Here is a 57,671-nt window from a genome sequence, read left to right as displayed (position 1 = left end):
TATATTATTGGTGCTATTATTTATACTTTAATTATTGTATTTACAATGAAATATCTATCAACAAAGATAAGATTTGTTGCAAATCTTACAGGATGTTCAAGTTGTAATACTAAGTGTTCTTAGGTTTATGTTTTATTCGAGATATAAATAAAAATTTCACCCTCTTTGATTCTTGATATATTTAACACAGGATTATATGATCTACTATTATAAAGCTTATGTTATATTTGATAGTAGGGATACTTATATGGTCTTTGATACACTTTATGCCTACGTATTTTTTTAATTTTAGGAAAAAATTATTAATGTTACTGATGAAAACCCATATAAAGGAATCTTCTCATTACTAATAGTAGTATCTATAGTCTTAATGGTAATTGGCTGGAGAACATCATCTGCTGAAACAATATACTCTCTGCCACAAACTATAGCTCATCCAATCACTTTTATATGTGTAACAATAAGCTTTTTGCTTTTTTTCTCCGGACGTATTAAATCAAGGATTATAAAACATATACACAACCCTCAGCTGGCAGCTGTTATAGCATGGGGAGTAGGACATATAGTTAGTAATATAAACTTAAAAGCGATAGTTTTATTTGGGGGACTAAGTATATGGGCTTTTATCTCAATAATACAAGCAAACCATAGAGATAAAGAAGTTCAAAAAAATACTCCTAACGATTTTTCACTAAAAGCAGATATCTTAAATATTTTGGTTGGATTAGTTGCTCTTTGTATATTTATATTTTTGCACCCATTTATAGCTGGAGTTAAGTTAGTTTAAATATTTTTCTCATAAAAAAACCTTCCATATATTCATAAAAATATGATACGATGAAAAATAAGTGCACTTGAGGGTGTATTTATAGTCAATTTAATTTATAAAAAAAACTTGAGAGGAGTTTTTATGTCAAAGTTTGTCTATGCCTTTAGCGAAGGCAATAAGTCTATGCGTGATTTACTAGGTGGAAAAGGTGCAAACCTTAGTGAGATGCTAAATAGCGGTCTTCCTGTACCTGATGGATTTACAGTAACTACAGAGGCTTGCCTTAAGTACTATGATAACCGTCAAAAGCTAGGTAAAAAAGTTAAAGAACAAATATTTGCTCATATCGCTGATTTGGAAAAAAGAACAGGCAAAACTTTCGGTGGTGGTAATAACCCTCTACTTGTATCAGTACGCTCTGGCGCTAGAGTTTCTATGCCAGGGATGATGGATACTGTTCTGAATCTAGGCTTAAATGATGAAGTTGCCAAAGCTATGGTAGCTAAGACAAACAATGAACAATTTGTTTACGATAGCTATAGAAGGTTCATAATGATGTTTGCTGATGTTGTTATGGATTGTGAAAAAAAACCTTTTGATAAAATACTTGATGAGAAAAAAGCAAAAAGAAAAGTAAAAAATGATTGTGATTTAAGCGCAACTGATTATAAAGATATCGTAGCAGAATACAAAAAAGTTTATAAAGATTTAGTTGGTAAAGAGTTTCCTGTAGATCCTGTCAAACAACTTCTAGCAGCTGTTGAAGCAGTATTTAGATCATGGAATGCTGAAAGAGCTATCATATACAGAGAAATCAACAATATCTCAAATAACTGGGGTACTGCTGTTAATGTTCAAGAGATGGTATACGGTAACTCTGGTAATAACTCTGGTACTGGTGTAGCTTTCACAAGGGATCCCTCTACTGGAGAAAATAAACTCTTTGGTGAATACCTAATCAATGCTCAAGGTGAAGATGTAGTTGCTGGTGTAAGAACTCCTGCACATATTTCTACTTTGAAAGATAAGATGCCACAAGTATTTGAAGACTTCATAAAGATTGCAAAGAATTTAGAAAAAGTTTACAAAGATATGCAGGATATGGAGTTTACTATCGAGGATGGTAAGCTTTTTATGCTACAAACAAGAAATGGTAAAAGAACAGCAAGAGCTGCCTTAAAAATTGCTGTAGATATGGCTAAAGAAGGGCTAATCACTAATGAAGAAGCTGTGATGATGGTAGAACCTCATTTATTAGAGCAGCTACTACACCCTAAATTTGATGAAAAAGCTCTAGCATCAAAACGCCCTCTTGGATCGGCTCTAGGTGCTTCTCCTGGTGCAGCTAGCGGTAGAATTTACTTTGATGTTGAATCATTACTTGCAGCAAAGGCACGTGGTCAAGAAAAAACTATATTAGTTAGAATTGAGACATCTCCTGAAGATATTGCTGGTATGAATGCTTGTAATGGTATCCTTACATTACGTGGAGGTATGACTTCACATGCTGCTGTTGTTGCTCGTGGCATGGGTAAATGTTGTGTATCGGGCTTAGAGTCTGCAAGGATTGATGAAGAGAAAAGAACTATTACTTTCGAAAGAGGTCAAGTTTTCACAGAAGGTGATTATCTCTCTTTAGATGGAACAAAGGGAAGTGTCTATAGAGGTATTATCAAAACAGTAGATCCTGAAGTTACTCAAGATTTTGAAGACTTTATGAAATTTGTTGATAGTGTGCGTAAACTGCGTGTTAGATGTAATGCAGATACTTATAAAGATGCTTCTGTTGCAAAAGCATATGGCGCTGAAGGTATAGGTCTATGTCGTACTGAGCATATGTTCTTTGAAGAAGATCGTATCTCATATGTTAGACAAATGATCTTAGCCAAAGACAAAAAAGAAAGACAAAAAGCTTTAGATAAGCTACTTCCTGTACAGCAGCAAGACTTTGAAGAGTTATTTGAAGCAATGGATAACTTAGCGGTAACAATTAGATTTATTGATCCTCCTCTACATGAGTTTTTACCTCATGAAGCTGATGAAATAGAGGCTTTAGCAAGAGAGTTTAATATCAGCTATAGTGAATTAGAGTCACGAATTGACTCTCTTAGTGAAATGAATCCAATGATGGGACATCGCGGCTGTAGACTTGCTGTTACATATCCTGAAATCATAGAAATGCAGACAAAGGCTATCATTTATGCTGCAATATCTAGTAAACGTATGGGTATAAATGTTAAGCCTGAACTAATGATCCCATTAGTAAGTACACTTGGTGAATTTAAACTATTAGGTGGAATAGTTAGAGAGGTTGCAGATACTATAATTAAACGTGAAGAAATCGAGATTGATTATAAAGTTGGTGTAATGCTTGAAACTCCTCGTGGTGCTATTGGTGCTGGCATGCTAGCTGAGGCTGGTAGTGAATTCTTCTCATTTGGTACAAATGATCTAACTCAGATGACTTTTGGCTTTAGTAGAGATGATGCTAACAAGTTTATCAAAGATTATCTTGAGCACGGTATTCTAAGCTTCGACCCATTTGCTAGACTTGATCCTAAGGGTGTTGGTAAGTTAATGGAAATAGCTAAAGAAGGTGTAAAAGCTGTAAATCCTAATGCTAAAATGGGTATCTGTGGTGAACATGGTGGTGAACCATATTCTGTAGGCTTTTGTCATGATTTAGATCTTGACTATGTATCTTGCTCACCGTTTAGAGTGCCAATTGCAAGATTATCTGCAGCGCAGGCAAAAATCTACGCTGATCGTAAATAGTATCTTTCTTTCATTTTATTCTTAATTATTCTCAAAAAAATCACTCGTTGTTATAAAACTAGGTTTACACCAAAATATTATATGGCTACAATAACTATATAAACTTTTAACTAAGAGTATTTTGCTCCAGGATATTCTTATATTAAAAAGATAAGGGAAAATGCATAAAATAGTGAATTCATGTATGCGGGTGACAATATATATAAATATTGGCTCTATAGTTAAGATGTCAGGTAATAGTAAAGCTTTTTTTAGAGCTTTCACTACTGTGTTCTTTCAAAAAAGCAAATCTCAAAGTAATTCTTCTCAAGCACTCCTCCCCCTCACAAAAAATACTCTCTGCCTCTAATAGCAGGCAAGAAATATAACTATTCAAAAAAATTTTAAATTAATAAATTAATTAAATATCGAGGGTCAATAATGATAGACAAAATATGGAAAAATGGTGAAATCATCTCTTATGAAGATGCAAAAGTTGGTATAAATACACACTCTCTGCATTATGGATCATCTGTATTTGAAGGTATAAGAGCCTATGAAACACCTAATGGTGTCGGTGTTTTAAAACTAAAAGAACATATGGAAAGATTCGTATATTCTATGAATGTTCTTGGTATGGAATGTAAATATAGTATTGATGAGCTATGTCAAGCTGTATTAGACATAGTCAAAGCTAGTGGTAAAAAATCATGCTATATAAGGCCTCTAGCATACTATGCTGAAGGTAGTGTAAGTGTACTACCAGTAAAGGATCATCAAGTAGATATTGCTATATACTGTATTGAAATGGGTAAATATATGTCTGCTGATAAGGTTGATATCAAAGTTAGTAAATATATCCGTATTCACCCTCAATCAACTGTTTGTGATGCAAAAATTGGTGGTCACTATGTAAATAGTATCTTAGCTTCTAGAGAAACTTTAGATACTCATTATCATGAATCTTTATTACTTGATGCTGATGGTAATGTCGCTGAAGGAGCCGCAATGAATGTCTTTTTGATAAAAGATAAAGAGGTGATAACGACTCCTTTAGGCACTATTCTAAATGGTATCACAAGAAAAATTGTTATACAGATAGCTAAAGACTTAGGCTATAAAGTTACAGAACGTTTATTTAAAGTAGAAGAGTTAATTGATGCTGATGAAGCCTTCTTCTGTGGTACTGCAGCAGAAGTAACTCCTGTAGCAAGTATAGATGACCAAAAATTAAAAAGTTCAGATCATACAATAACTAATCAAATAAAAGAAGTTTTTGAAAAAATTAAGCAAGGGCAAGCTTATAAAGATGTTTTAACTTATGTAGAGGAGTCTTAATATGGATAAGAAAAAAGTTTATATATTTGATACCACTCTTAGAGATGGTCAACAATCTCCAGGGGCTGGCATGTCTTTTGAAGATAATATCACATATGCTGATCTAGCAGATAAGTTAAACATCGATGTTATTGAGGCTGGTTTTCCTTCAGCAAGTAAAACTGACTTTGAAATAGTAAATACTATTTCAAAAAGAATGACTGAAAGAAAATCTAATATGACTATAGCAGGATTATGTCAGTTACGTAGAAATCAAGTAGAGATCACAATGGATGCCTTACGCCCTTCGCTAGAAATAGGTAAAGCAAGAGTACATATGTATTTACCTGTAGACCCTAACCTAGCTCAAGCAAGCTTAGGAAGCAAAAATGATAATGAACAAAATATCAAAAATGTCTACGAGCTTGTTAAACTTGCTAGTGATGAAGGTTTTGAAGTCGAATTTAGTGCTGAAGGATACTCTAAGCTTGGAGATACTTTTGATTATGTAACTGATATTTTCAGAGCAGCTGTTTCTGCGGGAGTATCTGTAATTAACTGTCCAGATACTATTGGTGGAGCATGTGAAAGAGAAGGCGATGACTATTTTGTTAAAAATATGTCTAGACATGCAAAAATTATCAAAGAAGAGTTCCCTAACAAAGATATAATCTGGTCAGCACATTGTCATAATGACTTAGGCTTGGCATTAGAGAACTCTATGAATGCTGTCTTTGATGGACCTGCAACACAAGTTGAAGGATGTATCAATGGCGTTGGTGAAAGAGCTGGAAATGCTTCTTTAGAGCAGTGTATCATGTTTTTAAATCTTTTTGGCAAACAAAAAGACTGCCACTACTACAATGATATTGATATCTCTAGCTTTAAAGCTATCTCTGATTTTATTGGTGATAGAATGCTGTCAAGACAGCCTCATTATCCTATTACAGGTTTAAATTCAGCTAGACACACATCTGGTGGACATACTAATGCAATATTGAATAATCCTCTTGCATACCAACCATTTCACCCTGAATCTGTAGGTAATGAAATTAGCTTTGTCTTTGGCCCTCTTTCTGGAGGTAATCACGCTAAGAAGATTATCGAAGAGAATGGTTATATTTGTGATGACAAAGAAAAAGCAAAAATTGCTCAACAAATAAAAGATATTTATCATGAGCGTAGAAAAGGTATCACAGATGAAGAGCTAATCTCTGCTTATAAGCAAATTAAATCACCTATTAATGCAACAAGTATTGATTACGGAAAATCTAATGGCGAGACATTTGTGGAACTTAAAGGTAACTTCTTTGGTAATACAGACTATAGAATTACAGATCATAGTGAAAACTCTGCCTTATCAGCTTTATTAAAAGGGATTCAAGAACATATGCCTGAAGTAAATATTTCAGATTATTTTTCTAGATCATTAAAAGATGATGGTATTAACTCTAAATCTGAAAGTACAATTATAATCAAGGCTGGTGATAATAGCCCTACTTTTGAAGGTGTTGCTATCGATCAAGATATAGAAATATCTACACTTAAAGCTCTAATTGCAGCAACTAATAAATTACATATAGAAACAAGTTATAGGAAGTAGTATGGCAAAGAATATTATAGATAAAATTTGGGATACTCATGTTGTACAGCAGATAACTGATTTTCCAGATATTTTATATATCGATAGAATGTTAATGCATGAAGTAACTTCTGCTCAAGCATTTGATAAGATCAGAGAGTTAAATATACCTATAAATAATACTAAATCTATAATTGCAACTGTAGATCATAGTATTTCAACATCTCCTATCAACCGCTTAGAGATGAAAGATAAGGTTGCTCAAGCTCAAGTTGAAAAGCTTCGTAGTAATGTTAAAGAGTTTGGTATAGATTTTTACGATTTTGAAAGCCAACATCAAGGTATAGTTCATGTAATAGGTCCAGAACTTGGATTTACCTTACCTGGTACAACTCTTGTATGTGGTGATTCTCACACATCAACTCATGGTGCATTTGGTGCTTTAGCATTTGGTGTAGGGACATCTGAAGTTGGTCATGTCCTTGCTACAAACTGTATCTTACAATATAGACCAAAAACAATGAAAGTTGAATTTGTTGGCAAACCTTCAAAACTAGCTACATCTAAAGATATCATAATGAAACTAATCGCTAATATTGGTATTGGTGGTGCTGGTGGTTATGTGATCGAATATGTTGGCCAGGCTATCAAAGATATGTCTATGGAAGAACGCATGACTCTATGTAACATGTCTATAGAATGTGGTGCAAGAGCTGGTCTAGTATCACCTGATGAGAAAACATTTGCATATCTAAAAGGTAAAAAATATGCTCCTCAAGAAAATGATTTCGATAAGGCTATAAAACACTGGAAGAGTTTCATAAGCGATGAAAACGCTCATTATGATAAAGTTATAAGAGTTGATATTGAGAATCTTGAACCAATGGTAACTTGGGGAATAAATCCTCAACATGCTATTAATATCTCTGCTAAGATTCCAAACCTTAAAGATATTCCGGCTCACCAACATAAACTAGCACAGCAAGCTTATGACTATACTAAGTTTAATGCTGATGAAGATATCCTTGGCAAAGAAATCCAATGGGCGTTTGTAGGTAGTTGTACTAATGGTCGTATCGAAGATATGCGTGCAGTAGCTGATGTTCTAAAAGGTAGAAAAGTTGCCAATAATGTCACTATGTATATAGTACCAGGCTCTGAGCAGGTTAGAAATATAGCAATATTAGAAGGATTAGATAAAGTTTTTGCAGATGCCGGTGCTGAGTTTAGAATGCCAGGTTGCTCAATGTGTCTAGCGATGAATGATGATAAAGTTCCAGAAGGTCAAAGATGTATTAGTACTTCAAACAGAAACTTCATAGGTCGTCAAGGGAAGGGAAGTATAACTCATCTTGCATCACCACAAACTGTTGCTGCTAGTGCTGTTATGGGTAAAATCTGCAGCGTTGATAAATTATAAATAAGGAGCTATAAGAAAATGCAAGCTTTTAAAAAATTAACATCTAGCGCTATTCCTTTATGGCTGAGTGATATTGATACAGATATGATTATTCCTGCTAACTTTCTAACTCAAACAACAAAAGATGGCTATGGAAAAAGTTTATTTCACAATTTAAAAGAAAAAGATCCTGACTTTGTTTTTAATAATCCAGATTATTCAAACTCGCAAATACTAATTGCTGGTGATAACTTTGGTTGTGGCTCATCTAGAGAGCATGCTGTTTGGGCTCTAGTTCAAGCAGGTATCCGAGTAATAATTGCACCATCTTTTTCTGATATATTTTTCAATAATGCCGCTAAAAATGGTTTATTGCTAATCTCCTTAGATAAAGATGTCGTTAAAAACTTATGTGATAAAGCAGAAGATTCAAAATTTAGTATGACTGTTGATCTAGAGAATCAAACTGTTTCTGCAGATGAAAATACTTATAGTTTTGATTATGATCCTTTTCGTAAAAACTGTCTTATCAAAGGACTTGATGATATGACTTACCTTGTCGAGAAGCTAGATATAATCAAAAAATTTGAACAATCAAAAAGAGGCTAAAATGGAAAAGAATATTGCTATATTAGCAGGTGATGGAATTGGCCCTGAAGTAATGGAATCAGCAATAAAGGTTCTTGATGCTGTTGCTAAAAAATATAATCACAAATTTAATTATACTAAAGCTCTAGTTGGTGGTGCTGCATATGATAAATACAAAAGTCATTGCCCCGAAGAAACTTTAGAAATATGTAAAGACTCTGATGCTATACTTTTTGGCTCAGTTGGTGGACCTGTTGAAGCTCAAAATGAAGAAAAATGGCAAGGCTGTGAAGCTAATAGTATTTTAGCCCTTAGAAAACACTTTGGTTTTAACATAAATATTCGCCCTAGCCAAATATTTCCATCATTAAAAGAAGCATGTCCTTTAAAAGATAGTCGTATTGCAAATGGTGCTGATATTGAGATCTTCAGAGAACTTTCTAGAGATATCTACTTCGGAGAGCATAGAACTTTTACTGATGAAAATGGTACAAGATGTGCTACAGATATCGCTGAATATGATGAACATACAATTAGAAATATTGTTACTCAAGCATTTGAAAGAGCTACACAGCGCTCAAATAGATTAACATCTGTTGATAAAGCAAATGTCTTAGATACATCAAGACTATGGAGAAATATAGTCAATGAGGTAGCAAAAGACTATCCAAGTGTTACTGTCAATCATATGTATGTCGATAACTGTGCTATGCAAATGGTTTTAAACCCAAGTCAGTTTGATGTTATGGTTACAGGAAACCTTTTTGGCGATATTATCTCTGATTTAGCCTCTGTACTACCTGGATCAATTGGTCTAGTGCCATCTATTAGCTTAAATAAAGATGGTTTTGGTCTTTATGAACCATCCGGTGGATCTGCATATGATATCAAAGGGCAAGGTAAAGCAAACCCAATAGCGCAAGTACTATCAGCATCTCTAATGCTTTCTTACTCATTTGGCTTAGTTTCAGAAGCCGAAGCTATTGCTAATGCAATTAATCTAACTCTTGAAGATGGTTTTAGAACTCAAGATATCTATACTCAAGAAACTAAACTAGCTTCTACTGAAAAATTTACAAATGAAATTATAAAAAGATTGTAAATTTATTTATCCTAATGAAATATTATGCTTATTAGCTATAGTAGTCACAACCTTGGCTACTATTCCATATAAAATACCTAATACAATAGTGATTATCCCTAACCATAAGAAGTAGTTTTGGTAAATTCCTAAACTTACCATTGGATCAATCTTACCATCTGGTATAGCAACAAGCTGGCCTAACTTACCCGATAAAGCTCCCCCTAGTGCTATCGCAAGCATAAAGAAGCCCATCCCTAATGTTACTATTTCTTTTCTAAAGTAAATAGCAATCATTGAAAAACCTATTGCAGCGACTAATAGCTCAGCTAAGGCTCCAAAGAAGAAATAGACAAACATCCAGTTACCATCGACAAAGCCAGTTACCTGTGTCAACTTTATCACCACATATAAACTTAGAGGCGCTATACCAGCAATTACAGTTCCTATAGAATATTTATAAGGTACAGATAAGTGTTTTACACTCTTTTTATATAAAATAGCTAATAACGGACTCAAAACAATTAACCAAAAAGAATCTAAAGATGCATAAGTTGCTGGAGATACATCAAACCCTATCAGATTAAGTGAAACATTATGCTTTGCAAATAATACTAATGTCGAAAACATTTGGCTATAGACAATAAAATAAATCACCGCTTCAATAACTAAAATCACCCCTATAACTTGTAAAATAGTCTCTTTGCGATCACAAGCGTTTCTTGCATCATTTAACATATATATGAATGTTAGAATACATAAGATTATTATCAAATATAAAGAAATATCTGTAACTTGGAATAAGCCATAGCATATTAATAACTGAGCTAAGCATATTAGTGATATTAAAAGCTTAACCTTAGTAGTCATTGATGGTGTATCAGATCCTACATCTTTTAAAAGCTTTGCACGCCAGAAATAGTTTGATATTGCAAGAAACATACCTATAACACATATGATGAATGCATAAGAATAACTAGTGTATTTTGCAATTATCGGTGTAAAGGCTATAGCAAGGAAACCACCAATATTTACTCCCATATAGTATACTGTAAAAGCTGAATGAGACTGTGATGGATTATCATTAAAAATTTTTGAAATTAACGATGTCGGTGCTGGCTTAAAGAGTCCATTACCAACAATTATAAGTGATAAAGCCCAATTTACATGACTTAAATCAGTTGATATTGCTAAAACAATATAACCTAATAACAAGAATACCGCGCCTATAACTAAAGCATTTTTAACACCTATATATTTATCAGATAAGTACCCACCTATGGTTGGTGTAATATAAATTAGCGAAGCAAATATTCCAAAAATCAAATATCCTTGTGATTCACTAATATGACTAGCAGTTATAAAAAGCATAAAAAGAGCTTGGAAACTATAAAAAGCATACCTTTCCCATAACTCTACAAACCATAATACAGAAAACTGTCTTACTTTTATGTCTTTTATCAAAACTATTCCTCTACTTAATTATTTAGATTAAAGGGATAATGTAACCTAAATAGTGCTAAACCTAAAGTAGATTCTATTTTATTAACTATAAAATTGACTCTAACTGCCTAGTCACATAAACTTTTTTATACACCTACTCTATTTCTAAAGAAATGGTTATAAACAAGCTTGATGAGAATTCTTTTAATATTTATGTTGAAAATGACTCTGTAATTTCTTTTGACTACAATACTAGTCATCATGGTCAACTTAAGCTTTACAATAAAGATACTATAGTTGAATGCCACCCTATACAAGCTACTAATCTAAAAACAAAATACTATCATGTCGAGTGGTTACTAGAATCACATAAAGAATATATTCTTAAAATAGTCTGTGATACACAAAGTTTAAATATAGAGAATGGTTGGGTATATGATGATTCATTACTTGAGCATGGAGGAGTCTACTTTAGTCTTAAATATGGACAATTCCAGTCACATCATTCTCATAATAACTCTAACCTAAAAGATACAGAACGTCTACAGTATCACTTTACAGCGAAAAATGCATGGATAAACGATCCTAACGGCCTAGTTTACTTTAAAGGTAAATATCATATGTTCTACCAACATTATCCTTATGGTAAACATACTGCAATGCTACACTGGGGGCATGCTGTTTCTGAAGATATGGTACATTGGCATCACTTACCTATTGCCATTTATCCACAAAATGACCTTGATGACAGATATATAGGTGGAGCTTTCTCAGGTAGTGCTATGGTTGTTGATGATGAATTATTTCTTATCTATACAGAGCACTTTGAGGATCTAGAAAATTCTCCTGATATTTTCATCGAAAAACAAAATCTAATAAAAAGTAAAGATGGTATACATTTTTCAAAACCTGAAACTATTGTTAATCGTAAACCTGATTTTTGCTCTTATGATTTTAGAGATCCTAAAGTATGGTTTGATAAAAATTTTAATTGCTATTATATGGTGATTGGTACTTATGCAAATAACTATCCAAGCGTTGCACTGTATAGATCTGATGATGCTAAGAGCTGGCATTATCATAGTATCTTATTTCAAGAAAAAACTATCTCTGGAAGAACACTAGAATGCCCAGATTTATTTTATCTAGATGGCAAATATGTACTAGTACTTTCAATTTTTACAACAAAAAATAAAAAAGACTTCGATTATCAGTCTTTCTATTATATTGGTAATTTTGATGGTAAATACTTCTCTGCTAAAACTCCTCCTACATACATAGACTCTGCAAAAGAGTTTTATGCTCCACAGACTTTTGAAGCTAACGGTAATAGGTATGCTATTGGTTGGATGAACTGTTGGGAAGATCATAAAAACCGTGCTAATGAAGATTCAGCTGGTGCCATGAGTCTAATGAGACAGCTCAACGTTGATAATGATAAGCTTATTTCTTACCCCGTCAATGCCTATAAAAACCTTAGGGTACAACGCTTACAGTCAGGAAATTTTAATGAAAGTATTAGCTTACCAGCAAATCTTATCGAGTTAAATTTAGAGTTTAATTCAAATAATACGTGGCAGCTAAACCTTTTAGAAAATAATCATAAATCTGTGATTGATATTTGTTATCAAAATAATCAGATATCAGTAAAAAACAGCCTAAATCAAGTTATGAATGAAGCTTTTATAAAAGATATACATTCAGAAAATATATCTGTAGATATCTTCTTAGATACAACAAGTATTGAGCTTTTTGTTAATAAAGGCCAAGAGTCTATCACAATGAGGTTTGAGCATCTTAGTGACATAAAGAATACGATGAAAATCAATGCTTCAGATCAAAATAACCTAACCATCAAACTATATGAACTAAATTCAATATGGCAATAAAGACTAGAGAGAATACAAATGGCATCAATTAATACAAATAATCAATTATCAACATTTACTGTTCCAGAAGATTTAATACTAAAAGCTGTGAGCATCTGCTTCTTTGCAGCATTCATTACTGGAGGATTTGGAGCAATACTGGGACTAGTATCACCACAGATATCTAGTCATTATGGCGTTAATGTTTCCCATATTGTATATATTGATGTTTTAAACATATTAGGTCTTTTGATAGGTAATGCTTTAAGCTCAAAAACCATGAGTTCTCTAGGTTGTAGAAACACCCTGCTAATTGCTCTAATAATTGGTCTAATTGCACAGTTTACTATTGCAGCTGGGTTTCCTCTATATGTCTATGCTATTTGTGCCCTTTTAAATGGTACTTGCGTGGGCTTTTTGGTACCTGCTGTTAGTCAAACAATCCATGCGGCATATACAAAAACTGGTAAAAGTGAATCACGCTTAAATGTTTTAAACTTTTTCTTTGGAGCAGGTTCGGCATTTGTGCCTTTTGTCGGTGGTCATATAGTTGAGCAATTCTCATGGCGAGCGGTGTTTATCGGTATGGGCTGTTTATATTTAATCCTATTTATTATTATCTTTTTATCAAAATTTGAAGAAAAAGCGGCTGTAACTATTAGTGATGATCTAGTTGATGAATCTGATACCGCTAAACCAAAACTTTTAAATATAAGTGTAGTTCTAATAGCTCTAGCTATAATGATTTATGTATATATTGAGTATATTGTTTCTTATTGGTTCTCACCATATTTACAAGAAGCTAAACATGTAAGTGTTACAGATGTTGGACTTGTTATTGGTCTATTTTGGGGAATTATTGCAATTTCTAGATTAATAGTAGGACTATTTGTACTTACAAAAATTAAGCCTGCTGTTTATATTATGATTAGCTCATTTATTACTCTAGTTGGTTTTATAATATTCTTAATTGCTAATAGTCTTACAGGATTTATCATAGGTGGTATCATACTTGGTTTTGGTTGTGCTGCAATGTTTCCAACACTTCTTGGATATGGTATCAATAATGCAAACTACTCTAGTCCAAAAATCTCCTCTTTTTTAATAATGTCCGGCTCTATAGGTGCTTCAATTTGCTTATTTATTTCAGGATTCTTAGGTCAACATATCGATAAACAAGTACCTATAATTCTTGGACCTATACTTTGTGTGATTATAATTATTTTGGTATTTACCGTATATGTAAGGAACAAAAAAATTTCTAGCTAAATAACTATACTGCTTGATATATAACAGGAATAAGCCAAAACAATAATCCTAACATTAAAATTCCTCTCATTGCATTTTTTATACTAGGATTTTTATACTTTAAAAGATCCCATGTATGAATAATTGCGGATAAGCTAAAAAATACTAGACAACAAAGAAGTATCGTAGCATCGGCATATACTCCCCATTTTTTTAGATAAATAAAAACACCTACTAATGCAACTGCCAAACTATTTGCTCCTGACTGTAACTGGTATGAGTGGTTAGTCTCTCTTGCTAATGATTTTGCTGATTCTTGACCAAAAAATATGCCTTCTATCCCAGAAAGTCCTGACATTGCCAAAACTACTATTAACATATCATAATGTAATACTTCAACGGCATTATCTTTGTATATATATGAAACAGAAAAACCTCCAATAACTATAATACTTATTCGCAGGATCTCTATAATTTTTGAAACCATATGTTTTATAACCTAACTTTTCTCCCTTTTAAAAAACTTTATCTTATTACAGTATCTAGTTCAAATGAACTAAACTATCTTTATAAACATTATATTGTCTGGAATATTTTTTTGATACAATCTAAAACTGTTTATAAGACAAATATTTTTAAAATGCTTAGTATAATTCAAAGAGTCAGTTGTGCAAATGTAGTTGTAGAACAGCAAAAAGTTGCTGATATAAATAAAGGTATCTTAGCCCTAATCTGTGTTGAAAAAGAAGACATTCATCAAAACTTTGAAAAGATGGCTGAGAAAATTCTTAAATATCGTATATTTGAAGATGATGCTGGTAAAATGAATTTATCTCTTAGAGATATCCAGGGAGAGATAATTCTTGTGCCACAATTTACTTTAGCTGCTAATACTCGTAATGGGAATAGGCCTAGTTTTAGTGATGGCTGCCCTCCTAATATTGCAAAAGGTAAATTTGAAGAGTTTCAAAAAATCTTTAAGAGCAAATATGAAAAAGTCCAATCAGGAATATTTGGTGCTGATATGAAGGTATCTCTAACTAATGATGGGCCAGTAACTTTTAGTTTTAAGGTATAAAAATGCAAAAAAGAATTTGTATAATTGGTGGTAATGGTGAAATGGGTCAAATGACTCAAAACATCTTTAGTAAGTTCCTACCTGAATATACTCTAACTATTTTTGGTCAAAATGATTGGCAGAATCCTGAGCAAAAGCTTACTAATCAAGATATTGTGATACTATCTGTACCAATATATATGACAGATGAGATTATAAAGAAAACTATACCTTACCTTTCTGAAGGAACTATCTTAGCAGACTATACCAGTATCAAAAAAGAGCCTCTAGATAGTATGTTAGCTAACTATGATGGTCCAGTTGTTGGTCTTCACCCTATCTTTGGCCCAACTATTAGCTCTCCAGATAATCAAGTAATTGTAGTCTGTGATGGTAAGCAACAAGATAAGTATCAATATTTTATCGATGATCTAGCAAGGATTGGCTTTAGTATTGAGGAAATGACTGCCGAAGAGCATGATGAAGCTATGACTTTTATCCAAGGTATTGAGCATTTTAGTGTATATTGTCTTGGAATGTTTCTTAAGCATAAGAATGTTGATATTCAAAAAATGCTAAAACTAGCTAGCCCTGTATATAAAATGGAGCTTAATATTGTTGGTAGGCTTTTTAGTCAAGGTCCTGGACTATATGCTGATATTATTATGTCTGATAAACAAAGACAACAAACTATTGCCGAATTCGCGGAGTTTGTAAACTCTAATGCTGAAAAAGTCTCTGATGGCGATAAGCAAACATTTATTGAAAACTTCAAAGCTGTTAAAGAATGGATGGGAGATTTCGCCCCACAATCATATAAAAATACGGATAAACTATTACTTAAAAAGAAAGGTTATTGATTCCTCGCGTTCATAATACTATTAATCCAAGAATGCTCTGTCATCCTCTCCGGTCACTGAGCGGAGTCGAAGTGTGACCATAGGATCTACTCATAATTAGTCTTAAAATTAGATTCTACGATCAAAGCCTGTGCTGAACTTGATTCAGTATCGTAGAATAACAAACTTGGACGTTTTTATTCATGTAGTGTCAGATCATGTAATAAGACTGCACACTGTGCTGCCACTACAATTAACATAATTAATAGTTTAAATAATTGTAAGTTTCAAAAAAGAATCTTTTAGCCAGAATTTTTAACAATCTCTTTAACTAATTTTTTACCTTTAATAGGATTAAACATTATAGAACTTAGAGATAAATGATCAGCTCCTGCATCTATATATTTCTTAGCATCTTCAATAGTATAGACACCACCACCACCAATTATAGTGATGCTATCACCAAACTCTTCTTTGGCTTTTCTAATAGCTGGCAAACTATATTCGTGTAACGGATAACCTGAAATACCACCTTTATCTGTAGGTATAGTATTACATAAATGGAAAGTTGTAATACCTACTGCAAGGTACTCTCTAATCTTAGCATTATGGTCTACCGTTGGAGGCATTTTGATACTGATATTTCTACCTTCAAATAAAGGTGCTAACTCAACTGGAAAGTCGACAATACTAGCATTTGGACAACCTATATTTATCTCAATATTTTTATGATTCGCAAATTTGGGTAGTTTTAAAGTTTCTGCAAAACTATGCCAATCTGCTACCTCTAGTGCCGCTAATGATATTATATCCTGAGCTCTCTTCGGCGGATTTGCATTTGCTAGCCCTGGATTACGTAAACCAATCTTATTACGCCAAGCATTTTTCTCTACTTTGCGAATAGTTTTGATTGCTTGTTTAATAAGTCCCCAACGTCTACTTACTGTAAAAGATCCATAAACATTAGAGGTCTCTTTAAATTTGAGATATTTACCAAAGGGTGGTGATATTATGATTTTTTTTAGATTTTGATTTTGCATAAAATAAAGCTCAAAAACATTTTGGGAATTCTAACATCTTATAAACTTTTTGCATAGTGCTATCAAATAGCAACCTTGACTTGATATATTATTTCTAATATATTTATATTATGCATTTTAAATACATAATATAGTTTATTTAAGGAAATATATGGCTGAATTTGTAAATTTTATTGAAGGCGCTGACTTTAACCAAGAGAAAGTTATTATCAAAAAACTAATAGAAACGCCTCTAACTAAAGAGATGCAAGTAAGCATACCAAAAGATATAACAATGAAAGAACATGCTGCACCACATCCAATAACTATCATGTTAGTTAAAGGAGATCTTAACTTTTATATAGCTGAGAAAAAGCATAATTTAAAAATTGGTGATTTAGCCTATCTAGAGCCAAATACTATGCATAGCTTAGAGGCTATAGAGAACAGTATTATCCGTCTATCCTTAGCAAAGGCAGACTCTGTTGAACATGTTAAAAAGATAGTAGATTAAAATTTTTATATACTAAACTCTTTTAGCTTCTCAACTATATTTTCAGCACGTAGAAGAGGCCTACCTACTATGATATAGTCAACGCCAAGCTCTTTAGCTTTTTTAGGCGTCAAAGCATTAAAATGATCATCACTTAAATCACTCTCAAGCCTTACACCCGGGACATATAATTTGATTTTATCCCCAAACTTAGCTCTGACATCTGCAACTAAATGTGGATGACATATAAAGTTTTCCACACCTAAATTCACACATCTTTCAAATTTAGCTAGACTATCTGCTTTATCAAAGTTTGCATCACTACTTAATGTAATCACTGCTAATGGAATAGCCTGCGTATCAGCACTAAGAGCTGCTTTGACCATATCATCACTAGCAGTACCGTGAAAAGTAAAGTACTTAAAGTTTGGTATAGCTTTTGAATAATTTTCTATCGCAGTCTTAACTGTATTTGGAATATCATGAAGTTTAAAATCTAAGAAGATATCTTTATCTCCTACTAGCTCATGAATTTCTTTAAATGATAGAGTTGAACATAAAATATGACCAATTTTGACACAGTCAACATGCTTTGAAACAGATGCTGTTTTCTCTAAGTCTGATTTAGAGATACCATCTGCTGAGAACATTATTTTCATTGAGTTTCTCAAAAGATTAATCGATGTTGAAACTATATATTAGTTTAATTTTCATTGATAGTAAACTATATTTTAACTTTACTACCACCATCCAGTTTTTTGAATATTTTGCAAGCTATTTGCTACTAAACCTAGATAATCAGGATTTTGAGGAATACCTTTGATATTTTGTTTTTTAACTAGTTTTTTTAGTAGTGATGTTAGATTTTTATCTTTTTTGATTGACTCAATATTTTTACTTATCGCTGGATATAGTTTTGCATCAACTTTTTTAATCTTATCACGATAATTAGTCAAACAATCTGAGCCTTGTTGGTCAAGTTGCTGTTGTGTAGCATTATTCAAATAATAATCTTCTATTTGTTTAGATAAATCCATCTGTAACTGGATAAACACAAGGAATGAACCTTCCTCTAATTTGTTTTGCTTTGCTAATTTTTTAGCATTTTGTAACACACGTACCTCTTGATTAGCATCATAAATTGGGCTCTTAAGCTTTGCTTTACATACCCCAACTCCTTGGATTAATGCTGCTCTTTGAACCAAAAGATTAAGTGGTTTATTTATCCCAGCAAAACAAAAACTTAGCATTGCGAAAAATAATATTAATACTTTTATCAATTTATCCATATATTAAACCTCATGATATTCTAAATTTCACTCTGTTATCACTAAAGTAAACCTTACGAAATTTTAACACTTTTATACATATATTGTGGTTTATAATTATTAATATAAATATCTTTTACAGCAAATAAGGAGTACAAGATATGTTAAAAAAATCTCTTTCAGTAGTCTCAGCTCTAGCGTTATCATCTTGTAGTGTTTTAGGGATAAATGACACTCCTCAAGCAAAATACACAAATATTAAAAAAGACAATAATTTCTCAGTTAGAGTTTATGCACCTCTTACAGAAGCTCAAGTTACAGTTCAAGAATCAAATTACAAATCAGCTGTAAATAAAGGTTTTGGCTATCTATTTAAATATATAACTGGTGCAAATATTGCTAAGCAGAATATTCAAATGACTGCCCCTGTTAAAATAGAACAATCATCAGAAAAAATACAAATGACCGCTCCTGTAATGATAAAAGGTGATGATAAGAATTGGACTATAGCTTTTGTACTACCAGCTAAATATACTCTAGAAAACGCACCAAAACCAACCAACGACAGAGTAAAACTTGTTGAAAAACCAGAAACAAAAATGGCCGTAATTACATTTAGTGGTTTCTTGGATAAGGATTCTATAGATTCTAACACTAGCAAACTTAAAACATGGATAAAATCTAATAACTATCAAGCTATTGGTCAAGCAGAAGCTGCAGGCTATAATCCTCCTTGGACCATTCCATTCTTACGTACTAATGAGATTATGATACCTGTGAAATAATCTAAAAATATTTATTTTTGCTCTTAAATAAATATAAATAATTATATTTCTACCTCTTAAACAAGGTTATTTCAGCATATACTCATAATTTATAAGAATCATGTAAATTTTAAAACTGTTTTTTCAAAATAAATTAAAATAATATTTATTAATCTAAATACATATTGTTAATTTCTGATAGAATAAATTAAATACAAAAACCTAAATTAATAGATAAGAAATATGGAAAAAGTAAACTTTACATCTCATAGTTCAAATATCGCAGCTTTGCTATATAAACCTGAAAACTTTAGCGAAAGTAGCAAATACCCTGCAATAGTATTATGTCATGGTTTTGCTGGTTTTAAAGAAGTACTACTTCCGGCATATGCTGAAGCTTTTGCAAAAGCTGGATATATAGTTCTTAACTTTGATTATAGAGGATTTGGTGAAAGTGAAGGTGAAAGAGGCAGATTAGTTCCAAAATTACAAATAGAAGATATCAACTCTGCTATCGACTATGTTGCTAACTTAAGTTTTGTTGACTCTAGTAAAATTGGACTATGGGGAACTTCATATGGCGGTGCAAATGCAATCACTGCAGCAGCTCAAAATGATTTGGTTAAATGCTTATCTGTACAGCTAACTTTTGCCAATGGTGAGCGCGTAATCACTGGTGATATGACAGCTGAGGAGAAAGAAAAATTCCTTGGTATGATTAATAAAATGTTAGCTAAGAAGGAAAAAACAGGTAAAGAGATGATGGTTCCTTTACACAAAGTTCTGACTGATGAGCAGTCAATGGGATTTTATGAAAGATATAGTAAAGAGTATGATGCTTTTGATATCAAGATTCCTTTTCTTACAGTTAATGAAACTATGTCTCACAAACCTGAGAACTATATATGTGACTTAAAGATACCTGTATTAATAGTTGCTTCTGATACAGATTCTGTAAATCCTGTAGAAGAGTCTCATATATTATTTGAAAAAGCTAATGATCCTAAGGAGCTTATGGTTTTAGAAGGTGTTAGTCACTATGAATGTTATGAAGGTGAACCATTGCAGCAAATACTTACTAAGCAAATCGCTTGGTTTGATAAATATATTAAATAATTTCTGTTTTCTTAGTTTTTATTGAGATTCTAAAATAAATTTAGAATAACTCATTATTTTTTCAAAAAACTCTTCAAATAATCTAAAAACCAATTATATCTAACAGGTAGGTCTTTATATTTTTTATATAAAACATATATGCTCTCATATGTTGGAGTTTCTAAATCTAGAATCCTTAATTTATTAAAATATTCTGTATTCTCTACTGTAAACCTAGGCAATATTGTAAAACCTAACCCTAGAGACACCGGTAATAAAATTTGGCTAAGCTGATTAACATAACCAGTCTCTCTAACGCCTTTTAGACTGCTATAAGGTTTATTGTTATTTTTAAATATTTTCTCAAGGTAATATAACCCATCTGGATGATTAATAAATCCTGTATTTATAATATCTTCTAAAGATCTCTTTTTTTGTCCTTTTGAAGTCACTACCACAAGCTCTTGAACACCTACTTCTAGTTCTGTGAAGAGTTCTGAGTCTTGTTTATTAGTGACTATACCAATTTCGATATCATTAGAACTAAGCATATCTATAACCCTTTTATTTGGTGCAGACTCTAAAGATATTTTGAGATCTTGATGCTTAGATTGATATTCAAGAAAAGGCTTATATATCTGTATTAAAATACTTCCAGAACAACCAAACTTACACTCTCCCTCATAAGGATAATCATGCCCTATCTCTGATACTAACTCTTGTTCTCTATCTCTTATATCTACAGCATATTTATAGAGTAGATGACCTGCTTGAGTTAACTCAAACTTTTTACCAGTGTTATTTATTATTGTTTTTCCGATGCTTTGCTCGAGCTTGTCTATATGTTGGCTAACTCCTGATTGAGTCATATTTAGAAGCTTAGCAGTCTTTGTATAGTGACCAACCTCAACTAAATTTAAAAAAGTATTGAGAAACTTACTGTTAATCATTTTTTATAATTAAAACTATTATTTTTAATAATTTTACATTATATAAATTAAAAAATATAATCATCACATAAATTAAAGACTCTAATTAAAAAAAGGAAGAAGCAATGCAAAACCCATACCCAAGAAATTTCTCACATATCGGAATATCTGTGCCTGATCTTGAAGCAGCTGTTAAATTTTATACTGAAGTTTTAGGTTGGTATACAATTATGAAACCTACTGAAATCGTTGAAGATGATAGTGCTATTGGAGAAATGTGTACTGATGTTTTTGGCGCAGGCTGGGGATCATTTAGAATAGCTCACCTATCTACCGGTGATCGTATTGGTGTTGAGCTATTTGAGTTTAAAAACCAAGAAAATCCAGAGAACAATTTTGAATACTGGAAAACGGGCATATTCCATTTCTGTGTCCAAGACCCTGATGTTGAAGGACTAGCTCAGAAAATAGTTGATGCTGGTGGTAAACGAAGAATGGCTAAACCTAGATTTTATTATCCTGGTGAAAAACCATATAGAATGATCTATATGGAAGATCCATTTGGAAATATTCTAGAAATCTATAGTCATAGCTATGAGTTACATTACTCTGCTGGCGCGTATAACTAGGGTATAGTTAACTACATATAAGAACCTCGTATTGGATTTATCTCCTTTATATTTCATATGCTAGAGCAGTCGATGTAATTGTTGTGATTGGTTGCTTACCGGGTTGAGTTACATTAGTACCATTTAGTTGAAATTGAAGTTGAAGACTCAAATTTTTATATAACTTAGCTGATAATATAGAATTACTTTGATAAATAAAAACATTAGGATTAATAGTGTTATTATTTTGGTAAGAATAGTTAACTATAAAATCCTCTTTAAAACTTGAGTTCTCTGTAAAATTCCATACATATTGTAATCCTGATTGTGCACCAACACCGTTAGAAAACTGACCTGTGCTAGCAAGTTTATTCTGTGTTAAACTTGGCCCTGCTGTTAGATTTAAGGACATATTATCATTTTTATATAAAACTCTTTTGTAGCCTCCTGATTCCATAAGAACATAACTAAATATATCTAACTCATCACGTAAGAAGTTCAAGTTACCATATACACCATTAACTTTATCAAAATCCCATGATGTCTTAGCACTTAATTGAGCCCTATTTACTCTAACTCCTGATTTATCAGAAACAGTATCATCATGACTATATAAATAGTTAAATAGTAAATTATTTTGCCACTGCTCAGTTGGGTTATAGTTAATATTTATGCCAACATTTATGTTTGTAGTAGCACTATTACCTGTGACAATACTTCCACCTAAGCCTATAGATGTACCTTTCCAAGGACTCTCTTCTTTTTTATCCTCTTTTTTACTATCTTTCAAAACTTTTTGTTCTGGTTTAGTTGATTTAGCTTTTGGCTTAGCCTCTGTTTTGGTCTCAGTAGAAGCAGTAGTATTATCTTGTTCTTTTGTGGTTGTATTATCAGGCTCTGATTGCTCTGCTAGCTTTTTATATTTTTCTGCTAGCTTCTTATATTCTAAATATTTCTCTTGGGCTTCTTGCTTAGTAATAGCATCTGCTGGAGTAGCAAAACACAGTCCTGCAAAAAGTATTATTATATACTTATGGACATTAGTATTTCGCATAAAATAGGCCTCTTCAAAACTTAGAATATATGCTATCAGACATAGTAGCTAACAAGGGTAACATATTTTATAAAAACGCCAAAAGAATTAGGATATAGCAACTTAAATAATCTAGCTATTAGTGATTAGTAATCTCAAATAGCTTATTAACTTTCTTTTAAGTGATAGGTTTGATTATTTTTATCACCTACTATGTTATTTATAACATTCAACTTCCTACCAACTAACCAAACACTTAGATCCCGTCCATCAGAAAATCTTGCTCCATCAGCTGATACAACTTGAGGTAGCGTATAATTTTTACCTTTATATGTAAATTTAACAAAGTTAAGGGATTTATCAGAAAGTGAATATATCTTTATAATTATATTCTGACTACCATTAGTAAAAATAAGTTTATTATCTAGTGTTACTTTAAGAGGGTTATCCTCTTGTTTAGTAATTGCCTCTAATGGCGCAAAAAAACATAAAAATGCAAAAAGCACTACAATGAATTTCTTAAAATTACTACCTTGCATTGGGTATCCATTCAAAGATAAAAATATCATTACTAGTAGAGTAACATATTTTATAGAAACACCAATACATTTGAGATCTAGCAGTTTAAATACTACCCCGTCTTGCTTTGCAATCCACCCCTTCAATATTTGAAGGGGAGTTTCTACACATTAGCGATTAGTAGTTTCAAAGACAAATGATAAGAAAATAGAACTATATAAAAGTAGTACGTTATTCCGTCAGGCTTGACCACGGAGTCTAGCAAATATCTTTTTGATAAGCTATTTGATCAAGTACTATTTTTAAACATAGTGGATATTTTAAGCTACGATAGCGTAGTGCTAGGCAGTTTTGCATACCGGTTCCTGAGCGAAGTCGAAGGGTGCCATAAAAAAATATGTTATTAAAACTTAAACAGTAACTTCTTCCTGTTTAAACATATTATATTTTACTCATATCTATGTTAATAGTAGCTGTTTGCGAACTTGTTAATAGCTAATTATAATTAGAGTATTAAAATTTTTCAGGTTTCAATGAAAAAAATGCCAACTCAAAAGAAAATAGATTATTTAGAACAAATATTAATAGAAGTTTCAAGTTTAATTGATATAACCGATGAATCAGGTCTTGAAAAGTTAAGATTAAAAGAGTTCATCGATTTCAGAAAGTCTTTAATACAAGAATCTGATAGAGGATGTGTTCTAATGGCAGCTGCTTTTATTGAAGATAAATTGGAAAAACTACTTGAGTCATACTTCATAGAAAATGAAAAAGTTTGCAAACAATTACTAAAAGCTAATGGTGCCTTAGCAACCTTCTCAAGTAAAATTGATTTAACATTTTTACTAGGCTTAATTCCAAAAAATATCTTTAATGACTTACATATATTAAGAAAAATACGAAATGAGTTTGCGCATACTGCTTCAGAAATTTCTTTTAAAAATCCATCGATAAAAGATAGAACGAAAGCCCTATCAACATTGAGTAGAAAATTATTAAGAGATGATACTAGAGCATATTTCATGCGTTCTATGACAACTATTTTAACTGCTATAAATATGAAAATGGAAAGTTTCGAGAGATGTTCTACTCCAAAAAGTTTTAATATAGATATATTTGATAAAGGTTTAAGTATTGTTGAAGATGAATTGTCAAAGCATCAATTTTTATCTGAGACAAATCATATTAAAACTCATGATTAAATTCTAAGCACTGCCCTCTTTGATCACTTACAACTTTACCTTTATGATACTTCACTACACCATTAATAATAGTTGTCTGAACCTTTGATTGGAAAGTAACATTGTTAAACGGAGTCCAACCACACTTATAATGACAACATTCATCTGTCACAGTATGCGGATCATTAAGATCTACAAGCACTAAGTCAGCATGATATCCTTCACGGATAAAACCACGATCTTTTACTTTATAAACTATAGCTGGAGCATGAGCTGTCTTTTGCACTACTTGCTCTAAAGTTAAGAAACCTTTGTGATAATGCTCTAGAACTGAGATAAGAGCCTGCTCAACAAGTGGTAAACCAGCTGGTGCTTTGAAGTAAGTACCTTGTTTTTCTTCCCAAGTATGTGGTGCGTGGTCTGTTGCGATCACATCAATAGTATCATTGGCTACACATTCTAGAAGCTTCAAACGGTCACTCTCTTCTTTAACTGCTGGATTACACTTAATACGCGCGCCTTTATCAGCATAATCTTTACGTGAGAAGAATAAATGATGAGCACAAACCTCTGCTGTGATACGCTTTTCTTCAAGAGGAATAGTATTATCAAAATGTACCATCTCTTCTGCTGTAGTTAGATGTAATACATGCAATCTTGAGTTATATTTTTTTGCTAAACCTACCGCAAGCTCAGACGATTTAAAACATGCCTCACGTGAGCGAATCTCTGGATGTAAATCCATTGGCACATCTTCACCATATTTCTCACGTGCTTTATTCTCAAGTTCTGTAATCATTGGCGTATCTTCACAGTGCGTCACGATAAGTAGTGGACTATCTTTGAAGAAACCTTCTAAAGTCTCAGGATTGTTAACTAGCATATTACCAGTTGAAGCGCCCATAAAGATTTTGATAGCACAAGCATCATTTGGCTTTAGGCGTTTTAACTCCTCGACATTATCATTTGTCGCACCTAGATAGAAAGCATAGTTTGCATGAGATCTAGCTGCAGCACGCTCTTTTTTCTCATCTAGACGCTCAACTACTGTAGTAGCTGGATTTACATTTGGCATCTCCATATATGATGTGATACCACCCATTACAGCAGCGCGAGATTCTGACTCAATATCACCTTTGTGCATCAAACCTGGCTCTCTAAAATGTACTTGATCATCTATCATTCCTGGTAATAGATGAAGACCTCTAGCATCGATAATTTTATCTGCTACTTTATCTATATTTGCAGCAATTTGAGCTATCTTGCCATTCTCAACCAAGACATCAGACTTAAATGTTTCTCCTTCATTTACGACTGTAGCATTTTTGATAAGTAAGCTTTGATTTTGCATTTTTTCCTCCTTTATTATCTACGAAAATTATAATAAACCGTACTCTAAATCACCAGGTTTAAAAATAATATTTATATAATTCATGTTAACATGTCTAGTTAATTAATAATCCTAAGTCATAAGCAAAATGAACAAAGTTCAAACTAACAATAATCAATATTGGTTAAATAGATGGCAAAACAATGATATCGAAAACTTCTCCCAAGAATCTCAAAATGAGTTTCTCGTTAAACATTTCTCTAAATTAAAAACAACTAGCTCATCAACTTGTTTGATGCCAATGTGTGGAAGTAGTATTGATATATTATTTTTCCTATCAAAAGGGATAAAAGTAGTAGGAGTTGAGCTATCGGAAAAAGCTGTTATCTCATTTTTTACAGAAAATCGCATCAAATATGAAGTTATCGAAGAAAATGGCTATAAATATTATAAAGGTGAAGATGTTATAATATATGTATCAGATATTTTCAATTTACCTGGAATAGTTAAAAGCATACCTACTTTTGATATTTGGTATGATAGAGGTGCCTATATTGCTTTACCTAAAGATCTAAGAACAAAATATGCAAAGATGATGCTAGAGGTTTGTTCTGACAAAACACAAATATTACTGCTAGTAATGGAACATGATAAGGATCCTGAGATTCAAACTCCTCCTTTTAGTGCCTCTGAATCTGAATTAATAGATAACTTCTCGCCTAATATTAAATTTAAACTAATTGATAGTGAACTAAGAGATAATATTCCAGATTATAGAAAAGCTGAGGGAATGACTTTTCAATATTATAAAACTTATATAAGAAAATAAGACTTATAGTATAGAAGCAAGCTACTATCCTACCAGGTCACTGAGCGGAGTCGAAGTGTGGCCATAGGATCCATATATTTAAGCTAAGATTTCAAATATATTTACAATCAAAGCCTGTGCTGAACTTGATTCAGGATCTCTTTACTTTAACTAGGAGATTCCGGATCAAGTCCGGAATGACAGGTTTTATTTTACATGAGTCATTCGGATTAACTATATGTAGTGACAGACCAGTGATCTGTCAGCTGTTTAGTATAGCTATAAAAAAATAGTACACTGTGCTATCACTACAATAAACTATAGATAATTAGCTTTTAATTTGAATTTCTACTTTTGAAACTTCTTATTTATACCTTGCATATACTTCTCTAATGCCTCTAAAGTACAACTATCATCTTTATTCATAATTGGTAATCGAACATATTTACCATCATATCTAAGTTTAACTGTATAATTATTACCATCTTTATATAATTCAAACTGTAAATTACTTGCATAACCTGGAGCTTCTGCCAAAGGTACATCTAAAGTTCCCATAATCTCAAGTAACGTTAAATCATGGCCTGAGTAATAAGTCATCTTATACTTTGATTTGCCTAATGCTGCTTTATCAAGATCACTAATTATTCTATTAGTAAGCTGACCACCCATAATATAAGAAACTTTTTGTGACTTGAACTGCTGAGCTAAACCCCAACTTGTTAGAGATATTATTTTATTCGCATCTTTTTGAGATAAGCCTTTTGGAAGTGGTTTGTCATGAGCCTTAGCAACAGTCAAAACATCACCTATTACTAAAACATCGTCTAAACCTGATATTTTATTACCTAATATTTTTTGCCATTTTGCAAAATCAGGAGCTACTTCTTTTGTTTTAGCCTGCCAAGCTGGTGAATTATAAACATACTTTTTCAGCACAGCTAAATATTTCGGGTAAGGAAACTCTATAAGTTTTGAATCGGATGATAAAGTCATTATAGGTATTAATTGGACTCTATCTTTAATAGCTGCTTTACCATTACCAAGAACTGGACCAGTACCAGGAGGATAAAGACCCATTAGCAAGCTTTGCGCACTCTCAACTGTTCTATTTGTATGAGTTGATAATACATAAATACTTTGGTTTTGATAGTTTTCTGGTAGAAGTTTAAACTGCTCAACATATCTCTTTCTTAGCTGTCTACCTAGGTTATACTCTTGGTTCATTCCTATCGGTGTAAGTTCTGATAATGAAGTATCCCATTTATAGTTAGCATTTTTGATATTTGCAAAAGGAGCTCTATCACCATGACGAGTTACCAGCGATACAAAAACTAGCTTACCTTGAGAGTATGCTACAGGAATTAATAACACGAATAATGTAATAGCTGTGACAATTTTTTTCATTGGTTTTTATTTATCATAGTTGGTTTGCATAATATTAGCATTTTTAAAATCCAAAGTCAGAAGCAACTTAGCTAAAAATCTAAAAGCATTGATAATAAAAGGTTTGACTAAATAATTTACATGAATACTTGCATAGTTTTAGCAACCTAAAACTCAAGCGATAAGAATTAATTTTAATACAAAAGCAGCTCTAAAACTACCCTAAAAACTAATTTATGCAAAACTTCAAAAAACACACTTTACATATAGTAATCGAATGCCTAGAATACTTTCAATTTGTCTATTAACTTTATAGAAGTAAATGATAAAAAAACTTTTCAGACACTTTTTTTCTTTAATTCTCACTCATCACAGTAAGGTTGTTTTATGATATTAGCTAATGATATGACTAATGCGATATTGGTTTTCCCAGATGGTACTTATTATCTAGGAAGATCAATAGGTGTTCGTGGTTGGACTGACGGCGAGATTTGTTTTAACACGTCAATGACAGGTTATCAAGAGACTCTAACAGATCCATCATACGCGGGACAGATTATTACGTTCACATTCCCACATATAGGTAATGTTGGCATAAATAATGAAGATAATGAATCACTAGGCGTATTTGCTAAAGGTCTAATCGTTAGAGAAAATCTAACTAGCCCATCAAACTTTAGATCAAAAAAGCATATTGATACATGGCTTAAAAATAGAAACATCGTCGGTATCTGTGGTGTCGACACGCGTGCAATCGTACGTAAGGTACGTAAAGAAGGTGCTGTAAGGGTTGCGATACTATCGGTAAAACCTGGTGAATTCCTTGATGCAAACTATGTCAGATCAAGAATTAAAAACAAATCAAACCTAAGTGGTAGAGATTTGGCAATAAGTGTCACAACAAATAGAGAATATGATTGGAATGAGCATACTTTTTCACTAGGTCAACAAGTATATAAGCATCAAGAAAGCTATAAGTATAATGTTGTAGTTATTGACTATGGTGTTAAATATAACATTCTAAGAAACCTTGTAGATGCTGGGTTTAAGGTTACAGTAGTTCCTGCTGATAGTACTTATGAAGATATTATGAAGCATAATCCTGATGGGGTATTCTTATCAAACGGTCCTGGAGATCCTTTTGCGACTTCTGACTATACTATGCCTGTTATCAAAAAACTCCTAGAAGACAAAATGCCAATATTTGGTATCTGCTTAGGTAACCAGCTATTAGCTCTAGCAGCAGGCCTAAAGACTAAAAAAATGCATAAAGGTCATCGTGGTGTCAACCAGCCTGTCTTAGATGCAAATACTAAAAAAGTGCTTATCACAAGCCAAAACCATGGTTTCGTAGTATGTGATGATGTAGTTCCAGATAATATTCAAATTCACATGAGTTCATTATTTGATGGTACTGTTGAAGGTATCAGATTTACAGATAGACCAGCTTTTGCGGTGCAGTATCACCCAGAGAGCTCACCAGGTCCTCATGACTGTAAGTATTTATTCAATGAATTTGCCGAAATGATAGCAGAAAGTAAGAAAGGGAATTAGTAAGATGCCAAAGAGAACAGATATAAAAAGTATTTTGGTTTTAGGTGCTGGACCTATAGTTATTGGCCAGGCTTGTGAATTTGACTATTCAGGAACTCAAGCATGTAAGGTTTTAAAAGAAGATGGCTATACAGTATTTCTAGTCAATTCAAACCCTGCAACAATCATGACAGACCCAACAACCGCAGATAAGATCTTTATCGAACCAATCTCAGTTGAAAGTGTTGGTAAAATTATAGCTAGAGAAAAGCCTGATGCTATCTTACCTACAGTTGGCGGACAAACTGCTCTTAACTGTGCTTTAGAGTTAGATAAAGCTGGTGTATTAGAAAAGTATAATGTCGAAATGCTTGGTGCTAAAGCCGATTCTATTGATAAAGCAGAAAATAGAGAAAGATTTAACAGAGCAATGGCAAAAATTGGTCTAGAAGTACCAAAAAATGTCGTTGTACAATCAATGGAGCAAGCTTATAAAGCTCTAGAAGATATCGGCTTACCTGCAATTATTAGACCCTCATTTACTCTTGGTGGTAGCGGCGGTGGTATCGCTAATACTAAACAAGAGTTTGAAGCTATCGTTAAAAATGGTTTGAGCCTATCACCAACTAATGAAGTACTAATAGATGAGTCTATCCTTGGTTGGAAAGAATACGAAATGGAAGTAATCCGTGATAAAGCTGATAACTCTGTCATCGTATGTTCAATAGAGAATATTGACCCTATGGGAATCCATACTGGTGACAGTATCACAGTAGCGCCAGCTTTGACTCTAACAGATAAAGAATACCAAATAATGCGTGATGCTTCGATTGCTGTACTTAGAGAGATCGGAGTTGAGACTGGTGGTTCAAATGTACAGTTCGCGGTAAACCCTAAAGATGGTAAATTAGTAGTTATTGAGATGAATCCTAGAGTATCTAGATCATCAGCTTTAGCATCAAAAGCTACTGGTTACCCTATCGCAAAAGTAGCTGCTAGACTAGCAGTTGGCTATACTCTTGATGAGATTGATAATGATATCACAAAGGTTACACCTGCTTCATTTGAGCCAACTATTGACTATATAGTTACAAAGATCCCACGCTTTACATTTGAGAAATTCCCAACAACTAAAGCAAACCTATCTTCACAAATGAAATCAGTTGGTGAAGCTATGGCAATAGGTAGATCATTCTCTGAAAGTTTACAAAAAGCTTTAGTATCTCTTGAGACAGGTTTAACAGGTTTAGATCAAGTTGAAATCCCAGGGTATGATGAAGAAAAATCTTTCTATCAAAACAAAGCTGTAATCCTAGAGTCACTAAAAGAGCTATCTCCTATGCGCATCTTGAGAGTTGCTCAGGCTCTTAGATATGGTATCAGTGAAAAAGATATCCATGATGCTTGTAAGATAGACCCATGGTTTATCGAGCAAATTGCAAATATTGTTGCTGCAGAAGAAACTCTTAAAAAATCTGGTTTACCAAATAGTAAAGAAGAATTCTCATACTATAAAAATATTGGTTTCTCAGATGCTAAAATTGCTGAGATTGTTGGCAGAACCGAGAGATATATTAGAAACTTTAGATTTGGCAAAGAGATCTATCCTACTTTTAAACGTGTAGATACTTGTGCTGCTGAGTTTGAATCAAAATCTTCTTATTTATACTCAACTTATGAACACTACTGCTACGAAGAGATTGTCCGTGACTGTGAATCTGAAATCTCAGATAACAAAAAAGTCATAATCTTAGGTGGTGGGCCAAACCGTATTGGTCAAGGTATTGAGTTTGACTATGCTTGTGTTCATGCAGCAAAATCGCTTAAAGAAGAAGGTATCGAAACAATCATGATCAACTGTAATCCAGAGACAGTTTCTACAGATTATGATACTTCTGATAAGTTATACTTTGAGCCTCTATGTGCTGAGAATGTTTTAAACATTATCAAAAATGAGATGCGTAAAGGTGAAGTACTTGGGGTGATCGTACAATTCGGTGGTCAAACTCCTCTAAAATTAGTATCTGCTCTTCATGAAAATAATATCCCAATACTAGGTACAGACCCTGATAAGATCGACCTAGCAGAGGATAGAGAAAGATTCAAAGAGCTACTAGATAATGTTGAGCTAAAACAACCTCTAAACACTATCGCATACACTATCAATGAGCTAAAGAAAAATATTAGCAAAGTCGGCTACCCTGTAGTTGTCAGACCATCTAATGTACTAGGTGGTAGAGCTATGGAAATTATCCACTCTCAAGAGGAGCTAAACTCTTATATTGAAACAAATGCTAAATGTATTCTTGAAGGACCAATCCTAATTGATAAGTTCCTTGAAAATGCTATTGAGCTAGATGTTGATGCTCTTGCTGATGGTGGTGATCGTGTATTTGTCGCAGGTATTATGGAGCATATTGAAGAGGCAGGTATTCACTCAGGAGATTCTGCTTGCTCTATACCTACTAGATCGCTTAGCAATGAGCAAATTGAAGAGGTCAAACAAGCAACTATCAAACTAGCTAGAGAACTAGATGTAATCGGTCTAATGAATGTTCAGTTTGCTTACCAAAATGGTGAACTTTTTGTGATTGAGGTAAATCCTAGAGCCTCAAGAACTGTACCATTTGTTGCAAAAGCTACAGGTAATAGTATTGCAAATATCGCAACTAAACTTATGATTGGTAAAAAGCTTTCTGACTTTATATTAAATAACCCAATACCAAGACATTTTTCTGTAAAAGAAGCTGTGTTCCCATTTGGTAGATTTGAAGATGTAGATTGTTACTTAGGCCCTGAAATGAAATCTACTGGTGAAGCAATGGGTATAGATAGAACTTTTGGGGTGGCTTTCTACAAAGCCCAAGAAATGGCCTTTAATAAGCTTCCTCTAAAAGGAAATATATTAATATCTGTAAGTGATGCTGATAAGCCTAAGATAGTTCAACCTGTTAAGGATCTTATTGAGCTGGGCTTTAATATCTTTGCTACAAAAGGTACAGAATGCTTCCTTAAAGAGAATGGAATTGAATGTAAATTCTTTGATAAAGCCTCTGATAATATAGGAAATGATCAAGTACATAGTACTGTCAATGCTATTGAAGATGGTGAGATTGATCTACTTGTTAATACTTCTATTAGACAAGAATTAAAGATCAGTTTGGCACTAAGAAGATCAGCTATTATGAGTAGAGTTCCCTATGTAACAACAGCTGGTGCTTTTGAAGCTTTTGCAGCTGCAGCAAAAGATATGAAAGCTCTTGATAATTCTTTTAATGTTAAAACTGTAAAAGAGTGGATTAATAGTTAGTTATACACATAGTATAGTTGTCATACCCGTGCAGGCGGGTATCTGTCTAATATTTCTGAGATTCCCTCCTACGAGGGAATGACGATTTTCAATGGAGATTACAAATGCTATCGTTTCAAAAGCTTCTACGCGGCGATCAAATAAATAAAACTGATCTGTCAAATCTTTTTCACCAGGCTGATATCTATAAAGATAAATTAGCTAAATCAAAACCTATAAAAGACCTAGAAAATAAGGTTTTAGCATCTTTATTTTTTGAGCCAAGCACTAGAACTAGATTTTCATTTGAATCAGCTATGAATAGACTTGGAGGAAAAGTTATATCGTTAGAAAATGGCTCTTCAAGCTCTACACAAAAAGGTGAAACCCTTGATGATACTGGTAGAATGATGGATCAATACGCAGACATTATAGTTATGCGCCACCCTAAGCCTCATAGTGTTGAAGAGTTTTCTAAATATGTAAAATCTCCTGTTATAAATGCTGGTGATGGTGATAATGAACACCCTACTCAATCTCTAGTTGATTTATATACTATTTATTCTGAAAAAGGCTCTCTTGAGAATTTAAAAGTAGGATTCTTAGGTGATCTAAAGTATGGTCGTACAGTTCACTCCCTAACAAATATTCTAGCTAAATATAACGCTTCGTTTAAATTCATATCTTCAAAAGAGCTACAAATTCCCGAAAAGCTTAGAGACTTTGTTAAGCAAAATGATAACTCTTTTACTGAACTAGAAGAAGTAAGTGCTGAAGCTCTGAAAGATTTAGATGTGCTTTATGTAACTAGAGTACAAAGAGAAAGATTTCCTAATGAAGAAAGTTATCTAAAAAACAAAGACCTTTGTTATCTTGATAGAAAGCATATCTCAGCTGAAAGTAATTTTATAATTCTTCACCCTCTTCCAAGGGTCGATGAGATGGATAGATCAATAGATGAGCTTAGCTGTGCTAAATATTTTGAGCAAGTTAGATATAGTATACCTATTAGAATGTCTTTACTTTATTCACTATTAAAATCTCAAAAATAATTTATCCTTTTTTCATTTGTTTTTTGACAAAAATACAATTTTACATTAAAGTCTATTAATTATTTTTTTAAAGTTATATAACTTTATATAACTTTTATCCTAAATTTAGTATGAAAAAAAACGAAGACTTAATGTGGTCACTTAGCTTATTTGGTACAGCTATTGGCGCCGGTGTTTTATTTTTACCCATACAAACAGGAATTTCTGGAATAGTCCCTGTTTGTATTGTTCTGTTATTTATATTTCCTATGGTTTTTTTATCTCATAGAGCTCTATGTAGATTTGTAATATCAAACCCAAATACAAACTCTGATATCACAGTCGTAGCTGATGATTACTTTGGTAAGATTGGAGGTATCTTTTTCAATATTCTATACCTATTTGCAATACTGCCTATATTACTTGTTTATAGTGTCGGTATTACAAATACGCTTGCATATTTTTGCTCGCACCAGCTACATTGTGAAGTCCCAAACAGGCTTCTCTTAAGTTTTTTAACTATTGCTGCTCTTGTTTTCATTATTAATTTTGGTCAAAGACTTATTATTAGAGTTATGAGCTTCTTAGTTTTTCCATTTATTATTGCTTTAATAGCTATATCTCTATGGATGATTCCTTATTGGAATTTTTCTATAATATACACTAGCTTTGAGCACAATCATTCTTTTTCAGGAGTTTTATTAGCTATTTGGATAATTATGCCTGTGCTTATTTTTTCCTTTAATCACTCGCCAATTATTTCTTCATTAGCTGTTTATACAAAAAATAAATATAAACAAAATGCTGATGATAAAGCCTCTAAAATTATTGCTTTTAGTAATATTTTAATGATTGTTACAGTAGTAATTTTTGTTTTTAGCTCAATGCTAACCCTAAGACCTGATGATCTAGCATTAGCAAAGCAAGAAAACGTTTCTATTCTTTCATTCTTGGCTGATAATTTTAATAGTAAGTCTCTAGAGTATATAGCTCCTTTGGTAGCTTTAGTTGCAATGAGTAAATCATTTTTTGGACACTATTTAGGCTCAAAAGAAGGTATAGATGGTATCGTTTGTAAAATAACAAAAAATAAAATTAAAGAAGAGAATATAAAGCCAATAACTCTTACAGTTGTATTTTTATTATGCTGGCTTGTAGCATACTTAAACCCCAATATCTTAGATATGATCTCAAGTATTGGTGGTCTTGTACTAGCTGTTATATTATTTATTATGCCTATATATAGCATTTATAAAATCAAATATTTAAAACCTTATAAAAACCTAATTGCTGATATATTTATCCTATCAGTGGGAGTTATCGCACTTTCCTCAGCTATCTACGTTTTATTCTAATTAATCATATAAATTTGACATTTAGCTAAATAAGAGATAAATTGTATCCACCCTAATGGGGGCGAATATGGTTTCGACATGAATGTCAAAATCTAAGGTGCATGCCGAGGAAGTACCGTAACCTCGTTAATAACAGTACAAATGCCGATAATAACTGGCAATAAAAAAGCAAACCGCGTAGCGGCTAACGACAGCAACTTTGCTGCTGTTGCTAAAGCTGCCTAGTCTAGCTTAAGAACCTAGATGCGCACGGATATGATAGTCTTTCTTATGACACTATCTTTACATCCGTTCATATTCCGCATAAGACGGTCTTTGCTTTTTGTCTGGAAGTTAAGGCTGTATTTAACAGACTCGCTAACTATTACCCTGGCTAATTGGGGAATAGCCAAGCTAAACTCAAATAGATTAGCCTAAGCATGTAGAGCCAAGGACGGAGAGTTTGTGGACGCGGGTTCAAATCCCGCCGCCTCCACCAAACTGGTGTTCCATACAATACCATACAGTAACACAAACCTAATAAAATCAACAAACACAATCAATTACACTGTCCCATACAGTGCCATCCAAACCATTTAATCCTTGTTTTGAGTGTACATTGTGGTGTACATTTATAGACACAATCACTTCTCAATGTACAACGATGGCTAAATTAAGTAAGCAATTTATAGAGAAATCGAAAGAAGTCAAAGAGCTTAAAGATAAAGAAAAGAGATATAGTGATGATAACTGTACCAATCTTTGGTTTATAGCTCGATCTAGCGGTGTACATTCATGGTTATATAGATTTAAACTAAATAAAAAAGCCGATAGTTTTACCATTGGTAAATACCAAGATATATCTTTAGCAGAAGCTAGAGAGCTGGCTAGAAACTATAATAAGATATTAGCCTTAGGTAAGAATCCTAAAATAGAAAGAGAAAACTCTAAACTAAAAGATAAAGATTACTTTCAGAACATGGCTATAGAATACCTTGAAAGTAGACACCCTGACAAACCAAATGGTTATAAGTCTTATGACACTTATAAAAGGAATAATAGAATCTTAGAAAATACTCTACTACCAGCTTTTAAAAACTATCGCTTATCAGACATCAAAAGAACTCATGTAACTAATTTATTAAAAGAATATACTCCTCACAATGGAAAAAATATCAAAACTCTAATATCTCAAATATTTGAACATGCTATAGATGAGGGACTAACTGAGAATAATCCTGCGCTAAAAGCTAAAACTAAGCCAATAATAACTCAAGGATTTAAATTTGTAGACCCTATAGATGACACTAAGACATTTAGTCAGCTAATGAATGATATAAGCAATTTTAATCATGGTGATATATCAACTATTAGAGCATTGCAATTAGCCCCTTATGTAGCTTTAAGACCATCAAATATAGTTGGTTTGAAGTGGTCCTACTTAGATGAAAATAATAAGTGTATAGTTATACCTGGTGAAGAAATGAAGATGAAAGGTAGAGCTGATTTTAGGCAACCATTAAGTAAGCAAGCTTATGACATTATTCAAAGTATGAAGATACATACAGCCAATAGAGAGTTTATATTTCATTCTACTAGATCAAAGCATAAACATGTAACTATTGAGGCCTTGAGTAAAGCCCTTAGAGAGAATTTAAAGTTTAATGGCATAGATAAGCCTAAACAACATACTCATGGATTTAGAAAGACAGCTAGAACTTATATAAGTAATATAAGAAGTAAGCATAATTGGTGTGATGATGCTGTACGTATGATACTTAGCCATTTAAAAGGCGATAAGATAGATAATATATATGATAAAAATGACTTCTTAACCGAAAGAGCTGAGATGCTACAGCTATGGGCTGACTATATAGATCATATTAAAGAAAATGCTAATGTAATAAGAATGCAAGATATAAGTTAATTGCTGCAGCAACTAAATAACTGCGTTTGATTTCCCTTTATTATAGTATGCCAAAACTCCTTTTTTATAACGTAAAGAAACCTATTGATTAACTGTTTCTTTTTTAATTTCTAAAGTCTCGTTAGCCTTTATATAATAAACATTACAGCTATGTTACCACTGTTTCCTTTTTATTTTAAAATATTCAACTTGCCTTTAGTAAAACCTCAGTATTATTTCCTTTTTTATAGCGTTCCAAAACCTAGTCAAAACCTCGGTACTCAATATTATATTTTACCCTACTGGAAACATGGGGTAATCATCGCCCTAATATCACCGTTACCCTAGCCAAAACCTAACCATTATCCTTAGGGAAACCTTAGGGTAGTAATTCTTTTACCCTTTGGAAAACCTTACTATAACAATCGTTAAAATATCGCTATTACCCTTATCTAAACCTTACCATAGATTATTGTCGTTATACCCTTGTTAAAACCTTGTATAATCCTTGTACAATATTAATGCTAAGTCCTTAGTAAAACCTTAGTATATTGGTTGCCGTAATGTTGCCGTTATCCTTAGGGAAATATTAAGGTAGTAAGCCAATTATCCTTAGCAAAAATTTAGTAAAAATTTAGTATGATTATTGCAATGATATTAGTATTATATCCTCCCCAAAACCTCCCCATAATTAAGTTGTTTAATGTCCGCTTAAATTACAAGATAAAATATAGCTATGTTGCTTATATAATCAATGTTTTAAGAGTTTTATAAGTTTAAGAATATACCCGATAATATCCCCATCATAAAAAGTTAATAAGATTCCTGTTAAATTTGTAAATCAATGACTTAACTATCACACTATAACCTACTCCATGCTGACTAGCTGTATTCTTTAGAGTTTGTAATTCGTTTTCATCTATTCTTACATTTATAGGTGTCGTTTTACTTTTAAACTCTATAGTATGGTTTTCTTCTCTCATCTCATTATTCCTAAGTCTTGTTCTACTATTTCACCATTAGCAACTTTATATATCTCACCTGTTCGCTTATCACCAAATACAAAGCTAGTATCACTAGTTCTAACAATATATTTAGTCTTTTCAAACCAGTTATATAAAGCCATTGGTTGAGTCTCTGCATTGGTAGGTAATTTATAACCACACTCCCAAGCTATTTCTCTCATATTCCTCATATTTATCCTTTATTTTGTATAACCATTGCAAGTGTATGTAGTGCAATTTGTATAGTGTTTGACTATATATGTAGTATATATTTAGATGAATTTGTAGGATTTTAAGAGTTATTTTTATTTATATTAGTTAAATATTAGTCATTTAATATATTAGATAACTTATTCTTCTTTATTATCTTTATATACTTCTTTCTAGAAAGATATTTAGCTTCAGCTCTAATTGCTAATAATTCAAAGAAATAGCCCATAACAATACATCCTAATCCAACGAATTTTGCTGAAGTATCTTGAGAAACAGATATAAAGTTAATTAAATATATACCTAACATCAACAATAAAACCATTATAAAAAGTGATATAAATGCAAATATAACATTCTTTAGGTTACCACATATTAATTTATTATATTTAACAATAGTAATGTCTTTAGGACCAATGATTAAAGCTTTAGAAATGAGTAGCTTTGAAAATTCTTTTAAGGTTATTTTTTCGAGCATTTTATTTACTTTTTGTATCTGATCTAAGTTATTTATAGAACATCTTAGCTCTTTATATAGTAAGTCAGATAACATAAAATCTATTTTAGTTTTCATCATTAACTTAATATATTGATTAGTATTTTTGTCTAGCCTTTCATAAAAGTCATGTATTCCTTTTAATTCTTCAGTCACCCTAATCCTTGTAAAAAAGAAACCACTTTTATTTAAGTAAGGACGAGAGAAGGCTATTAAAAGGGTCACAATTATAGCTACTATGCTTATAAAGTTTCCAATATCCATCTATTTATAAACTAATTAAATAATAAATAAATTTAGCAAACCTAACTAAATTATTCTATTAATTAATAAACCTGACAGGATTAATTATTATTTTTACCAGCTATCAACTCTCTAAGCCATATATTAGCCTTATGTTTACCGTTACTTTCTTTTTGATGTTCTAAGGCGGTTTTATTAAATTCATCTTGATAGATTTCTTTATACTGGTTAAGTATCTCTCTTTTAGTCTTATCACTTTCAAAATAGATCATAGTATCTATAAATTTATAGTCTAAGAAACTAAGATTAATATCTCCTAATATTTCATTTATCAAAGTGTATTTATTCATGTTTTAAACCTCATGTTCAACCTAATTAAAATCGTGTTCAACTTTGTTCATTTTTATACCCTTGATTGAACAAGAAATTGAACAAGATTGTTCAATTTATGTTCAAGTGACTGTTCAACTAGATATAAGGCTATGATCCTTTATTTGTATGGCGTTGTTGCTGCAGCAACTATACCATGTTCAATAAATGTTCAACCGCTTGTTATAAGAAAATAGCCAAATGTTCAATGTTCAACGTGTCTAGATACAAAAAAATTGAACAAACTACTTTTTAATGTATTCTTTCTGCTGTTTATGAGCTTTAATAACACGATTAACTGTACCTAAACTACAACCCATCTCTTCTACTATTTCTCTTTGATTTAAGCCCTCCACACAAAGAGAGATTATCTGTTCATTTCTAGATTGTTTAGCACTAGATATATTCCAAGTACCACTATTATCTAGGTAAGCCTCTATGCTTTCTATATGGTTAGCATTACGGTTTTTCTCAATATTGATAATAAAGTGAGTATTATTCTTATCTTCTCTATTAGCAGGCTCTTTCAAACATATTATTGTATCTAATACATCTTTCTTAGCACTAGCCCCTCTATTATCTCCATTCTTACCAGCATGATCTACAACTAGGATAGTTTTACCTTTAGCTCTTAAGTTTAAAAGCCAGCTCTGAGTGTTTCTCCAAGCCTCTGTAGTGTTTTCTTTACCACTGCGACATAAGGTAGCCAAATTATCTAAAACGATAAAATCAGCCCAGTTAGTAAGTGACTCTATAGCTTCTTGACCATCCGAAGTAGAAAGGTCTGGCATCAACTGATCATCTATTAAAGTATCATTACTTATAAACTTAAGATTGCTATTAGATATATTATCTACATTTAGTTTTCTAATTCTTTCTCTAATAGTTATGGCTGGCATCTCACCATCTATAAACAATGTCTTATATTGCCTAGTAGCACTCCAACCTAAAAACTCTGTACCACTTGATATAGCCCATGCTATACCCGTACTTACTTGAGTCTTACCTACTCCTTGTTTAGCATAAATCATTATGATGTCTTGCTTCCTAATTAAAGGTTCTAAAATAAAGCTTTTCTCTTTAAGCTCCATTTCCTCTAATTCATCCCAAGATACAGCTCTTATATTCTTATATGAGATTTGGCTATATACATCCTTTCTAGCTTTATATACACGCTCTCCTAACTCATATAGACCAATAGCATTATCAATACTCTCTAACTGCGTACTTTGTTCAGTAGATAGCTGACTTTTAATACTCTCAATAATAAAGTGATCTATACTATCAATATACTTCGTTTTAAACCTCTCATATTGGTCTTTAGATATCTTATTATCATAGTACTTTCTATTAAGTTGATTTAACTGCTCAACATCCCACTTAATAGTCTCAGCTTCTTTTAGTGTGGTATAATCTAGCTCTAGAGATTTAAGGCTCTGATCTATAAAATTATCCACCTGTAAAGTGTTATTTTCCATTGCCTTAATCTCCTATACTCTACTAGAGAATGTCTTAATTAAACCTGTCATAGAATCTAGATAACCATCATATTTATATTCTTCTGGTTTATATGTGATATTAAGGCTCTCAAATACTTTTCTAATTTGAAGAACATCGTTATCCCATGTATTAAGTATTAAATTATCAAGGTTTTCTATTAGACTAATAAGCTTAGAATCATCTAGGCTGTTTCTATGTAGATAGTTAAGAATTTGGACTAAATAAGCATTAAGATAGTCTATACAGATAAATGTCTTCTCATAGCCATTTACTAGCTGTTTCTTATAAGTGAAGTTATATTGTAAAAACTTAATTCCAGCTACTAAATTATCTATAGTTTCATTAATACCTATATACTCGATAATACTATCAAGCTCTACCATCAAGATACCCGATGTTTCATCTGAATCTACAAATGTATCAAGTGAAAAGATATAGTTTTTATCTTGTCTTGACTTAGTTTCAAAAAAGTTTCTTAAAATATGGATTTGTTTATAAAGCATGGCTATATTCCTCGTTTTGTTTTTTTCTCAAAGTATCGGGGCGGTTGAGAACTAGAAACGAGACTAGCTGTAGGTATTTACTACCGAAGTAGCTATTGTATTCCCTACACCTCCCGATAAAACAAAAGAGTTTCACCGTGTGATAGATATATTGATTAACATATCTTAAAAGTGCATAATAAAGCCCGCAACTGATAGATACAGTATTATCTATATCATCATGGCTATTATTACAATTCACTTTATCATTGCTCTTATTAGTGGCAACATCACTACTCGCTTTCTGGGTTCTCACGCCCTTTAACAAGAATGATGATAAAAGATTATTGATGTTTTGTAAAGCAGTCATATTAAACTACCTCACTATTTAATAATAATCTAAAGGTTTCTCTACCTTTAGGTGTTACCATAGTTTGAGTGCCTGCTTTTTTGCTATTACTCCATTCTTTAATTTCAAATAGCTTAGGTACATATTGTATATAAGGCTTTAAATCATTATTTTTATCTCTATAGATATAACCCTTATCCATCAATGAATTAATTAAGTATTTTTGCCCTAAATGTAACTCCTTGGCTGTATCTCTAAAATTAGTTAGTAAGTTTTTATCTACAAGAGCATCAAAATACTCTACTTTATGATTCTGTAGCTCAATAAGGTTATTAGCTTCTTCTAATTTAATTTCAGCATCTAAAGCCATTTGTAAAGCTTGTATTTTAGATATTGATTTATTTTGATGAGCTAGCTTTTTCTCACACTCGATAAAATAATCTCTTATCTCAAAACCTTTATCTGTACTAGATATCATACAAATATGCTTAGCTGAATCTAATGTAAGGATATATTCATTAGTTGGTCTACCACCTTTGAGGTTTTCGCCTTTTTGGGCGTAAACTAAGTAGTCTCTATCTTTAACTAGCCTTGCTCTCTTAATTTGATCTTTAATCCAATTTGAATAATCTTTTTTAATTTCTAGCTCTTGGTGTAGTTTTCTAGCATCAATACTATTGATACTTTCATTACCTATTAAGTGCTTTGATATAGTTATATTCATCTCTACACCTCCGCATCTCTAGCTTGAATCTTAGAATCTAGCCATGCTTCGACTTCACTAACCAACCAACCAGTAGTATAAGCTGATAGCTTTATTGATTTAGGGAACTGTCCAAAGCTACTAAGCCTATAAATAGATGTTCTACTTAATCCTGTAAGCTCAGATACTTGTTTTACTCTAATTATCTTTTTATCTAAATCAGTCATTTACTTATCTCCATTAAACTCTGATGTTTCATTAAACAAATTATTTTCTTTAATGTCGGCCAACGATCAAAGATAACTCAGCATACAAACATAGGATTTTAGAATAATCTGTATGGTCTGTATGTTGTGTGTGAGATAAGTTTAGATATTAAAATAGATAAAATCTTAGGCTTTTAGTTTCCCATTTTTTTTATGATAGAAATTAATACTCATATTGATGTATAACTTTATAATCATCAAAGCAATGTCCTTTACTATCTTTTCTAAAAGACTGAAAAATATTGCAATCCTGACTTATAGTTAATAACAAGTAGCTTTTACATATATATGTATATAATTCAAAAAAAGGATATCTCTTAAGGTTTGTTGAGTTATATCTAGACTTAGTTATGAACTCATCCATGAAAAAATCATTAAAAACAATATTTAATATTGATATAACTTCTCTTTTTACATTTTCATCCAAGATTCTTCTTGTATTAAACATTTCTTTACATTCTTCAAATATTTCAGATATTTTTTCTTTTTGTTTTATGCAATCTTCTATTAACATTTCAGTTCTGACTGTCATTGTGCAGCTAACAGAACTATTTAAAGTATTTGAGACATTTTGTAGTTCATTATAGTCGGTAATTAAGCTATCTAGTTTTTTATTTATTTTCTGTACAATTCTTTTTTTATCTTTATTTGATGTTTTTGCTGATCTCTCAACTATACCCATTTGTCTAAAATAGATGACTCTTAAATTAAGCATATAGCTATAGACCTCTTGCGAAATACTAATTATTCACCATATATATAGAAAGATTGCTTAAGAGATCCATAAAAATGCAAATAAGCTACGCAATATTGTCAAAGAAAGCCAGAATATTTAGAAAACTAACAGGTTTAAAACTAAAACATTTCAATAAAATCTTAACCGATGCCTCAAAATCCTTAGATGAAGGATTTCCAAGGATTGGCAGAAAGCCAAAAGTTGATAATCATGCAGATAGATTATTGTTAGTTTTAATATATTATCGTTGCTATATGACACAAGAATTTTTAGGCTACTTGATAGGATTAGATGAATCAAATGTAAATCGCCTAATTAGACGAGTAGAGTTACTACTAGTTAAAGAAATACATATAAAAAAAGATAGAAGCATGACTAATCAAAAAGTAGAAAGACTTTTAATAGATGCAACAGAACAGCCAATCCAGAGACCTAAGAAATTAAAACGAAGAAAGGCTAACTATTCAGGGAAGAAAAAAAGCCATACACAGAAAGTAGAAATAGCTATCAGTGAAGCAGGTCAAATAGTTAATGTTTCGAAGGTTTATCCAGGCAGTGTTCATGATATAACTGTTCGCAGAAAATCAGATAAATTAGCTCGTGATGTTGATAAATATTGTGACAATGGCTACCAAGGTATTCAAAATGAATCTACTAAAGTAAAACTCCCCTATAAAAAGCCCAAAGGAGGTTCTTTAAGTATAGAGCAGAAGAATTATAATAAATGGCTTAGTAAGATTAGGATTTATGTTGAGCATAAAATTGCAGAAATTAAAAAGTTTCGTATACTGGGTGAAACCTATAGAAGTTTTGGTAAAAAAGCTAATCTTAGGTTTAATTTAGTGGCTGGAATAGTTAATTTACAAAACGGATTCTAAAAAGAAAATACCTACTTAGAAATAAAATGCCTCTGAAGTAGTATTTCGCAAGAGGTCTTATGTATACTTTTTACAAACTCAAACCTATCTTCTTCTAAGAAGCGAATAAATTCTAAGGGTATATTATGTAAAAGGTTTTTTGATACTTTTATACAGTCTTCTAATTCTTTCTTTGATACTTCTGGATACCAATGCTCTCCTCGGTTTTTATCTATATCTAACCAATTATATCCATGTAAACGTATTGGTTCTGACAAAACACACCTCCCACAGTGTCCCAATAGATTAAGCACTCCCAAACACTTGGGTAATGTCTTTCGGTTGGCCTACCTAGAAAGTGCTTAATTAGATAATTTAAGAATAGACGTAGAATATTAAGATATCAAGTATCACAATATATAATGATGTTTTGTTGCTGCAGCAATCATAAAAATACCAAAACCATACCCCTTTTTAGTCACCAGTGTACATTGAGGCGTACATTGAGATAATTTTTATTTTTATAAACCTATATTTATCAATGTTTTTATGTACTTAGTTCAATTCCCGCCGCCATTTAAAAGTCGATTATCAAGAGGAAGATAATTTAGTAAAATTGTGACTTTCAAAAAGATACCATTTATAGAGTACCCTATACCAACTAAAAATATTTGATCTTTATATTACCATTAGTTTTTTACACTATAAAAAGAAATGACCAAACCAAAATATAGGTTTTAGCGTCTTATAATAAAAGTAAATTAAGTGCCATTTTTAATAGGCTATTATTACTTCAAAATTTCTTGTTTAGCAAGTTCAATTTCTCGCTGAAATTCTGGACTAGTTTGTAGTTGCGAGAACATAATACTTCCTACTAGGTAGCCAGCATTGACATCACTAGGATAATGAACTCCACAAACAACTCGACTTTGACCAAACTCATAACCTCTTTTCATAATCTGATCTGTTCTCGATGGATTTATTTCACTTAAGGTAAGAGCGATTGCCCATCCTATAGTTGTATGACCAGATGGATATGATCTATGAATGTTATCTGTTTTCACACATGCTTTTTCATGAAAATATGCAAAAGGTCTAGTACGATGATAGAAAAGCTTAGCTGGTTTAGTGAACTCCCCCTCTGCTACTTCTAATTGATTTAGAATATTCCAAATAGCAGGAGTTTCTTTTTTGCTTATTGAATGTCCAAACGCTTTTTCAAAAGCTTGAGCAAAGCCTTCTGGCGAGTAGTTCGCATCTGATTGAGCAAGCTTATATCTATTAGTATTTTTAACAAAAAAACTAGCATGAGAAATATCCATGTCATTTTGATACAATAATGTTCCAGGACTTGGAGGAGGTGGTATAATCTGTTTTATATCTGGAATACGTATACTTAATTGGTCAGTTGCAAATGTTGAAGTTATTGCTATAGTTAATAATAACCCAGCAGCTATAATCTTTTTAATCATATTTTTATCTCCGTAGTTAATTCAAAGAGAATAATAAAATAAAATAATCAAAAAAGTTTAAAAATGAGAAATATTAAATTTTTATTACTAATTACTACTTGAGTATGATATTATCTTTGACCTTTTTTAATAAAACTCTATTTTTCAAAAAAATAGCCTATAAGTATGTTTTAAATTAAATCAAAAATCAATAATTATTTTAATAAGAGTTTAAAACTTTGAGATCTACCAAAACTATTTATATTATTAATTATTAATTTATTAAAAAAAGGATAATTCATGATAAAAAAATTTAGTGTTCTTACAAATAGTAAAGAAGTTAAAGAGTTAGAGGATCTAATAAATAAGTATTATAAGCCGCGAGAATATAACTGTATGATTGAGTCTCATTTGTCAGATATTTTATATAGAGTTACTAGAGATTCTATTAAGGCTAATATTAAAGACCTTTGGTATAGCTTACAAAACACTGTCGGTCATGAAATTGGCCTAGTATATAACACTATACAAAATGATAATACTACTTTAAGATTAAACTCTTCAATCGTTGTTAATATATTAGCAAATGATAAAAACTCAGATATTGTTAAGTCTCTTCAAGAGAATGCAGATATTATAATTAAGTTTAGACAAGTAGATATCATGGAAGTATTCCCATCTATAAAACAAGAAAAGAGAGAAGTTATATCTAAGTAGTTTAAAGATTCTTAAATTCTATATCTATTTATAGAGTTTCCAAAATGCTATATATAATATTTAATTGCTGCAGCAATGATAAAAAATGCAAAAAATATAGGAAAAGTATAAATATTTCAGAGTTATATAACTTATTATTATCGATTTAATAAAATCTATATATTTTACTTTAGTTAATTCAAAGATCATAATAGCTGTATAAAATTTATATACATAAGAGATATCATCAAAATGAAAAAAGTAATATTAACAACAGTAGTAATTTTAAGCTTAACTTCAACTGGTTTTAGCTATGGTGCTTTAGGTCAAGTTTCTAGCGGATCTTTCCCTCCTCCAGTAATGCAGTTAGCATCTTAACCTTAAAAATCTCAAAAATAGATTAATTTTTCATAAATGAAAATAAGTATATTTTTAAAAGATTGACTATTAATTTATAGTTTTAGTATCTTTATGTAATTAATTATAGTAGTATCAATGTTGTAGATTTATCTAGACGTATTTTAAAAATCTTTTTTTAATCTTTCTGAGTAATCATAAAATTTAAATATCAATTTTTCTAATCAAGAATATCTACAATTATCAATTAAACGAAAGAGAATAAATAATGAGTAATGAAGTAACAGGAACTGTTAAGTTCTTTAATGATGCAAAAGGTTTTGGTTTCATAACATCTCCATCTTTATCTAAAGATGTTTTTGTACATATATCTAATATACAAAATGATACACTTTCAGATGGCGAACAAGTAAGCTTCCAAATTAGAGAAGGTAATAAAGGTAAAGAAGCATTCGACGTTAAGTCTATCTAATTTCCTTAATATAGATCTGAAAAACTTCTAGCTTATCTAGAAGTAAGAACTATACAAGCAGCTATCAAAAAATCTAAAATGATGAATGTTATAAGAAAATATTAACTGTAAATCATTTTTCTATCTATTTTTATCATAAGTTTTACTAAACATTAGTTCTAAAAACTATATTAGAATGTATCTTTATAGGTCTCTAACTATATAAACTTATATAAAACTCTTTTAGATAATTCAAAATTTAATTTGAATAATATTTAACCCCTCTTTTAATTTTTTCTTTGCCATTTTCAACTCGCCATTTATTAGTATCTCTAAGACTATAAGCACAACCACAATATTCTTGCTGATAAAACTTCTCTTTTTTAGATATTTCTAACATCCTATAAGAACCTCCCTTCTTTCGCCAGTTAAAATCCCAGTATTTAATATTATCAAATAAAGAAGCGGCCTTTTTGCCTGAAGTATTTATTTGCTCCATATTCTTCCACTTAGAAATTCCTAATGTGCTAGATATTAAAGTAAAGCCATTCTTACTTGCATACTCAGCTGTTTTGACAAATCTCATATCAAAGCACATTGTACATCTAATGCCTCTTTCTGGCTCATTTTCCATACCTTTAGCTAAGTTAAACCAGTTATCTTTGTCATAGTCAGCATCAACAAATGCCATACCTAACTTATCAGCATATCTTTTATTCTCTTCTTTCCTAATAATATATTCTTCAGTTGGATGAATATTTGGGTTATAAAAGAAAATAGTAACATCAATATCTGATGCAGCTAAAGCGTCCATAACTTCACCTGCACAAGGAGCACAACACGAATGTAGCAATATTTTTTTGCTACCATCTGGGGTTTCTAATTTAGGCCTTTTGTAGTTATCTAATAGATATTCTTTATTCATCATAATTTTATAGCTTCTCTAAATTTATTATAATTTCTATAACATAGTATTTATTTTAGTAAATTAATAAAGCTATATATACCGAAGATGCTATTTTTTAAATAATCTCTATTAAATTAACTTACAAAACGATATTATTTAACTAAGTTAATATATACATAAATTATATAATATGAAAAAGCTCTTACTATTTATTTTTTTAGTAATATTTTTAAATAGTTGTACATTCCAACATAGACCAGATCACTTTTCTACAGCTCCATTAAGAAAAAGTAATCACAGTAAATTACTTACAAATAAAACAACAAATAACCAAGACTTCTTTAGTAATAACTAACATATTATCTTTATTCAAACTAGCGTTATAGAGAATTTTTTTATAAAATTAACCTCTCTTTAATATAATATTAAATAAAAATGTTAAAAAAATATTCTCTATTAATAGCTATAGGACTTATTTGGGGTTCTCAATTTATTTTTCAAAAAGAAGCTATTGAGAACTTTCCCCCTATATTAATAGCCTTAGCAAGATCTTCAATTGGTTGTATAGTACTTTGTAGTGTTTGCTATTTTTTAAAACTAAAATCAAATTCCTTTAAAAAAGATTTTGCTATATATTCTTTAATAGCCTTTTTAGAAGCTACTATGCCTTTTATGCTAATACCATGGGGACAAAAGTTTGCTAGCCCATCAATTACGGCTATCCTAACGGGAACAGTACCTTTCTTTGTAGTTTTACTAGGGCCTTTTATAGTAAAATCAAGAATTACTATATCAAATACTCTAAGCATTTCTGTTGGGTTTATAGGACTTATAGTACTTTTTTATCCTGATCTAGTATCTCAAAACCACTCCTTTAACATATTAGGAATATTAGCTATATTAATAGCAACAACATCTTTTGCTTTAGCTTTGCTTTTATTGAGTAAATTCTGTTTTCATGATAATCCTGTAATAGTCTCGAGAAATATTCTTATCGCATCAACTATACAATTAATCATATTGATAATTATATTTAGACCTAATTACAGTAATATTCATTATTCAATATTCTCTTTATCTTCATTATTATACTTAGGTGTTTTTTGTGCAGGAATTGTTTATTTTTTATATGCTTTTCTTATAAAACTTGCTGGTCCAGTATTTACATCTTTCACTAATTATCTTGTGCCTTTATTTGGTGTTATTTTTGGTATTCTAATAAATCATGATCCTTCTAATTTAACTGTTTGGATATCTTTAATAATTATTCTTTCTGCTGTTAGTTTAAATTATATAACTAGACACTAAATATGAATTTTTATTCTCTATGCTAGATTAATTTTTATTGATAAAATATAAGTGTAATTAAAATAAAAGGAGAATATAAATGAAGTGTCTATTCAAAGAAAATGAATCTTGTGGTAAAAAGTTTGGATTATGTGCCCTAGCAGTATTTTTAACTATACTTGGTGTTGCTGTAGCACTGAAAATTATTACTTTAATTCTTTGCATCTTCCCAGGATCTGTACAAGACAACACTTGGTTAACTGTCATTTCTATCATTTTAGTTTTATTCGCTGCTAAATGTCATAAAAGTGGTCATTGTTGTGGTTTTCAATGTAGTAAATCTTGTGATGAAGAAGATTCTGATAAAAAATGTTGCAATAAAAATGAAGAATCTCAAGACTAGTTTTCTTTAGTATTTTATTATACTTTTAATCTATAATATCTCTTAGATCTAAATCGTTTTTTCAAATCTATAGCTAATGAAATATCTAAAGCAAAATTGTGAACTTACCTTAAATGAAGGTTTACAAGAATATAATAAAAACTATCCTTTCCTAAATTCTAATGATGGACATGATGAAGCTAGCAAATGGTTTAAAAATCATGATATTACTCATGTTTTATTTGGCACTATTCCTTTTGAAATTCGCGGTGAGGCTATAAATGATACTTGGACTTTGGTTGGCTCTAACGTTACTCTAAAAGGCTATAAAGAATTTTTTAAATTTGTAGATTATAAAACAGTTATCAATAGCTATCTTAAAAAGTATAAATATAAATTTGTAGTATATTTAGTAATGCTGAAATATATACCAGTATGTCTACTAGCAGCATTTAAAGCCTATAAAATGTCTAAAAAATGGGATTGGTATAATTATGATAATTATCTAGATATTCCTCTTAAAGATATAAGAAAAGAGTTTAATATAAAGGTTATAAAGCCTTAATATTAATAATATTAAAGCCACTTCAATTTTTTAAATAGAGATATTTGAAACACTACGATAGCTAATAAAATAGCTAAAAATATCCAAAAAGCGTATGCATTTTGAGAACCTGGTATTCCTGCAACATTGATACCTAATAAGCCTGTAAGAAAACTTAACGGTAAAAATATAGCTGCAATAATAGCTAAAAAATACATTTTTTTATTAAGTTTATCTGTTAAGGTATTACTAATTTCATCTTTTACAATTTGTAAACGATCTCGAGCCTCCTCTAAATCCTCTATATAACGTACAACATAATTATATATTTCAACTAAATAACGTTTATGTGAGCTTGTTAGCCAACTTAAATTACTTAAACGCAATTGTTCAATAACATCTCTTTGAGGAATTATATAACGTCTAAAAACTATTGTTCGCTTACGTAACTCAACTATAGACTCTCTTAAATCATTATCTGTTAACTCTATAGTTTGCTCCTCTACATCTATAAGTTTATCATCAAGTGCCGCTAAAACTGGTTCCATACGGTTAGAAAGTTTAGCTATCAATGTCGTTATAAAATCAGCAGAATTTTTAGGTCCTATATTATTTTTAAAACTTTTCTTAATATCATCAAATAAATTTAAAGACCTCAGGCGAGTACTAATTATACGATTTTTATCTATCCATAACCTTATTGAAATCATGTCTTCAGGAACATCATCTTTATTAGGATTCATACCTCTTAAGATTATCAACATACCATCATTTATTTGTGTAAATCTAGGCCTTACATCTTCAGCAAGTAAAGCATCCGAAATAAAAGGATCTAAAGAGTTTAGTTCGTTATTTAACCATTTTTTAGTTTGTGGATTTTTAGCATCTAGATGTGTCCAAATAATTTTTTTATCAGCGTTATCTAATCGATTAATCCTACTATCAAAATCTAACTGTGTTGCACTGCCTTTACCATCTAAACGATAAGAAAATAAAATATGATTCATATGTAAAAAACTATTATTCTACATATTAATAAATTCTAACAGGATAAATTATTTTTAGTAGTATAAGAAATTTTTTATTTTGAATAATAATTTTTTTGATTTACTAATAGTATATATAGCCCTGCTGAGATAATTATAAATGCGCAAACAAATAGACCATAAGAAGTAATATTCTCATATACAAATCCAAGTATTAATTCGACAACTAAATATACAAAAATAGCCCATGAAGAAGCAAAAGCTTTTATAATTTTAGCCATATTTCCTTTGCTATCCATATAAGCATATATTACAAAAAATACTATATGAAGTATCAAGGCCACTATTAAATTAAGTACCCCTGCTATCATCAATAAATATGTTAAAACCATATATACAAAAAACGCTACAACTCTAGGAAAAGGTATATAATTTATTGGTAATGGATCATTTTTATTGCTTTTAATTTTTGCATAAGCAATAGGTAAAGCAATACAAGAAACCAAGATAAACGTAGTTGTCAAAGATGCTATCATTTGCCAGTTTCTAAAGAAAAATATCAAGACTATAGAACAAATAAATGTAAATATAAGTGAGCTACGCGAAATATTAACTCCTTTAGTAACACTAGCAAAATATGCTGGCATCTGTTTTGCTTTTGACATCTCATTAAGCATACGAGCGCTACCACCTAAGTATACAATACCTGTCCCTGATGGACTAACTAAAGCATCTGCATACAAAACTATAGCTAAAGCATTTATACCTAATATACCAGCTAATTGTGCTAAAGGAGATTCAAAATTTAGTCCTCCCCAGCCATTTGCTAACATCTTCTCAGGTACTGCTCCTATAAAAGATATTTGAAGTAAAAGATATATAAACAATACTATTAGTACACTACTAACCAAAGCTATAGGTATATTTTTTCTTGGATTCTCTAATTCTGCTGAGAAGCTAGCTGCCATCTGAAAACCAAAAAAAGAATAAAAAATACCACAAGAAACAATAGCGTTAAAAACACCTCCTACACCCTTAGGCATAAAATTAACATTATCACCACTAAAGTTACTAGAATGAAATGCTGCAAACATAATTATCAAAGATGTAACTATAGGAATAATGATTTTTAAAGAAGTTAAAGAGTTATTTATTTTTGATAATGATTTTATTCCCCAATAATTTATTAATGTATATAACAACATAAATAAAACAACTACAACAACTCCTAAAAAAGTAAGTTCTCCAGCGCTAAAAACATAAGGAGTAATTGGCTTATATATCGAAGAAATATATTGCGTCGTAGCCATAGCTTCTGATGGTACGATAATAAGTCCTAACATCCAGTTTGATAACCCAGTTACAAAACCAAAATGCTGATTATGAGATATAGTTATTAATTGTGTAAATAACCCATTTGTTTGATACTTAACAGCAAGCTCTGCTAGCAAAAAAGCCATTACAAGAACTATAAAAGCTCCTATAATCCATGAAAGTATTGATGCCGCTCCAGCTGCCTGAGATGCATAGTATGATGCGTACAGCCATCCACTGCCCACCATAGTACCTACACTCAGTGCTATAGCAGTAAATAAACTAGGTTTTTTTGTATTTTTCATATTTTTTATAAAATATTAACTTTTAAAAGTAGCTATATTATTCTTAAGTATGAATAAATAATCAATATTTTTATTATAAAGAAACTCTAAACATGACAGCTTAACAGCTATTATTTTTTTAAAAATCGCTGTAACTTTTAATACAGCTAAATAAAAAATCTAATGCTACAATTAGCTTAAAATCAAAAAATATCTTGATGAACAATTTATGGATAAAAATCATTTTAAAAAAAACATATTACCCGCATTAGCTGGAAATATAGCAGACTGGTACGAATTTTATATGTATGGTATGTTCGCTGCTCCAGTAGTTGCTAAGTTATTTTTACCACAACAAGAATACTTCTTAGCTTTACTATATACATATTTAGCATTTGCTTTAGGCTTTTTTATTAGGCCATTAGGAGCATTGGTTTTTGGATATTTTAGTGATAAATATGGTAGAAAAAAAATATTGTTCTACTCATTATTACTTATGGGTATACCCACTCTACTTATGGCTATACTTCCTACTTATACCTCAATAGGTATATATGCGCCTATATTTCTTATGATTATCAGAATCTTACAGGGATTTGCTGTTGGTGGAGAAATTGGTGGTGCTGCTGCTTTTATTTTAGAAAGCTCTAATAAAAATAAACAAAATTTATCGGGAGCTTTACTTATAAGTTCTTCATTTTTCGCTCTTTTACTTGCTAGTAGTATTAGTTATGTTTTATTGAAATTATTAAGCAATGTTCAGATACTAGAATGGGGTTGGAGAATCCCTTTTATTTTTGGTTTTATAATCATACTTACAGGTCTATATATCAGATATAAATCATCAGAAACACAAGATTTTTTGGAACTTCAAACAAAAAAAGCTACTGTTAAAAATCCTATAACTGATGCTCTTAAATATGACTGGCATAATATGATTATTACTTTCTTTTTATCATCATTAGTAGCTGTACTAGTTTTTATGGGCATTTCATATATGCCAACCTATGCAAATCATTATCTAAATTATGATTTTAAAAATATATTACTAATATGTACATTAAACATAATTATATTAATGATTTCATCGATTTCATTTGGATACATTGCTGATAAAGTTGGTGGTAAAAAAGTCTTAATATATGCTTCAATAATATTATTTATTGCTGCTTTACCTATATACCAAACTATTATAAATAACCACCAATTAGTATCTATTGCTATTTTTGCTTTAGCTATTATAAGTGGTGCTGTGATCGGACCTATATTTGCAAATACAGCTGGATTATTCCCTGTTAAAAATAGAAATACTGGTTTTGGGATAAGTTTTAATATAAGTGTTTCTTTATTTGGTGGAACAGCTGCATTTATTATGACATTATTAATTACAGCTACTGGAAACTATTTAATTCCAGCCTTTTACATAATGTTTTTATGTATACCTTTTTTTATTGCTGTATTATTTATCCCTAAAGATTTATTTCAATGAAACTTTTCTCAGAAAATTAAATAATATAGATAAAAAGTGATTAATATTTTGAAGTTATTTTATAGATTTATTTAGGTAAAATTATCTAAATTTTCATTGGCATAATGATAAATAAACTATTATCTTTTTCATCCTTAATTAACGCACTCATATTAGGATTATCAAGATAAATAGTCATTGTTTCTTCACTAATTACATTAATTATGTCTAGTAAATATTTATAGTTAAAGCAAATTTCCATTGCATTATCACTATATTGAACTTCTACTTTATCTTCAGCTTTTTCATTATCAGGGTTATTTGCTGATAAAAGTACTTGACCTTGAGATACATTAAGACGAACACCTTTATACTTATCATTTGCAAGAATTGATGTTCTTAATAATGAGTTTTTCAAAACTTGCTTATCAACTGCTAAAAGCTTTGTGTTATTCTTAGGGATTACTTTTTGATAGTCAGGATAACGACCATCTATAAGTTTTGATATAAAAGCATAACTACCAAATTCTGCTTTAAGATAGTTTTTACCAAGACATATTCTAATAGTTTCTTCAGATTTACCAACAATCTTTTTAAGCTCTAATATAGCTTTTCTAGGGATAATCGACTGACTAGCACTATCAAGAACTTTACTATCTATTATAGCCTCTGTAATTGACATTCTATGGCCATCTGTAGATACTGCTCTTAAAAGATTTGAGTTTATCTCCCAAAACATACCATTAAGAAAGTATCTAGTATCATCATTTGCCATAGAAAAATCTACTTTTGAAATTATATGATGAAAATCTTGCTGAGATATATCAAAACTTGCTTGTTCACTTATATTATTATCAATAAGTGGATAGTTATCAGCATTTAATGAAATAAGATTAAAAGTACTGTTATTAGAAATAATAGTTACTTTGTTATCTATGATTCTAAAATCAATCATAGAATTATCATTAAGACTTCTAACTATATTGTAAATTTTGTCAGCATTTAATGCTAATTTAACTGTTTCATTACAACTAACTGTTATATTACAAGATATTTCCGTATCTAAGTCTGAAGCTGTAATTTTTAAATTATTATCACCTATATCAAATAAAATACAAGATAATAAAGGCATTGTACTTTTGCTATTAGCCACAGATAGCATAGACTGTAAAGGCTTCAGTAAGTCATCTCTATTCAGTACAAAATTCATTTTTTTAAAACCCCTATGAATAATATATATATTTAACGAGAAATTTTATCTAAAAGCAACTCATAATCATCAGATATAGAAGTATTGCTTTGTCTTAATTTAGTTATTGCTTTAACCGCATGCATCACCGTAGTATGATCTCTACCACCAAAAGCATTACCAATTTCTGGTAAACTATGCGATGTCAGCTCTCTTGCTAGACTCATTGCTATTTGTCTTGGCCTAGCTATATTTCTACTTCTTTGATTAGAAGTCAAATCTTTTACTCTAATTCTATAAAAATCTGCTACAACTTTCTGAATATTATCTATCTTTACTTTTTTCTCTTGGATTTTTATAACATCTCTTAAGCAAGATTGAGCAACTTCTATAGTAGGATCTTTATGATTAAATTTAGAGGTTGTCAAAACTCTATTTAATGCCCCTTCAAGCTCTCTGACATTTGTCCTGACATTTTCAGCTATAAAAGCAGCCGTTTCATTAGGCAACTTTTGCCCTAAATCATGAGCTTTTTTAAGCAAAATAGCTATTCTAGTTTCTAAATCTGGCATATCTACAGAAACTGTTAAACCATAGCCAAAACGCGATACTAATCTTTCTTCTAGACCTTCTATTTCATTTGGATATTTATCACTAGTTAAAATTATCTGCTTACCATTTTCATACAAAGCATTAAAAGTATGGAAAAATTCCTGAGCTGTACCTTCTTTACCTGCTATAAACTGAATATCATCTATCAAAAGAATATCTGCTGATCTATATACTCTTTGAAACTCATCTTGATCTTGCAAACGAATAGAGTTTACATAATCTTTAATAAACTGTTCTGAATTTGTATATATGATTCTAGCATTAGGATTAACATCTCTAGCATGATTACCAATAGCTTGCATCAAGTGAGTTTTACCTAAACCACTACCACCATAGATAAATAAAGGATTATGTGATTTACCTGGGTTGATAGAAACTTGCATAGCTGCTGCTCTTGCTATCTTGTTTGCATCTCCAACAACAAAATTATCAAATACATATTTTTCTTTTAAAGGTAAACCAAAAGAATATTGTTCATCATCTTTTGCAGTAATAAGCATAGCTTCATCAAAGCCAAATAACTCTTGTGATGAAGATTTAGAAGACTTTTTTTGAGCTTTTTTAGGTTCTTTAACTTCTATTTGATCTTCAGGATCATCATCTTTAACTTCAATATTAGTTTTATTAAAAAAATTAGCCTGTGGTCCTGCTGAAACAGCTTCTAATTTTTTTTCACCAGAAAATTTTTTATTTGAATATTCTATGACTAAATCACCATCATGAAACTCTTGTATTGTTGATAAAATAAGATTTCCATACTTAGATTTTATGTGTTTTTTGAAATATTCATTATTACAATAAATTGTGAATAAGTTACTATTTTGGTCTACATAGATAGGCTTTATCCACGTCTTATATTCAAACGTCGAAAGACTTTTTTTTATTTTTTTTAAGCATTTATTCCATGTAGTCATAACAAAAATATATCCAAAGACCTTATAAATAAAGGGTTAGATGTTTTTTAAAGCAAATAGTAATTGAATGAATAAGATTGTATTGCAAGACAGCTAAAGAAGCAATCATAAAAAAACCAGCTTGTGGATAATTCTGTTAATTA

Annotated in this window: 56 protein-coding genes, 1 other RNA gene and 1 pseudogene (1 of these 58 running past the window's edge); 32 read left to right on the top strand and 26 right to left on the bottom strand. The window is 31.2% G+C overall.

All coding sequences use genetic code 11. The features are described from left to right. The 8 genes from feoB to leuB form a co-directional block, all read left to right on the top strand. On the top strand, window positions 1-123 hold the end of the coding sequence (feoB, locus tag F7310_RS00290; RefSeq protein WP_072711086.1) for a Fe(2+) transporter permease subunit FeoB. The gene continues 2,106 nt to the left of window position 1, outside the view; 123 of the gene's 2,229 nt are visible here — the last part of the coding sequence; its start codon lies off the left edge, out of view; it ends in the stop codon at window positions 121-123. A gap of 175 nt (window positions 124-298) precedes the next feature. Continuing rightward, the gene (locus F7310_RS00285) at window positions 299-787 is read left to right on the top strand and encodes an NnrU family protein (RefSeq protein ID WP_084645145.1); all 489 of its coding nucleotides are present in this window, start codon (window positions 299-301) and stop codon (window positions 785-787) included. Between the two features lie 123 nt (window positions 788-910). After that, window positions 911-3,544, top strand: a complete 2,634-nt coding sequence (gene ppdK, locus F7310_RS00280; RefSeq protein WP_072711084.1) for a pyruvate, phosphate dikinase — start codon at window positions 911-913, stop codon at window positions 3,542-3,544. Window positions 3,545-3,964: 420 nt separating this feature from the next. Further along, window positions 3,965-4,861 (top strand): branched-chain amino acid transaminase, encoded by an 897-nt coding sequence (locus tag F7310_RS00275; protein WP_072711083.1) that lies wholly within the window; start codon window positions 3,965-3,967, stop codon window positions 4,859-4,861. A 1-nt stretch (window position 4,862) separates the two neighbouring features. Next, a complete protein-coding gene (locus tag F7310_RS00270) occupies window positions 4,863-6,443 on the top strand; it encodes a homocitrate synthase/isopropylmalate synthase family protein (protein WP_072711082.1) in 1,581 nt (526 codons plus the stop codon). 1 nt (window position 6,444) lies between these two features. Further along, on the top strand, window positions 6,445-7,842 hold the full coding sequence (leuC, locus tag F7310_RS00265) for a 3-isopropylmalate dehydratase large subunit (protein WP_072711081.1): 1,398 nt from the start codon (window positions 6,445-6,447) through the stop codon (window positions 7,840-7,842). Between the two features lie 18 nt (window positions 7,843-7,860). Then, on the top strand, window positions 7,861-8,430 hold the full coding sequence (leuD, locus tag F7310_RS00260) for a 3-isopropylmalate dehydratase small subunit (protein WP_072711080.1): 570 nt from the start codon (window positions 7,861-7,863) through the stop codon (window positions 8,428-8,430). A gap of 1 nt (window position 8,431) precedes the next feature. Further along, the gene (gene leuB, locus F7310_RS00255; RefSeq protein ID WP_072711079.1) at window positions 8,432-9,511 is read left to right on the top strand and encodes a 3-isopropylmalate dehydrogenase; all 1,080 of its coding nucleotides are present in this window, start codon (window positions 8,432-8,434) and stop codon (window positions 9,509-9,511) included. A 6-nt stretch (window positions 9,512-9,517) separates the two neighbouring features. Here the strand turns inward: leuB and F7310_RS00250 are convergent, their stop codons facing one another. Further along, window positions 9,518-10,954 (bottom strand): peptide MFS transporter, encoded by a 1,437-nt coding sequence (locus tag F7310_RS00250; RefSeq protein ID WP_072711078.1) that lies wholly within the window; start codon window positions 10,952-10,954, stop codon window positions 9,518-9,520. A gap of 152 nt (window positions 10,955-11,106) precedes the next feature. Here F7310_RS00250 and F7310_RS00245 point away from each other — a divergent pair, with 152 nt between their 5' ends. Continuing rightward, on the top strand, window positions 11,107-12,822 hold the full coding sequence (locus F7310_RS00245) for a glycoside hydrolase family 32 protein (RefSeq protein WP_072711077.1): 1,716 nt from the start codon (window positions 11,107-11,109) through the stop codon (window positions 12,820-12,822). Window positions 12,823-12,840: 18 nt separating this feature from the next. Beyond that, a complete protein-coding gene (locus F7310_RS00240; RefSeq protein WP_072711076.1) occupies window positions 12,841-14,070 on the top strand; it encodes an MFS transporter in 1,230 nt (409 codons plus the stop codon). A gap of 4 nt (window positions 14,071-14,074) precedes the next feature. Here the strand turns inward: F7310_RS00240 and F7310_RS00235 are convergent, their stop codons facing one another. Beyond that, window positions 14,075-14,536 carry a DUF6790 family protein gene (locus tag F7310_RS00235; RefSeq protein WP_072711075.1) on the bottom strand — a complete coding sequence of 154 codons (462 nt, stop codon included), beginning with the start codon at window positions 14,534-14,536 and terminating at the stop codon, window positions 14,075-14,077. Window positions 14,537-14,689: 153 nt separating this feature from the next. On the opposite strand from F7310_RS00235, the gene dtd reads away from it, so the two are divergent. Then, window positions 14,690-15,127 carry a D-aminoacyl-tRNA deacylase gene (dtd, locus tag F7310_RS00230; RefSeq protein ID WP_072713498.1) on the top strand — a complete coding sequence of 146 codons (438 nt, stop codon included), beginning with the start codon at window positions 14,690-14,692 and terminating at the stop codon, window positions 15,125-15,127. Window positions 15,128-15,129: 2 nt separating this feature from the next. Continuing rightward, window positions 15,130-15,966, top strand: coding sequence for a bifunctional chorismate mutase/prephenate dehydrogenase (gene tyrA / locus F7310_RS00225; RefSeq protein ID WP_072711074.1), 837 nt, complete (start codon window positions 15,130-15,132; stop codon window positions 15,964-15,966). A gap of 249 nt (window positions 15,967-16,215) precedes the next feature. On the opposite strand, the pseudogene F7310_RS00220 reads toward tyrA, so the two are convergent. Continuing rightward, window positions 16,216-16,985: pseudogene (locus F7310_RS00220) on the bottom strand (diguanylate cyclase). A gap of 151 nt (window positions 16,986-17,136) precedes the next feature. Between F7310_RS00220 and F7310_RS00215 the strand changes: the two are divergent. Continuing rightward, on the top strand, window positions 17,137-17,478 hold the full coding sequence (locus tag F7310_RS00215) for a cupin domain-containing protein (protein WP_072711072.1): 342 nt from the start codon (window positions 17,137-17,139) through the stop codon (window positions 17,476-17,478). A 5-nt stretch (window positions 17,479-17,483) separates the two neighbouring features. Here the strand turns inward: F7310_RS00215 and pyrF are convergent, their stop codons facing one another. Beyond that, window positions 17,484-18,116, bottom strand: coding sequence for an orotidine-5'-phosphate decarboxylase (gene pyrF / locus F7310_RS00210; RefSeq protein WP_173647409.1), 633 nt, complete (start codon window positions 18,114-18,116; stop codon window positions 17,484-17,486). Between the two features lie 81 nt (window positions 18,117-18,197). Next, the gene (locus tag F7310_RS00205; protein WP_072711071.1) at window positions 18,198-18,746 is read right to left on the bottom strand and encodes a chorismate mutase; all 549 of its coding nucleotides are present in this window, start codon (window positions 18,744-18,746) and stop codon (window positions 18,198-18,200) included. A gap of 140 nt (window positions 18,747-18,886) precedes the next feature. On the opposite strand from F7310_RS00205, the gene F7310_RS00200 reads away from it, so the two are divergent. Then, entirely contained in the window at window positions 18,887-19,510 is a 624-nt protein-coding gene (locus F7310_RS00200; RefSeq protein WP_072711070.1) for an SOUL family heme-binding protein, read from the top strand. A gap of 222 nt (window positions 19,511-19,732) precedes the next feature. Further along, window positions 19,733-20,605 carry a UilS family quorum-quenching N-acyl-homoserine lactonase gene (gene uilS / locus F7310_RS00195; RefSeq protein ID WP_072711069.1) on the top strand — a complete coding sequence of 291 codons (873 nt, stop codon included), beginning with the start codon at window positions 19,733-19,735 and terminating at the stop codon, window positions 20,603-20,605. 53 nt (window positions 20,606-20,658) lie between these two features. On the opposite strand, the gene F7310_RS00190 is transcribed toward uilS, so the two are convergent. Further along, window positions 20,659-21,534, bottom strand: coding sequence for a LysR family transcriptional regulator (locus F7310_RS00190; RefSeq protein ID WP_072711068.1), 876 nt, complete (start codon window positions 21,532-21,534; stop codon window positions 20,659-20,661). Between the two features lie 104 nt (window positions 21,535-21,638). On the opposite strand from F7310_RS00190, the gene F7310_RS00185 reads away from it, so the two are divergent. Beyond that, window positions 21,639-22,142, top strand: coding sequence for a lactoylglutathione lyase family protein (locus F7310_RS00185; protein WP_072711067.1), 504 nt, complete (start codon window positions 21,639-21,641; stop codon window positions 22,140-22,142). Window positions 22,143-22,188: 46 nt separating this feature from the next. Here F7310_RS00185 and F7310_RS00180 read toward each other — a convergent pair whose 3' ends face one another. Both F7310_RS00180 and F7310_RS00175 read right to left on the bottom strand, forming a co-directional pair. Then, complete coding sequence (locus F7310_RS00180; protein ID WP_072711066.1) at window positions 22,189-23,175, bottom strand: DUF481 domain-containing protein; 987 nt, start codon at window positions 23,173-23,175, stop codon at window positions 22,189-22,191. A 146-nt stretch (window positions 23,176-23,321) separates the two neighbouring features. Next, entirely contained in the window at window positions 23,322-23,693 is a 372-nt protein-coding gene (locus F7310_RS00175; protein WP_072711065.1) for an MliC family protein, read from the bottom strand. 513 nt (window positions 23,694-24,206) lie between these two features. On the opposite strand from F7310_RS00175, the gene F7310_RS00170 reads away from it, so the two are divergent. Then, window positions 24,207-24,875 carry an MltR family transcriptional regulator gene (locus F7310_RS00170; RefSeq protein WP_072711064.1) on the top strand — a complete coding sequence of 223 codons (669 nt, stop codon included), beginning with the start codon at window positions 24,207-24,209 and terminating at the stop codon, window positions 24,873-24,875. Here the strand turns inward: F7310_RS00170 and F7310_RS00165 are convergent. Then, window positions 24,859-26,205 (bottom strand): dihydroorotase, encoded by a 1,347-nt coding sequence (locus tag F7310_RS00165; RefSeq protein WP_072711063.1) that lies wholly within the window; start codon window positions 26,203-26,205, stop codon window positions 24,859-24,861. The two genes, F7310_RS00170 and F7310_RS00165, sit on opposite strands and share 17 nt — an antisense overlap. A 127-nt stretch (window positions 26,206-26,332) precedes the next feature. Between F7310_RS00165 and F7310_RS00160 the strand changes: the two genes are divergently transcribed. Continuing rightward, window positions 26,333-27,013, top strand: a complete 681-nt coding sequence (locus F7310_RS00160) for a class I SAM-dependent methyltransferase (RefSeq protein WP_072711062.1) — start codon at window positions 26,333-26,335, stop codon at window positions 27,011-27,013. A gap of 327 nt (window positions 27,014-27,340) precedes the next feature. Here F7310_RS00160 and F7310_RS00155 read toward each other — a convergent pair whose 3' ends face one another. Beyond that, window positions 27,341-28,399 (bottom strand): histidine phosphatase family protein, encoded by a 1,059-nt coding sequence (locus F7310_RS00155; RefSeq protein ID WP_072711061.1) that lies wholly within the window; start codon window positions 28,397-28,399, stop codon window positions 27,341-27,343. A gap of 366 nt (window positions 28,400-28,765) precedes the next feature. Here F7310_RS00155 and carA point away from each other — a divergent pair, with 366 nt between their 5' ends. The 6 genes from carA (at window position 28,766) to F7310_RS00125 (ending at window position 37,492) form a co-directional block, all read left to right on the top strand. Beyond that, window positions 28,766-29,932 (top strand): glutamine-hydrolyzing carbamoyl-phosphate synthase small subunit, encoded by a 1,167-nt coding sequence (carA, locus tag F7310_RS00150; RefSeq protein ID WP_072711060.1) that lies wholly within the window; start codon window positions 28,766-28,768, stop codon window positions 29,930-29,932. 4 nt (window positions 29,933-29,936) lie between these two features. Further along, window positions 29,937-33,221 (top strand): carbamoyl-phosphate synthase large subunit, encoded by a 3,285-nt coding sequence (gene carB / locus F7310_RS00145; RefSeq protein ID WP_072711059.1) that lies wholly within the window; start codon window positions 29,937-29,939, stop codon window positions 33,219-33,221. 104 nt (window positions 33,222-33,325) lie between these two features. Next, on the top strand, window positions 33,326-34,252 hold the full coding sequence (pyrB, locus tag F7310_RS00140; protein WP_072711058.1) for an aspartate carbamoyltransferase: 927 nt from the start codon (window positions 33,326-33,328) through the stop codon (window positions 34,250-34,252). Window positions 34,253-34,362: 110 nt separating this feature from the next. After that, window positions 34,363-35,586, top strand: a complete 1,224-nt coding sequence (locus F7310_RS00135; protein WP_072711057.1) for an aromatic amino acid transport family protein — start codon at window positions 34,363-34,365, stop codon at window positions 35,584-35,586. 57 nt (window positions 35,587-35,643) lie between these two features. Continuing rightward, window positions 35,644-36,064: a transfer-messenger RNA gene (ssrA, locus tag F7310_RS00130) on the top strand. A 165-nt stretch (window positions 36,065-36,229) separates the two neighbouring features. After that, window positions 36,230-37,492, top strand: coding sequence for a tyrosine-type recombinase/integrase (locus tag F7310_RS00125; RefSeq protein ID WP_072711056.1), 1,263 nt, complete (start codon window positions 36,230-36,232; stop codon window positions 37,490-37,492). Between the two features lie 782 nt (window positions 37,493-38,274). On the opposite strand, the gene F7310_RS10630 is transcribed toward F7310_RS00125, so the two are convergent. From F7310_RS10630 to F7310_RS00075, 9 genes are all read right to left on the bottom strand, one after another. Then, window positions 38,275-38,454, bottom strand: coding sequence for a CopG family antitoxin (locus tag F7310_RS10630; protein ID WP_072711055.1), 180 nt, complete (start codon window positions 38,452-38,454; stop codon window positions 38,275-38,277). Continuing rightward, a complete protein-coding gene (locus F7310_RS00115; protein WP_236939873.1) occupies window positions 38,451-38,657 on the bottom strand; it encodes a hypothetical protein in 207 nt (68 codons plus the stop codon). Before F7310_RS00115 ends, F7310_RS10630 begins: the two co-directional genes overlap by 4 nt. Window positions 38,658-38,800: 143 nt before the next feature. Next, window positions 38,801-39,445, bottom strand: a complete 645-nt coding sequence (locus F7310_RS00110; RefSeq protein WP_072711053.1) for a hypothetical protein — start codon at window positions 39,443-39,445, stop codon at window positions 38,801-38,803. An 80-nt stretch (window positions 39,446-39,525) separates the two neighbouring features. Next, entirely contained in the window at window positions 39,526-39,774 is a 249-nt protein-coding gene (locus tag F7310_RS00105) for a hypothetical protein (protein WP_072711052.1), read from the bottom strand. A 264-nt stretch (window positions 39,775-40,038) separates the two neighbouring features. After that, on the bottom strand, window positions 40,039-41,271 hold the full coding sequence (locus tag F7310_RS00100) for an AAA family ATPase (RefSeq protein ID WP_084645143.1): 1,233 nt from the start codon (window positions 41,269-41,271) through the stop codon (window positions 40,039-40,041). 12 nt (window positions 41,272-41,283) lie between these two features. Continuing rightward, window positions 41,284-41,796 carry a hypothetical protein gene (locus F7310_RS00095; RefSeq protein WP_072711051.1) on the bottom strand — a complete coding sequence of 171 codons (513 nt, stop codon included), beginning with the start codon at window positions 41,794-41,796 and terminating at the stop codon, window positions 41,284-41,286. Window positions 41,797-42,146: 350 nt separating this feature from the next. After that, the gene (locus tag F7310_RS00085; RefSeq protein WP_072711049.1) at window positions 42,147-42,848 is read right to left on the bottom strand and encodes an antA/AntB antirepressor family protein; all 702 of its coding nucleotides are present in this window, start codon (window positions 42,846-42,848) and stop codon (window positions 42,147-42,149) included. 2 nt (window positions 42,849-42,850) lie between these two features. Continuing rightward, a complete protein-coding gene (locus tag F7310_RS00080; RefSeq protein WP_072711048.1) occupies window positions 42,851-43,054 on the bottom strand; it encodes a helix-turn-helix transcriptional regulator in 204 nt (67 codons plus the stop codon). Window positions 43,055-43,256: 202 nt separating this feature from the next. Beyond that, on the bottom strand, window positions 43,257-43,808 hold the full coding sequence (locus F7310_RS00075; protein ID WP_145951706.1) for a hypothetical protein: 552 nt from the start codon (window positions 43,806-43,808) through the stop codon (window positions 43,257-43,259). Between the two features lie 74 nt (window positions 43,809-43,882). On the opposite strand from F7310_RS00075, the gene F7310_RS00070 reads away from it, so the two are divergent. After that, a complete protein-coding gene (locus F7310_RS00070) occupies window positions 43,883-44,707 on the top strand; it encodes a transposase family protein (RefSeq protein ID WP_072711046.1) in 825 nt (274 codons plus the stop codon). Window positions 44,708-44,718: 11 nt separating this feature from the next. Here F7310_RS00070 and F7310_RS00065 read toward each other — a convergent pair whose 3' ends face one another. Both F7310_RS00065 and F7310_RS00060 read right to left on the bottom strand, forming a co-directional pair. Beyond that, window positions 44,719-44,964 carry a hypothetical protein gene (locus F7310_RS00065; RefSeq protein ID WP_072711045.1) on the bottom strand — a complete coding sequence of 82 codons (246 nt, stop codon included), beginning with the start codon at window positions 44,962-44,964 and terminating at the stop codon, window positions 44,719-44,721. 510 nt (window positions 44,965-45,474) lie between these two features. Next, window positions 45,475-46,158 (bottom strand): acid phosphatase, encoded by a 684-nt coding sequence (locus F7310_RS00060; protein WP_084645141.1) that lies wholly within the window; start codon window positions 46,156-46,158, stop codon window positions 45,475-45,477. 279 nt (window positions 46,159-46,437) lie between these two features. On the opposite strand from F7310_RS00060, the gene F7310_RS00055 reads away from it, so the two are divergent. The 3 genes from F7310_RS00055 to F7310_RS00050 all read left to right on the top strand — a co-directional run bounded on the left by F7310_RS00055 (window position 46,438) and on the right by F7310_RS00050 (window position 47,662). After that, window positions 46,438-46,854, top strand: coding sequence for a hypothetical protein (locus tag F7310_RS00055; protein WP_072711044.1), 417 nt, complete (start codon window positions 46,438-46,440; stop codon window positions 46,852-46,854). A gap of 231 nt (window positions 46,855-47,085) precedes the next feature. Beyond that, window positions 47,086-47,211 (top strand): hypothetical protein, encoded by a 126-nt coding sequence (locus tag F7310_RS10775; protein ID WP_257786352.1) that lies wholly within the window; start codon window positions 47,086-47,088, stop codon window positions 47,209-47,211. 247 nt (window positions 47,212-47,458) lie between these two features. Further along, window positions 47,459-47,662 carry a cold-shock protein gene (locus tag F7310_RS00050; protein WP_072711043.1) on the top strand — a complete coding sequence of 68 codons (204 nt, stop codon included), beginning with the start codon at window positions 47,459-47,461 and terminating at the stop codon, window positions 47,660-47,662. Window positions 47,663-47,900: 238 nt separating this feature from the next. On the opposite strand, the gene F7310_RS00045 is transcribed toward F7310_RS00050, so the two are convergent. Next, window positions 47,901-48,569 carry an epoxyqueuosine reductase QueH gene (locus F7310_RS00045; protein ID WP_072711042.1) on the bottom strand — a complete coding sequence of 223 codons (669 nt, stop codon included), beginning with the start codon at window positions 48,567-48,569 and terminating at the stop codon, window positions 47,901-47,903. Between the two features lie 414 nt (window positions 48,570-48,983). On the opposite strand from F7310_RS00045, the gene F7310_RS00040 reads away from it, so the two are divergent. The 3 genes from F7310_RS00040 to F7310_RS00030 all read left to right on the top strand — a co-directional run bounded on the left by F7310_RS00040 (window position 48,984) and on the right by F7310_RS00030 (window position 50,782). Beyond that, on the top strand, window positions 48,984-49,856 hold the full coding sequence (locus F7310_RS00040) for a DMT family transporter (RefSeq protein ID WP_072711041.1): 873 nt from the start codon (window positions 48,984-48,986) through the stop codon (window positions 49,854-49,856). Between the two features lie 79 nt (window positions 49,857-49,935). Beyond that, window positions 49,936-50,238, top strand: coding sequence for a hypothetical protein (locus tag F7310_RS00035; RefSeq protein WP_072711040.1), 303 nt, complete (start codon window positions 49,936-49,938; stop codon window positions 50,236-50,238). Window positions 50,239-50,314: 76 nt separating this feature from the next. Next, window positions 50,315-50,782: a hypothetical protein gene (locus F7310_RS00030; RefSeq protein ID WP_072711039.1), complete on the top strand. Its 468-nt coding sequence runs from the start codon at window positions 50,315-50,317 to the stop codon at window positions 50,780-50,782. 11 nt (window positions 50,783-50,793) lie between these two features. Here F7310_RS00030 and F7310_RS00025 read toward each other — a convergent pair whose 3' ends face one another. Beyond that, window positions 50,794-51,768: a zinc transporter ZntB gene (locus tag F7310_RS00025; protein WP_072711038.1), complete on the bottom strand. Its 975-nt coding sequence runs from the start codon at window positions 51,766-51,768 to the stop codon at window positions 50,794-50,796. Between the two features lie 74 nt (window positions 51,769-51,842). Continuing rightward, window positions 51,843-53,366, bottom strand: coding sequence for an APC family permease (locus F7310_RS00020; RefSeq protein WP_072711037.1), 1,524 nt, complete (start codon window positions 53,364-53,366; stop codon window positions 51,843-51,845). Window positions 53,367-53,574: 208 nt separating this feature from the next. Here F7310_RS00020 and F7310_RS00015 point away from each other — a divergent pair, with 208 nt between their 5' ends. Beyond that, window positions 53,575-54,834, top strand: a complete 1,260-nt coding sequence (locus tag F7310_RS00015; RefSeq protein ID WP_072711036.1) for an MFS transporter — start codon at window positions 53,575-53,577, stop codon at window positions 54,832-54,834. A gap of 85 nt (window positions 54,835-54,919) precedes the next feature. Here F7310_RS00015 and dnaN read toward each other — a convergent pair whose 3' ends face one another. Together dnaN and dnaA are read right to left on the bottom strand one after the other, a co-directional pair. Then, on the bottom strand, window positions 54,920-56,023 hold the full coding sequence (dnaN, locus tag F7310_RS00010) for a DNA polymerase III subunit beta (protein ID WP_072711035.1): 1,104 nt from the start codon (window positions 56,021-56,023) through the stop codon (window positions 54,920-54,922). 32 nt (window positions 56,024-56,055) lie between these two features. After that, on the bottom strand, window positions 56,056-57,528 hold the full coding sequence (gene dnaA, locus F7310_RS00005) for a chromosomal replication initiator protein DnaA (RefSeq protein ID WP_072711034.1): 1,473 nt from the start codon (window positions 57,526-57,528) through the stop codon (window positions 56,056-56,058). Window positions 57,529-57,671 lie beyond the last annotated feature (143 nt).

This window comes from Francisella uliginis, from assembly GCF_001895265.1.
Lineage (GTDB): Bacteria > Pseudomonadota > Gammaproteobacteria > Francisellales > Francisellaceae > Francisella > Francisella uliginis.
Note: the sequence above shows the minus strand (reverse complement) of the source record. Positions and strands in the feature narration are given on the sequence as shown.

Excerpts from the sequence above, each read along its gene's own strand:
- pyrB (WP_072711058.1), top strand. The coding sequence starts at position 33,326 with ATGCTATCGTTTCAAAAGCTTCTACGCGGCGATCAAATAAATAAAACT.
- F7310_RS00045 (WP_072711042.1), bottom strand. The coding sequence starts at position 48,569 with ATGATGAATAAAGAATATCTATTAGATAACTACAAAAGGCCTAAATTA.
- F7310_RS00190 (WP_072711068.1), bottom strand. The coding sequence starts at position 21,534 with ATGATTAACAGTAAGTTTCTCAATACTTTTTTAAATTTAGTTGAGGTT.
- carA (WP_072711060.1), top strand. The coding sequence starts at position 28,766 with ATGATATTAGCTAATGATATGACTAATGCGATATTGGTTTTCCCAGAT.
- F7310_RS00075 (WP_145951706.1), bottom strand. The coding sequence starts at position 43,808 with ATGCTTAATTTAAGAGTCATCTATTTTAGACAAATGGGTATAGTTGAG.
- F7310_RS00040 (WP_072711041.1), top strand. The coding sequence starts at position 48,984 with ATGTTAAAAAAATATTCTCTATTAATAGCTATAGGACTTATTTGGGGT.
- F7310_RS00080 (WP_072711048.1), bottom strand. The coding sequence starts at position 43,054 with ATGACTGATTTAGATAAAAAGATAATTAGAGTAAAACAAGTATCTGAG.
- F7310_RS00060 (WP_084645141.1), bottom strand. The coding sequence starts at position 46,158 with ATGATTAAAAAGATTATAGCTGCTGGGTTATTATTAACTATAGCAATA.
- F7310_RS00180 (WP_072711066.1), bottom strand. The coding sequence starts at position 23,175 with ATGCGAAATACTAATGTCCATAAGTATATAATAATACTTTTTGCAGGA.
- ppdK (WP_072711084.1), top strand. The coding sequence starts at position 911 with ATGTCAAAGTTTGTCTATGCCTTTAGCGAAGGCAATAAGTCTATGCGT.
- tyrA (WP_072711074.1), top strand. The coding sequence starts at position 15,130 with ATGCAAAAAAGAATTTGTATAATTGGTGGTAATGGTGAAATGGGTCAA.
- leuD (WP_072711080.1), top strand. The coding sequence starts at position 7,861 with ATGCAAGCTTTTAAAAAATTAACATCTAGCGCTATTCCTTTATGGCTG.
- F7310_RS00105 (WP_072711052.1), bottom strand. The coding sequence starts at position 39,774 with ATGAATAAATACACTTTGATAAATGAAATATTAGGAGATATTAATCTT.
- F7310_RS00035 (WP_072711040.1), top strand. The coding sequence starts at position 49,936 with ATGAAGTGTCTATTCAAAGAAAATGAATCTTGTGGTAAAAAGTTTGGA.
- F7310_RS00015 (WP_072711036.1), top strand. The coding sequence starts at position 53,575 with ATGGATAAAAATCATTTTAAAAAAAACATATTACCCGCATTAGCTGGA.
- F7310_RS00275 (WP_072711083.1), top strand. The coding sequence starts at position 3,965 with ATGATAGACAAAATATGGAAAAATGGTGAAATCATCTCTTATGAAGAT.
- F7310_RS00055 (WP_072711044.1), top strand. The coding sequence starts at position 46,438 with ATGATAAAAAAATTTAGTGTTCTTACAAATAGTAAAGAAGTTAAAGAG.
- F7310_RS00200 (WP_072711070.1), top strand. The coding sequence starts at position 18,887 with ATGTTAAAAAAATCTCTTTCAGTAGTCTCAGCTCTAGCGTTATCATCT.
- F7310_RS00095 (WP_072711051.1), bottom strand. The coding sequence starts at position 41,796 with ATGCTTTATAAACAAATCCATATTTTAAGAAACTTTTTTGAAACTAAG.
- F7310_RS00235 (WP_072711075.1), bottom strand. The coding sequence starts at position 14,536 with ATGGTTTCAAAAATTATAGAGATCCTGCGAATAAGTATTATAGTTATT.
- dnaN (WP_072711035.1), bottom strand. The coding sequence starts at position 56,023 with ATGAATTTTGTACTGAATAGAGATGACTTACTGAAGCCTTTACAGTCT.
- dtd (WP_072713498.1), top strand. The coding sequence starts at position 14,690 with ATGCTTAGTATAATTCAAAGAGTCAGTTGTGCAAATGTAGTTGTAGAA.
- F7310_RS00125 (WP_072711056.1), top strand. The coding sequence starts at position 36,230 with ATGGCTAAATTAAGTAAGCAATTTATAGAGAAATCGAAAGAAGTCAAA.
- F7310_RS00025 (WP_072711038.1), bottom strand. The coding sequence starts at position 51,768 with ATGAATCATATTTTATTTTCTTATCGTTTAGATGGTAAAGGCAGTGCA.
- carB (WP_072711059.1), top strand. The coding sequence starts at position 29,937 with ATGCCAAAGAGAACAGATATAAAAAGTATTTTGGTTTTAGGTGCTGGA.
- F7310_RS00070 (WP_072711046.1), top strand. The coding sequence starts at position 43,883 with ATGCAAATAAGCTACGCAATATTGTCAAAGAAAGCCAGAATATTTAGA.
- F7310_RS10630 (WP_072711055.1), bottom strand. The coding sequence starts at position 38,454 with ATGAGAGAAGAAAACCATACTATAGAGTTTAAAAGTAAAACGACACCT.
- F7310_RS10775 (WP_257786352.1), top strand. The coding sequence starts at position 47,086 with ATGAAAAAAGTAATATTAACAACAGTAGTAATTTTAAGCTTAACTTCA.
- F7310_RS00160 (WP_072711062.1), top strand. The coding sequence starts at position 26,333 with ATGAACAAAGTTCAAACTAACAATAATCAATATTGGTTAAATAGATGG.
- F7310_RS00270 (WP_072711082.1), top strand. The coding sequence starts at position 4,863 with ATGGATAAGAAAAAAGTTTATATATTTGATACCACTCTTAGAGATGGT.
- F7310_RS00115 (WP_236939873.1), bottom strand. The coding sequence starts at position 38,657 with ATGAGAGAAATAGCTTGGGAGTGTGGTTATAAATTACCTACCAATGCA.
- dnaA (WP_072711034.1), bottom strand. The coding sequence starts at position 57,528 with ATGACTACATGGAATAAATGCTTAAAAAAAATAAAAAAAAGTCTTTCG.
- leuB (WP_072711079.1), top strand. The coding sequence starts at position 8,432 with ATGGAAAAGAATATTGCTATATTAGCAGGTGATGGAATTGGCCCTGAA.
- F7310_RS00215 (WP_072711072.1), top strand. The coding sequence starts at position 17,137 with ATGGCTGAATTTGTAAATTTTATTGAAGGCGCTGACTTTAACCAAGAG.
- F7310_RS00175 (WP_072711065.1), bottom strand. The coding sequence starts at position 23,693 with ATGCAAGGTAGTAATTTTAAGAAATTCATTGTAGTGCTTTTTGCATTT.
- F7310_RS00165 (WP_072711063.1), bottom strand. The coding sequence starts at position 26,205 with ATGCAAAATCAAAGCTTACTTATCAAAAATGCTACAGTCGTAAATGAA.
- F7310_RS00240 (WP_072711076.1), top strand. The coding sequence starts at position 12,841 with ATGGCATCAATTAATACAAATAATCAATTATCAACATTTACTGTTCCA.
- F7310_RS00245 (WP_072711077.1), top strand. The coding sequence starts at position 11,107 with ATGGTTATAAACAAGCTTGATGAGAATTCTTTTAATATTTATGTTGAA.
- F7310_RS00155 (WP_072711061.1), bottom strand. The coding sequence starts at position 28,399 with ATGAAAAAAATTGTCACAGCTATTACATTATTCGTGTTATTAATTCCT.
- F7310_RS00110 (WP_072711053.1), bottom strand. The coding sequence starts at position 39,445 with ATGGATATTGGAAACTTTATAAGCATAGTAGCTATAATTGTGACCCTT.
- F7310_RS00205 (WP_072711071.1), bottom strand. The coding sequence starts at position 18,746 with ATGGATAAATTGATAAAAGTATTAATATTATTTTTCGCAATGCTAAGT.
- F7310_RS00185 (WP_072711067.1), top strand. The coding sequence starts at position 21,639 with ATGCAAAACCCATACCCAAGAAATTTCTCACATATCGGAATATCTGTG.
- F7310_RS00100 (WP_084645143.1), bottom strand. The coding sequence starts at position 41,271 with ATGGAAAATAACACTTTACAGGTGGATAATTTTATAGATCAGAGCCTT.
- F7310_RS00170 (WP_072711064.1), top strand. The coding sequence starts at position 24,207 with ATGAAAAAAATGCCAACTCAAAAGAAAATAGATTATTTAGAACAAATA.
- F7310_RS00135 (WP_072711057.1), top strand. The coding sequence starts at position 34,363 with ATGAAAAAAAACGAAGACTTAATGTGGTCACTTAGCTTATTTGGTACA.
- F7310_RS00030 (WP_072711039.1), top strand. The coding sequence starts at position 50,315 with ATGAAATATCTAAAGCAAAATTGTGAACTTACCTTAAATGAAGGTTTA.
- uilS (WP_072711069.1), top strand. The coding sequence starts at position 19,733 with ATGGAAAAAGTAAACTTTACATCTCATAGTTCAAATATCGCAGCTTTG.
- pyrF (WP_173647409.1), bottom strand. The coding sequence starts at position 18,116 with ATGAAAATAATGTTCTCAGCAGATGGTATCTCTAAATCAGACTTAGAG.
- leuC (WP_072711081.1), top strand. The coding sequence starts at position 6,445 with ATGGCAAAGAATATTATAGATAAAATTTGGGATACTCATGTTGTACAG.
- F7310_RS00020 (WP_072711037.1), bottom strand. The coding sequence starts at position 53,366 with ATGAAAAATACAAAAAAACCTAGTTTATTTACTGCTATAGCACTGAGT.
- F7310_RS00050 (WP_072711043.1), top strand. The coding sequence starts at position 47,459 with ATGAGTAATGAAGTAACAGGAACTGTTAAGTTCTTTAATGATGCAAAA.
- F7310_RS00085 (WP_072711049.1), bottom strand. The coding sequence starts at position 42,848 with ATGAATATAACTATATCAAAGCACTTAATAGGTAATGAAAGTATCAAT.